At 46.5% G+C, this 57,671-nt stretch carries 57 protein-coding genes and 1 riboswitch (1 of these 58 running past the window's edge); of the genes, 2 read left to right on the top strand and 55 right to left on the bottom strand.

All coding sequences use genetic code 11. The annotated features are described in order from the left end of the window. From ESE_RS0105970 to ESE_RS0105800, 34 genes are all read right to left on the bottom strand, one after another. Positions 1-119: the 5' portion of an acetate/propionate family kinase gene (locus tag ESE_RS0105970; protein WP_010372759.1), read on the bottom strand. It extends 1,072 nt beyond the left edge of the window; the window shows 119 of its 1,191 coding nt (coding positions 1-119); it begins with the start codon at positions 117-119; its stop codon lies beyond the left edge, outside the window. 114 nt (positions 120-233) lie between these two features. Next, the gene (locus tag ESE_RS0105965) at positions 234-1,241 is read right to left on the bottom strand and encodes a class I SAM-dependent methyltransferase (RefSeq protein ID WP_010372756.1); all 1,008 of its coding nucleotides are present in this window, start codon (positions 1,239-1,241) and stop codon (positions 234-236) included. A 76-nt stretch (positions 1,242-1,317) separates the two neighbouring features. Continuing rightward, a complete protein-coding gene (locus ESE_RS0105960; protein WP_010372753.1) occupies positions 1,318-1,602 on the bottom strand; it encodes a hypothetical protein in 285 nt (94 codons plus the stop codon). Then, positions 1,599-2,024 (bottom strand): type II secretion system protein, encoded by a 426-nt coding sequence (locus ESE_RS0105955; protein WP_137636365.1) that lies wholly within the window; start codon positions 2,022-2,024, stop codon positions 1,599-1,601. Before ESE_RS0105955 ends, ESE_RS0105960 begins: the two co-directional genes overlap by 4 nt. Beyond that, positions 1,997-2,197 carry a hypothetical protein gene (locus tag ESE_RS0105950; protein ID WP_010372747.1) on the bottom strand — a complete coding sequence of 67 codons (201 nt, stop codon included), beginning with the start codon at positions 2,195-2,197 and terminating at the stop codon, positions 1,997-1,999. The genes ESE_RS0105955 and ESE_RS0105950 overlap by 28 nt, the downstream gene beginning before the upstream one ends. Further along, positions 2,181-2,576: a hypothetical protein gene (locus ESE_RS0105945; protein WP_010372744.1), complete on the bottom strand. Its 396-nt coding sequence runs from the start codon at positions 2,574-2,576 to the stop codon at positions 2,181-2,183. The genes ESE_RS0105950 and ESE_RS0105945 overlap by 17 nt, the downstream gene beginning before the upstream one ends. Next, a complete protein-coding gene (locus tag ESE_RS0105940; RefSeq protein WP_010372740.1) occupies positions 2,566-2,877 on the bottom strand; it encodes a prepilin-type N-terminal cleavage/methylation domain-containing protein in 312 nt (103 codons plus the stop codon). Before ESE_RS0105940 ends, ESE_RS0105945 begins: the two co-directional genes overlap by 11 nt. Then, positions 2,871-3,869 (bottom strand): type II secretion system F family protein, encoded by a 999-nt coding sequence (locus ESE_RS0105935; RefSeq protein ID WP_010372736.1) that lies wholly within the window; start codon positions 3,867-3,869, stop codon positions 2,871-2,873. The genes ESE_RS0105940 and ESE_RS0105935 overlap by 7 nt, the downstream gene beginning before the upstream one ends. Then, on the bottom strand, positions 3,832-4,761 hold the full coding sequence (gene comGA / locus ESE_RS0105930; RefSeq protein WP_010372733.1) for a competence type IV pilus ATPase ComGA: 930 nt from the start codon (positions 4,759-4,761) through the stop codon (positions 3,832-3,834). Before comGA ends, ESE_RS0105935 begins: the two co-directional genes overlap by 38 nt. A gap of 134 nt (positions 4,762-4,895) precedes the next feature. Continuing rightward, entirely contained in the window at positions 4,896-6,347 is a 1,452-nt protein-coding gene (locus ESE_RS0105925) for an NCS2 family permease (RefSeq protein ID WP_010372730.1), read from the bottom strand. Between the two features lie 278 nt (positions 6,348-6,625). Further along, positions 6,626-7,348: a YebC/PmpR family DNA-binding transcriptional regulator gene (locus tag ESE_RS0105920; RefSeq protein ID WP_010372727.1), complete on the bottom strand. Its 723-nt coding sequence runs from the start codon at positions 7,346-7,348 to the stop codon at positions 6,626-6,628. A 73-nt stretch (positions 7,349-7,421) separates the two neighbouring features. After that, positions 7,422-9,971, bottom strand: coding sequence for an SF1B family DNA helicase RecD2 (gene recD2, locus ESE_RS0105915; protein ID WP_010372724.1), 2,550 nt, complete (start codon positions 9,969-9,971; stop codon positions 7,422-7,424). Continuing rightward, the gene (locus ESE_RS0105910) at positions 9,955-10,620 is read right to left on the bottom strand and encodes a tetratricopeptide repeat protein (RefSeq protein WP_010372721.1); all 666 of its coding nucleotides are present in this window, start codon (positions 10,618-10,620) and stop codon (positions 9,955-9,957) included. The genes recD2 and ESE_RS0105910 overlap by 17 nt, the downstream gene beginning before the upstream one ends. A gap of 20 nt (positions 10,621-10,640) precedes the next feature. Continuing rightward, positions 10,641-11,303, bottom strand: a complete 663-nt coding sequence (locus ESE_RS0105905) for a histidine phosphatase family protein (RefSeq protein ID WP_010372718.1) — start codon at positions 11,301-11,303, stop codon at positions 10,641-10,643. A gap of 543 nt (positions 11,304-11,846) precedes the next feature. After that, complete coding sequence (ileS, locus tag ESE_RS0105900; protein ID WP_010372715.1) at positions 11,847-14,636, bottom strand: isoleucine--tRNA ligase; 2,790 nt, start codon at positions 14,634-14,636, stop codon at positions 11,847-11,849. A 295-nt stretch (positions 14,637-14,931) separates the two neighbouring features. Continuing rightward, the gene (locus tag ESE_RS0105890) at positions 14,932-15,567 is read right to left on the bottom strand and encodes a DivIVA domain-containing protein (RefSeq protein ID WP_010372711.1); all 636 of its coding nucleotides are present in this window, start codon (positions 15,565-15,567) and stop codon (positions 14,932-14,934) included. A 14-nt stretch (positions 15,568-15,581) separates the two neighbouring features. Next, positions 15,582-16,367, bottom strand: coding sequence for a YlmH family RNA-binding protein (locus ESE_RS0105885; protein WP_010372709.1), 786 nt, complete (start codon positions 16,365-16,367; stop codon positions 15,582-15,584). A 13-nt stretch (positions 16,368-16,380) separates the two neighbouring features. Next, the gene (locus ESE_RS0105880; RefSeq protein ID WP_010372705.1) at positions 16,381-16,641 is read right to left on the bottom strand and encodes a YggT family protein; all 261 of its coding nucleotides are present in this window, start codon (positions 16,639-16,641) and stop codon (positions 16,381-16,383) included. 11 nt (positions 16,642-16,652) lie between these two features. Beyond that, complete coding sequence (locus ESE_RS0105875; RefSeq protein ID WP_010372703.1) at positions 16,653-17,102, bottom strand: cell division protein SepF; 450 nt, start codon at positions 17,100-17,102, stop codon at positions 16,653-16,655. Positions 17,103-17,113: 11 nt separating this feature from the next. Continuing rightward, on the bottom strand, positions 17,114-18,385 hold the full coding sequence (gene ftsZ, locus ESE_RS0105870; protein ID WP_010372699.1) for a cell division protein FtsZ: 1,272 nt from the start codon (positions 18,383-18,385) through the stop codon (positions 17,114-17,116). 37 nt (positions 18,386-18,422) lie between these two features. Beyond that, positions 18,423-19,793, bottom strand: a complete 1,371-nt coding sequence (ftsA, locus tag ESE_RS0105865; RefSeq protein WP_010372696.1) for a cell division protein FtsA — start codon at positions 19,791-19,793, stop codon at positions 18,423-18,425. A 232-nt stretch (positions 19,794-20,025) separates the two neighbouring features. Next, on the bottom strand, positions 20,026-20,946 hold the full coding sequence (locus ESE_RS0105860) for a cell division protein FtsQ/DivIB (RefSeq protein WP_010372693.1): 921 nt from the start codon (positions 20,944-20,946) through the stop codon (positions 20,026-20,028). Between the two features lie 45 nt (positions 20,947-20,991). After that, the gene (murG, locus tag ESE_RS0105855) at positions 20,992-22,092 is read right to left on the bottom strand and encodes an undecaprenyldiphospho-muramoylpentapeptide beta-N-acetylglucosaminyltransferase (protein ID WP_010372690.1); all 1,101 of its coding nucleotides are present in this window, start codon (positions 22,090-22,092) and stop codon (positions 20,992-20,994) included. 19 nt (positions 22,093-22,111) lie between these two features. Beyond that, on the bottom strand, positions 22,112-23,455 hold the full coding sequence (gene murD / locus ESE_RS0105850; RefSeq protein ID WP_010372687.1) for a UDP-N-acetylmuramoyl-L-alanine--D-glutamate ligase: 1,344 nt from the start codon (positions 23,453-23,455) through the stop codon (positions 22,112-22,114). A gap of 105 nt (positions 23,456-23,560) precedes the next feature. Beyond that, positions 23,561-24,553, bottom strand: coding sequence for a phospho-N-acetylmuramoyl-pentapeptide-transferase (gene mraY / locus ESE_RS0105845; protein WP_010372684.1), 993 nt, complete (start codon positions 24,551-24,553; stop codon positions 23,561-23,563). A gap of 28 nt (positions 24,554-24,581) precedes the next feature. After that, on the bottom strand, positions 24,582-26,774 hold the full coding sequence (locus tag ESE_RS0105840) for a penicillin-binding protein (protein WP_010372680.1): 2,193 nt from the start codon (positions 26,772-26,774) through the stop codon (positions 24,582-24,584). A 1-nt stretch (position 26,775) separates the two neighbouring features. Beyond that, positions 26,776-27,147 carry a cell division protein FtsL gene (gene ftsL, locus ESE_RS0105835; protein ID WP_010372676.1) on the bottom strand — a complete coding sequence of 124 codons (372 nt, stop codon included), beginning with the start codon at positions 27,145-27,147 and terminating at the stop codon, positions 26,776-26,778. 51 nt (positions 27,148-27,198) lie between these two features. Next, positions 27,199-28,143 (bottom strand): 16S rRNA (cytosine(1402)-N(4))-methyltransferase RsmH, encoded by a 945-nt coding sequence (rsmH, locus tag ESE_RS0105830; protein WP_010372674.1) that lies wholly within the window; start codon positions 28,141-28,143, stop codon positions 27,199-27,201. 61 nt (positions 28,144-28,204) lie between these two features. Then, a complete protein-coding gene (mraZ, locus tag ESE_RS0105825) occupies positions 28,205-28,639 on the bottom strand; it encodes a division/cell wall cluster transcriptional repressor MraZ (protein WP_010372671.1) in 435 nt (144 codons plus the stop codon). 420 nt (positions 28,640-29,059) lie between these two features. Beyond that, the gene (locus ESE_RS0105820; RefSeq protein ID WP_010372668.1) at positions 29,060-29,440 is read right to left on the bottom strand and encodes a hypothetical protein; all 381 of its coding nucleotides are present in this window, start codon (positions 29,438-29,440) and stop codon (positions 29,060-29,062) included. A 37-nt stretch (positions 29,441-29,477) separates the two neighbouring features. Then, entirely contained in the window at positions 29,478-30,224 is a 747-nt protein-coding gene (locus ESE_RS0105815; RefSeq protein WP_010372665.1) for an RsmE family RNA methyltransferase, read from the bottom strand. Further along, complete coding sequence (prmA, locus tag ESE_RS0105810; RefSeq protein ID WP_010372662.1) at positions 30,224-31,180, bottom strand: 50S ribosomal protein L11 methyltransferase; 957 nt, start codon at positions 31,178-31,180, stop codon at positions 30,224-30,226. Before prmA ends, ESE_RS0105815 begins: the two co-directional genes overlap by 1 nt. Before the next feature lie 102 nt (positions 31,181-31,282). Continuing rightward, entirely contained in the window at positions 31,283-32,704 is a 1,422-nt protein-coding gene (gene pyk, locus ESE_RS0105805) for a pyruvate kinase (protein ID WP_010372658.1), read from the bottom strand. Positions 32,705-32,892: 188 nt separating this feature from the next. Further along, positions 32,893-34,365 (bottom strand): amino acid permease, encoded by a 1,473-nt coding sequence (locus ESE_RS0105800; protein WP_010372655.1) that lies wholly within the window; start codon positions 34,363-34,365, stop codon positions 32,893-32,895. Between the two features lie 98 nt (positions 34,366-34,463). Next, positions 34,464-34,640: riboswitch (Lysine riboswitch) on the bottom strand. Between the two features lie 101 nt (positions 34,641-34,741). Between ESE_RS0105800 and ESE_RS11890 the strand changes: the two genes are divergently transcribed. Next, on the top strand, positions 34,742-35,212 hold the full coding sequence (locus ESE_RS11890) for a GNAT family N-acetyltransferase (protein WP_010372652.1): 471 nt from the start codon (positions 34,742-34,744) through the stop codon (positions 35,210-35,212). Positions 35,213-35,458: 246 nt separating this feature from the next. Here the strand turns inward: ESE_RS11890 and ESE_RS0105790 are convergent, their stop codons facing one another. From ESE_RS0105790 to mreD, 21 genes are all read right to left on the bottom strand, one after another. Further along, complete coding sequence (locus ESE_RS0105790; protein WP_010372649.1) at positions 35,459-36,715, bottom strand: glycosyltransferase family 2 protein; 1,257 nt, start codon at positions 36,713-36,715, stop codon at positions 35,459-35,461. Continuing rightward, entirely contained in the window at positions 36,712-38,088 is a 1,377-nt protein-coding gene (locus ESE_RS0105785) for an FAD-dependent oxidoreductase (protein ID WP_010372648.1), read from the bottom strand. Before ESE_RS0105785 ends, ESE_RS0105790 begins: the two co-directional genes overlap by 4 nt. A 23-nt stretch (positions 38,089-38,111) precedes the next feature. After that, positions 38,112-38,810 (bottom strand): hypothetical protein, encoded by a 699-nt coding sequence (locus tag ESE_RS0105780; protein WP_010372645.1) that lies wholly within the window; start codon positions 38,808-38,810, stop codon positions 38,112-38,114. Next, positions 38,794-39,279 carry a hypothetical protein gene (locus ESE_RS0105775; protein ID WP_010372640.1) on the bottom strand — a complete coding sequence of 162 codons (486 nt, stop codon included), beginning with the start codon at positions 39,277-39,279 and terminating at the stop codon, positions 38,794-38,796. The genes ESE_RS0105780 and ESE_RS0105775 overlap by 17 nt, the downstream gene beginning before the upstream one ends. Positions 39,280-39,399: 120 nt before the next feature. Continuing rightward, on the bottom strand, positions 39,400-41,061 hold the full coding sequence (locus ESE_RS0105770) for a formate--tetrahydrofolate ligase (RefSeq protein WP_010372637.1): 1,662 nt from the start codon (positions 41,059-41,061) through the stop codon (positions 39,400-39,402). Further along, on the bottom strand, positions 41,045-42,328 hold the full coding sequence (purD, locus tag ESE_RS0105765; RefSeq protein ID WP_010372634.1) for a phosphoribosylamine--glycine ligase: 1,284 nt from the start codon (positions 42,326-42,328) through the stop codon (positions 41,045-41,047). Before purD ends, ESE_RS0105770 begins: the two co-directional genes overlap by 17 nt. Before the next feature lie 11 nt (positions 42,329-42,339). Then, on the bottom strand, positions 42,340-43,869 hold the full coding sequence (gene purH / locus ESE_RS0105760) for a bifunctional phosphoribosylaminoimidazolecarboxamide formyltransferase/IMP cyclohydrolase (protein ID WP_010372632.1): 1,530 nt from the start codon (positions 43,867-43,869) through the stop codon (positions 42,340-42,342). Continuing rightward, positions 43,866-44,459: a phosphoribosylglycinamide formyltransferase gene (gene purN / locus ESE_RS0105755; RefSeq protein ID WP_010372630.1), complete on the bottom strand. Its 594-nt coding sequence runs from the start codon at positions 44,457-44,459 to the stop codon at positions 43,866-43,868. The genes purH and purN overlap by 4 nt, the downstream gene beginning before the upstream one ends. After that, positions 44,450-45,490, bottom strand: a complete 1,041-nt coding sequence (gene purM, locus ESE_RS0105750; RefSeq protein WP_010372628.1) for a phosphoribosylformylglycinamidine cyclo-ligase — start codon at positions 45,488-45,490, stop codon at positions 44,450-44,452. The genes purN and purM overlap by 10 nt, the downstream gene beginning before the upstream one ends. 11 nt (positions 45,491-45,501) lie before the next feature. After that, positions 45,502-47,037, bottom strand: a complete 1,536-nt coding sequence (gene purF / locus ESE_RS0105745; protein ID WP_010372626.1) for an amidophosphoribosyltransferase — start codon at positions 47,035-47,037, stop codon at positions 45,502-45,504. Beyond that, complete coding sequence (gene purL, locus ESE_RS0105740; RefSeq protein WP_010372622.1) at positions 47,022-49,244, bottom strand: phosphoribosylformylglycinamidine synthase subunit PurL; 2,223 nt, start codon at positions 49,242-49,244, stop codon at positions 47,022-47,024. Before purL ends, purF begins: the two co-directional genes overlap by 16 nt. Continuing rightward, positions 49,241-49,924, bottom strand: a complete 684-nt coding sequence (purQ, locus tag ESE_RS0105735) for a phosphoribosylformylglycinamidine synthase subunit PurQ (RefSeq protein ID WP_010372619.1) — start codon at positions 49,922-49,924, stop codon at positions 49,241-49,243. The genes purL and purQ overlap by 4 nt, the downstream gene beginning before the upstream one ends. Position 49,925: 1 nt before the next feature. Next, positions 49,926-50,183, bottom strand: a complete 258-nt coding sequence (purS, locus tag ESE_RS0105730) for a phosphoribosylformylglycinamidine synthase subunit PurS (protein ID WP_010372616.1) — start codon at positions 50,181-50,183, stop codon at positions 49,926-49,928. Between the two features lie 2 nt (positions 50,184-50,185). Further along, the gene (locus ESE_RS0105725; RefSeq protein WP_010372613.1) at positions 50,186-50,911 is read right to left on the bottom strand and encodes a phosphoribosylaminoimidazolesuccinocarboxamide synthase; all 726 of its coding nucleotides are present in this window, start codon (positions 50,909-50,911) and stop codon (positions 50,186-50,188) included. Further along, on the bottom strand, positions 50,908-52,026 hold the full coding sequence (gene purK / locus ESE_RS0105720) for a 5-(carboxyamino)imidazole ribonucleotide synthase (RefSeq protein WP_010372610.1): 1,119 nt from the start codon (positions 52,024-52,026) through the stop codon (positions 50,908-50,910). Before purK ends, ESE_RS0105725 begins: the two co-directional genes overlap by 4 nt. Beyond that, positions 52,019-52,507: a 5-(carboxyamino)imidazole ribonucleotide mutase gene (gene purE, locus ESE_RS0105715; RefSeq protein WP_010372607.1), complete on the bottom strand. Its 489-nt coding sequence runs from the start codon at positions 52,505-52,507 to the stop codon at positions 52,019-52,021. Before purE ends, purK begins: the two co-directional genes overlap by 8 nt. A 261-nt stretch (positions 52,508-52,768) precedes the next feature. Next, positions 52,769-53,398, bottom strand: coding sequence for a 3,4-dihydroxy-2-butanone-4-phosphate synthase (gene ribB / locus ESE_RS11510; protein WP_010372605.1), 630 nt, complete (start codon positions 53,396-53,398; stop codon positions 52,769-52,771). A gap of 341 nt (positions 53,399-53,739) precedes the next feature. Continuing rightward, positions 53,740-54,573, bottom strand: coding sequence for an amino acid ABC transporter substrate-binding protein (locus ESE_RS0105705; protein ID WP_010372602.1), 834 nt, complete (start codon positions 54,571-54,573; stop codon positions 53,740-53,742). A gap of 10 nt (positions 54,574-54,583) precedes the next feature. Further along, the gene (locus ESE_RS0105700; protein WP_010372599.1) at positions 54,584-55,222 is read right to left on the bottom strand and encodes an amino acid ABC transporter ATP-binding protein; all 639 of its coding nucleotides are present in this window, start codon (positions 55,220-55,222) and stop codon (positions 54,584-54,586) included. A 10-nt stretch (positions 55,223-55,232) separates the two neighbouring features. Next, on the bottom strand, positions 55,233-55,877 hold the full coding sequence (locus ESE_RS0105695) for an amino acid ABC transporter permease (protein WP_010372597.1): 645 nt from the start codon (positions 55,875-55,877) through the stop codon (positions 55,233-55,235). Positions 55,878-56,216: 339 nt separating this feature from the next. After that, positions 56,217-56,828, bottom strand: a complete 612-nt coding sequence (mreD, locus tag ESE_RS0105690) for a rod shape-determining protein MreD (protein WP_010372596.1) — start codon at positions 56,826-56,828, stop codon at positions 56,217-56,219. 186 nt (positions 56,829-57,014) lie between these two features. On the opposite strand from mreD, the gene ESE_RS0105685 reads away from it, so the two are divergent. After that, positions 57,015-57,644 carry a carbonic anhydrase family protein gene (locus ESE_RS0105685; protein ID WP_010372594.1) on the top strand — a complete coding sequence of 210 codons (630 nt, stop codon included), beginning with the start codon at positions 57,015-57,017 and terminating at the stop codon, positions 57,642-57,644. Positions 57,645-57,671: the final 27 nt, after the last annotated feature.

The following is a 57,671-nucleotide window of genomic DNA, read 5'->3' as shown; positions in this document are numbered from 1 at the left end:
GAATCGCTCAAACCGATTCGTTCAACTTGTCCCTTTGCAATTACCTGCTCAGCTGGCATCTCAATCAATTGAAACTTCAATGATGAAGAGCCGGCGTTAATCGCCATAGTCTTAGCCATGTATACTTGTCTCCTCTTTTCCAAAACTGGAATTTGCTCAATATCTTTAAATAGTATAGCACAAAATTTACTGACTGAATTGTCAAATGTTTCACACACGTATCACGTGTGACACTATGCGTGGCGTAATGCGTTTGCCGTCATCCAAGCCGTAATTTCTGACACAAAATTCTTATTTTCTGCCACATTTGTCAATTCAGGCGTCCGCGCTAGCATAACGGGGGTTGCTTGGACAGCATCCCCACCTGATCGTTGCAAAACCAAGATAGCCTTGGCAGCCTTCTCATTAGTAAAGAGCTTTTCTGGGAATTGGAGTAGCGCTTGGAAGAAAACGTCTGAGCCTTGCAAATACTTCAAGATATTAGCCGCTTGCTCTGATTCGAACAAATTAGCCGGTACAATCAACGCCGCCAAACCACCTGGACGCAGTGCCTTAATGGCTTGCTCAATTAGCAAGTGGTGTACGTATGTCAGTCCGTCATCAGCTTGCGTCGTAAAATCAGTCGGCACAGCTGATGGATAATAGCCAACTGGTAAGTCTGCTATCACAACATCTTGATTCACAGCTGGTTGATCAGCGACTGCATCCGCCAAAGTTAGTTGCCAATCTAAGCCGAGCAAAGCGGCCATACCTGAGGCAATCGTCAACATCGTATCGTCGTTTTCAACCCCACTCGCTGTCATTTCATTCTTTTGTTGTCCCAAAACTTGCGCCACCGTTGCAAGCAAATTACCTGAACCGACCGTCAAATCAGTTACCTTTACTGGCTCACCTGCAGTCACAAATTGTTCAACGACAAAGCCTACCCACATACCAATGGCATCCGGCGTTACTTGATAGTTTGCTTGCAACCCATCTTCACGCATCGTTGCCACAAGCAATAGTTGTAGTACCTGACGCTTTAGTTCTGGGGTCATACCATCAAAATCAGCCGCTTGGATGTCAGCTAGGATATTTGCCTGATCCGTCGCTGAAAGCGTTGCCCATTCATCATCATCTTGCCCGAGCATCAACTCAAACACAATCACAAGCGCTTCAATTGCAGCCATGTCTAATGTTTCAACAAGCTTATTTTGTGCGGCTTGTAGTTGCTTAACCGCCTTCTCAATCGTTTCAAACATGTCTTTACCTCGTTTTTTCTGCTCCTTCCAGTGTAGCTAGTTTTTTAGTAAGTGACAAGGAAAGAGGCCGTTGAATTCACTTCGGAATAATGACCTGCCGATTCCAGTCGACCAAGACATACTCATGGCACTTGGAGGTTGCAATAATGCGTGGATACGGTTGCGGTGACTTACCTCGTTCTTCAGGTGTCTGGCGCACATAAGCTAACGCCTGGCACTTACCCTGCCAATAAAACAGCTCAGCCCGGCGCAACTGTTGCGCGTGTGACTGCATCACACACCAGCCAGTCAGTGCCACCACCAGCACCCCACTCACCCCCAACGTGTGCCCCAAAATATGCCCTGATCGTGTCCGTTTCAATACAAAGTCACCTCCTCATAAACTTTTTGGCCTGTCGTACAGAAGATCGTAATACCAATGCGCCGGTCACTAAGACGTTGAAATTTCGCTTGTTTGACCTGATTTAACAACACAATCTGTCCGCTTTGCATCGTCGTCACAACCAAACGTTGGCGCTTAACTAGGAGTAGGTAGTCCTGTTGTTTCGTTTGACTTCGCAGGCGAACCACATCCGCATGGCACGTCACCAATTGGTAGGCAGCATCTGGCGATTCTAAAATAATCAAGGCCCGTAAAACGCGTTGCGTTGTCATTGTTTGCACCGCTTGTGTTTGCGTTTGACGCATCATTCGAGTGCCAATCGTTATTAGGGAACCAAACATGATAATAATACTTAAGGCGACCAATGTTTCTGCTAAGGTGAATGCTTTTCTTTTAACCACGCTCGAAGTTCCTGTTTGTATGTTTGTTTAACAGCTATGATTTGGGCTTCTTCTTGTTGTCGTTGTACGTGATAGTAACGTACTGTCATCATAATTAAGGTTGTTGTACTGATTAAAATTAGCGCAGCCACCAATGCCTCAGCAAGAATCGTCCCGTTACGTTTGCAACTCATAGGTACCCCCACCAAATTGAAACACCAAGCGCACCGGTTTTGGGCGGTCTGCATGCCAAATCATGATTGTCGCTGGTTTCACATAATGGCGTCGACACTCAACCATGCGATATCGTGCTACCCAGCCTGCCGGTAGGGGCACTCGTTGATTATCCACAAACACGGCATCGCCTTGCGCAATCACGGCAAAGGCTTGTCCCATATACAGTTGCCGTTGACGGGCCTTTTCATACGCCAAATCGAACTGTTGTTCAAACGTCACCCAGGCGTCCGCAGACTTGCTGGGCAACAACTGCTGTCCTGATAGACCAACCACACTGACAATGCATAACACCACGACCGTTTCAATTAATGTAAACGCGGCCCGCTTATTTTGCACGGAACACCTGGCTATCCTTAATGTCAATTCCCGCAGCTTTGGCCTGTTTTACCTGATCTGCGGACAAGTACTGATTCGTTTGTAAATCACCGAAATTAGCGACCTTATCTGGATTTTCGCTCAAGTAAAGATCTACCTGCGTTTGAATCGTTTGTACCAGAGCCGTTTGTTGCTTCTGTTCAGCGAACTTACGCACGTTATTCACATTGGGCAAGACCAATAAGATCAATAGACCAATAATAAAAATTGTTGTCACAACTTCAATCAACGTAAATCCGCGACGCTTTGTGTGCTTTACCATGTCATTAATTCCCCCATATTTCGATACATCGGTAACAACATAATGCCGTATAACCCGATAACAATTAGACCAATCACCGCAAAACATACCGGTTGAATAATCATTAAATAACGTTGTACTTGTCGTTCTAATAGTTCAAATTTACGTTGCGCTAAAATTTGAAAATCTTCACCAATTGCTTGTTCTGATTTTCCTTTTGCAAAAAGATGCTGACATTCCGGCGGTAATAATGGCATCGACTGAATAACTTGCCGTAAATCTTGGCCTTCTCGTAAGCCCCGTTCTGCTTGCGTGCCCAATAGTCGCATTAATTCTGGACTATCCGCTGTTGCACTCCGCTTGACGATTGTCGCCAAACCAATCCCACTCGTCAAAAGTAACCCCAATTGCAAACTCATCTGATATCCGATAGACAGCTGCACCAGTGAGCCGATGAATGGCACCCGCTGTAACAGCTGTAGTCGTTGCAGCCAATTACGTCGACGCCATATTCGTCCACCAAGCCAACTAACAACACAACAGGTTAAAACACTCACGCTTAAACCAACGCCCCAGTGCGACAGCTGTGGCACTGTTGCACCCATCTGCTGTAATTGAGGCAATAGATACGTACAAAATAGCCCCATTAAGCCCGCTAACATCACCAGTAGCACAACTGGATAGAGTAGTAATTGGCGGAGCTTCTGACTTTGTCTCAACCGACGATGTTCCCGTCGACCAATTTCCATCACCAGTTGCGATAGCCGCCCATGGACACTAGCAAAAGCCAATTCACGCGCAATTTCGCGACGCACATACGGTGCCAGTAGCTGATGTAGTGGTTGACCTTGATGCAACCCAGCCACAATTGCGATTAGTGCCAGCCGTTGTTTGGGTAAAACACCTTGCACGGTCATCAACGCCCGTTCTAACGCATACCCGTTCGCAATCAGTTGGCCAAGCAATTCAAAAAAATCAGCTTGCGTTTTCAACGGCCACTGCTGCTTCTTCATCCCTCACCTCCTGGAGTAATGTCACTAATTCGTCCCCCTGCGCAACTTGCAAATCAGCCATTGGTCCGTGTGTGTCATGCACCATTGTTTGGTAACCCAAGCCAATCAAAACTTGGCGAAGAATGGCCGCTGGTATACCGAATGCCCGCAGCCGGTACCAAATGCCAGCTATTGACATGGCATGAACGGTACTTAAAATTAAATGACCGCTCAAGGCCGCTTCAACAACAATGTGCGCCGTTTCGGCATCCCGAATCTCACCAATAATCATCACATCCGGATGGTGACGCAATGCCAATCGTAGCAAGGTCGCATAATCCATTTCTGCGTCACGATTAACCTGTAATTGTAGGTACTCACTCTGCACAATTTCCACCGGATCTTCGATTGTCAAAATCATCTGATTTTGAAGTACCTGTCCCGCCAGGTAATGCAATGTCGTCGTTTTACCGGCGCCCATTTGCCCAGCAATTAAGACTAACCCCTGTCGACGCGCTAACGTGGCCGTGAGTTCAGCCACAGGCGTCGTCTCTACCCATCGAATTTGGCGGTCGGTGGCCGCCACGATTAACCGAACGACCACTGACTCCCGATTTAGAAAATCACCAACACTAGATACCCGCAAATGAAGTGGTCGGTCACCCGCTTGATAAGTCCACCGTCCCAATTGCGGGCGCCGCATTTCACTGATGTCCATCTGTGCCTCAAATTTAATGTGGCGAATTAAAGCTGCCCCTACCGATGCTGTTAACACGTCCAATGGAACAATCCCGTCCGCCGTATAACAAGACACCTGATACCCGTCTTGTTTCGGCATAATGTAAATATCACTTGCTTGGTGTTGTGCTGCCTCGAAAATGGCGTTACTAAATACCGCTTGAATTGTCGTCATGTCTTACTTCCTCACAACTAATAAAGAGGCACGGTTGTACAATTTGTCCAAAAGTCATCAAAATAATTTTTTAATTCACAAAAAAACGCTCTTGCAACCAAGAAAACCAGTCGCAAGAGCGTTTCAAAAATTTTTTAATTAACTGCTAACGAGATGAAGTTCAACAAGAACAAAATCGTCACAATCCACAAGATTGGACTAATTTCAGCAAACTTCCGCTTCACACTCTTAATGACAACGAAGAAAATAAAGCCAGCCGCAATACCATACGAAATTGAGTATGAGAAGGCCATGAATGCTGACGTGAAGAAGGCGGGAATCGCAATTTCAATATCATCCCACTCGATTGCCTTAAACTCATTCATCATCATGATACCAACAACGATTAGAATTGGTGCAGTTGCTGCCGTTGGAATCACATTAACCAGCGGTGCCGCAATAATTGCAAGCAAGAAACCAATTGCAACGACGACTGATGTCAAACCAGTACGTCCACCCGCCTTAATGCCGGCTGACGCTTCAATGAACGTCGTTGTATTTGAGGTACCAAAGATACCAGCAAACATCGTCGCAAATGTATCTGCAACCAACCCGCGGTCCATCTTTGACTTAAAGCCCTTACCTTCGTAGAACTCCTTCTGGTCAGCTTCAGAGAAAATACCAGTCGTCATACCTGTACCAATGAACGTGCCAATGGCGTCAAACAAACCTGACAAGCCCATTGAGAATACTGTTAATACAACAATCAAAATGTGCTTTGGTGACGTAAACATTGACCAAAGGCCGTCTGGACCAAGTGCTTGACCAAAGATACCACCAAAGTCCTTAAACGTTGATGTAAATGAGGCCATGGCGTCAATGTGCGTATTCGTTACGCCCATTGGAATACCAATAATCGTCGTGATGAAGACTGACAATAAGAAGGCCCCCGGCACGTTGGCGACCACCAACAATACCAAAACCACCAAACCGATTAGTCCCAACAAGACAGCTGGCTGACTAAACGTGGCAATTTCTGGCGTCGTGCTACCGTTTGCCGTAATACTTTCAATTACCTTGGCCCCACCACCTGTAAATGGCTTGTTGTTCAAGGTTAAAATGTTTTGCGGGTCAACTAAGAAATTTAAGAAGCCGGCATTCTTAAGCCCAATATAGGCGATAAACAGCCCAATACCTGCTGCGATGGCGTGCTTAAGTTGATCCGGAATTGCTTTAACAATGGCTGATCGAATCTTCGTCAAGGTGATAATCACATCAACTAGACCAACCAAGAAGACCATTCCCAATGCTTGCTTCCATGTGTACCCCAAACCAAAGACAATCGTGTAGGTAAACATGGCTTGCATACCGATTGACGGTGCCAACGCGTAAGGCAAGTTTGCAAACAGTCCAGTGATTAAAGTACCGACAACGGCTGTCAAAATTGTTGCTAAGAAAACACCTTGACTTGGCATCCCCGTCAAAGACAACACTGACGGATTCAAGAAAATGATATACCCCATTGCCACAAAAGTTGTAATTCCGGCAATGATTTCTGTCCGCACATTTGTGTGATTGTCAGACAGTTTGAAAAATCGTTCTAACATGTACCCATTTCACTCCTAATAAAAAATTCCGCATCATCGACGGTTTCGCACAATGATACGGAAAAACAAACGACGCCAAGATAAAAAAATATCCCGGCGTCGTTAACGGTATCATCGCAGTCGCAATGATACCCAATTCCGAGTCTGTGGCAAAACACGTTAACGACTCAACTATTAATAATTGTTTATAACTTTATCGCTTTTTGTTCACAGCGTCAACAGTTATGTTTGGTAACAAAAAAAGAGACGGGAAATCCACGTCTCTTTTTTAACGAAAACTACTCAGCAGTCGTAAAGACAGCTTGAACGTCATCGTTTTCTTCAAGTTCATCAACCAAGCTAGCCAATGATGCTTGCTTATCCTCAGGCACTGCCATTGGGTTTTGAGCAACCATTGTTACTTCATCGTTGACCAACGTGTAACCCTTTGCTTCCAAAGCGTCACGTACTTCAGGGAATGACTTCGCATCCGTGTAGATTTCGAATTGGTCATCGTAAGTCTTCATGTCTTCGGCACCAGCCTCCAACATGTCTTCGAACAATTGATCCTCATCAATATCGTTATCTTCGTTACGCTCGATTTCGATGTAACCCTTACGATCGAATTGGAATGAAACTGATCCAGTCGTTCCCAATTCACCACCGAAGTGCTTGAACGTTGAACGAACTGAGGCAGCCGTACGGTTAATGTTATCAGTCAACGCTTGGACCAAAACAGCTACACCAGCTGGTCCGTAACCTTCGTACGTCAACTCTTGGTAGTTAGCGCCACCGGCACCAGAAGCCTTATCCAAGGCACGTTGGATGTTATCCTTTGGCATGTTAGCTGCCTTAGCCTTGTCGATAACCAAACGCAAACCTGCGTTTGAATCTGGATCTACACCACCAGCCTTAGCTGCCGTGTACAAATCGCGGGCAAGCTTTTGGAAGATCTTACCACGCTTTGCGTCTTGGGCGTTCTTACGTCCTTGAATGTTATGCCACTTACTGTGTCCTGACATTTCAGAAACCCCTTTTCATTCGAAAATTTATCGATTAATTTTATCACACATTGTCTGTGCTTGACTAGTAGAATTATAGCATATTCTCAGCTGACATAAAGTCATACGGCGTCAAATCAGCCATGCCAATATTGGGATCAATTGTTTCGGCGGTAATTTGTGCAATTGTTAGGATATCATCCTCGGTGTCGGCAACTGCCTGAACAATTTCATTGACTGCCGGCGAATCATCGATCGTATTCTCTTCATCAACTACTTCCGCCGTTGGATCAACTGCCAGTGGCTGTTGATTTAGAGCTGCTATTGAGGCATGGTCATCTGGCGTTTCAGGTAGTTGTCCCGCTTCGGCTTGTTGCAACCGTTCCTGCAAAGTCGTCTGCCGATTAACGCCTTCCGTCACAGCCGCACGCTGATAGGCACTCACATCCCCAATCAACACCAATGACTCACTTGCTCGTGTTAATCCCGTATACAGCAAATTACGTTGTAACATGCGGGAGAACGCATTAACCAAAGGCATAATAACTAACTTATACTCGGCACCTTGTGCCTTGTGAATGGTCGTTGCATAGGCCAACGTCAATTGATTCCAGTTCTGGCGCGTATACTCAACTTCCCCTGTGTCAAAAGCCACCGTAATGTTATCCGTATTATCTTCATTCGCCTTATCCTTGGCCAACATAATACTAGTAATATATCCAATGTCACCGTTAAAGACATTGTGTTCCGGATCATTTGCCGTCTGCATCACTTTATCACCGACGCGGAAACTAAACGCCAAGTCACCTAATTTAATATTGATTTCCCGCTTTTTAGGGGTCATCGGATTGAAAATTTCTTGGGCAACTGCATTCAAATTATGCACGCCCGCTGGTGTTTTATACATCGGTGCCAAAATCTGCATATCTGCGACCGAATTGCCTTTTTCTTTCCAACTCGTTGCAATCTGCTCAATTAGTCGTGGTACTTGCGTCGTTTGTGCTGGAAAGAATGAGCGATCTGGTTGGCGCACCGTAAAATCTTCTGGCAACTGACCGGCACGAATGGCACTCGCCAACGCAATGATTGTTGACCCTTTACCCTGCCGGTGAATCGTCTCCAACTCACGGTAATTCAGCAAGCCACTAGCTAATAAGTCATAAAAGACGCGACCGGGTCCAACAGACGGCAACTGGTCTTTGTCCCCAACCAGAATAACTTGCATGCCGCCCGGGATACCGCGTAATAGCAAATCAAACAACTGCGTATCCACCATCGACATCTCATCAATGACTAACAAGCGACCTGACAACTCTTCGATATCAATCTCATCCAAGTCTTCACGACCATTAATCCCCAATAAGCGGTGAATCGTCGACGCAGGCATCCCAGTTGATTCCGAGAGACGCTTCGCTGCCCGGCCGGTTGGCGCGGCCAGACGAATACTGGTCTCAATCTCATCCCATTTCATTCCTTCGGCTTGCAGTAGCTTCTTTAAAGTTGCCACAACCCCATTAATAATGGTTGTTTTACCAGTCCCTGGTCCACCCGTTAAAATAAACAAATTACTGGTTAACGCGGCAATCATCGCTTCTCGTTGGACATCATCATATGGAAACGGATTCTCTTCTTCCACTTCGGTCAGGTACTGCACGACATCTTTGCGGGCATACTCACCCGCTTTGCGTTGCGTTAGGCGTACTAACTTCTGTGCAATTTCGCGCTCTGCTTCAAACAACGCTTTTACATATAAGTTTTGTCCGTCAGCAATAACCACGCCATCTGAAGTAAGGGTCAACAGCGCCCGCTTAATTAAAGCCACATCCACGCGGGCATTCTGCGCCCGTTCCAAAATTTGTTGTGTTGCCTGCAATAACGCTTCAACTTGCATGTACGTATCACCAGACTCGAACGTTGCTTGGTTAATTGCCGCAATAACGCCCGCCTGAATGCGACGGGCGTCCAAGGCATCGATACCTTGTTGGGCAGCCAAACGATCAATACGGGCAAATGATACGCCATCAATATCAATCACCATTTGGTAGGGATTTGTCTTTAAAATTTGCAGTGTCTGTTGCTGATACTTTTGATAAATGGCCGTTGCCAACGCCGACCCAAAGCCGTAATCATTTAGCGCGATAATCGCCCGTTCCATGCCATCAGATTGTTGTAACTGATTCACAATGACTTCTTGCAGCTTCGTTGAAATCCCAGTTTGTGTCAAGACAGCTGGATCTTCTAGGATCAAATCCACCGCTTCGATACCGAGTTCATCAACAATCTTTGTGGCCGTTGATTTACCAACCCCCGGAAATTGATCACCTGACAAATAGGCGACTAAACCTGACGTCGTACTGGCTGCTTGTCGTTGATAATTTTGCGCTGCAAACTGCGTGCCATAACGGGCATGCGTTGTTAACCGACCCTTAAATTCATAACTGGCGCCAATTTGAATATCACCAAAGCTACCAGTAACCGTAATTTCAGTATCATCATAGTCAAAATTCAGGTCAGCAACTTCAACAATCATGACTTTATAAAATGAATCCTGAGCCGCGAAAAGAATATTCTTAACTTGGCCGGAAACAGTGGGTTGCTCATCCGTTGGATTTGGGCCGTCGAACAAACTAGTCTGATTCTCCATCTAATCGGCTCCCTGATAGTAATTGGACGATTTCATCTAATCGTTGTGCTTGTGCCTGATAACGTTGTAAATCAATCATTTGGGCCGTCGCCAACCATTGATTGTCTTGATCGCCCTTGGCCGTTGCCACAACCCCACGACCAAAATTGGCCTCGAAATTCATCGGATCAACGTGGATTGCTGCATCAAAAGCTTCAGCTGCTTTTGATTCATGTTGCAAGCCTAGCCAGATGTTACCTAATAATACTTGCGCACCAGTGTCTTCTGGCTGTTGCTCAACAGCTGTCAAAGCATATACCAATGCCTTTTGGAATTGGTTTTGAGCATACCATCCTTGTGCCTGCATCACAGTTGCATCATGCAAAATAGCCAAATCAGTAATTTTACCAAAGAAATCATTTGCCCGTTGATAATCACCCGCCACGTAATACACATTACCCGTCGCGTACAGCAAGTTTTGCAAAGCTTCATCATTCGCTTGGAAGAGTCCCAAACTCTTTAGGGCCAAATCCTCTGCTTCAATCAAGTTTTCAGTTGCAACCAAAACAGCTACCAAGTCTGCATAGGCTTGCCAGTTATTTGGGTTAGCGTTAATTTCGGCGACCAAGCGTGCCATATCCGCTTGTGCTGCATTTTCTGGTTGCGTCATCTCTCTAGTTCCTTCTTCGCTTAAATTGTATTTGAGGCATCACTGCTGACACCCAAATAACTTGTATCGTTTCGTGATAATTCGGTAAATGTTTTACCGTCCGCCGTCTCTAAAATTGAGGTACTGGTGTTCCCTAAGCCCCCACGCGCGCGTAAGTCGGCCAATGGAATCCCTGTCAAACCACCCATACCGGTCGTTAAGGCCGCGCCGTGACTAAAGAAAACCAGATTAACCCCTTCGCCACCGTATTCAGTTACCGCTGTTTCGACTGCCTGGCGGAAACGTGCTTGCACACTTTCAAATGATTCCGCCCCTGGCACCTGCGCGGCGTCAAACTTTTCTGGGTGATTGCGCGAAGCATCGTACATGTCATACCAGCCAGCTTGGGCATCCGCAAACGTCTTGCCTTCCCAGACACCAAACGAAAACTCCTTCAATCCATCCATAAACGTTAGCTCGGGCTTTTCATCTAAAAGGGCTAGTGTTTCTTCAGCTGTAATGCGTGCTCGCTTGATTGGACTAGCAAAAGCGTGCGCAAATTTTACATCGTGTAAGTGACGGCCCAGCATCTTAATTTGGTCGTATGATTCTGGTAACAGTGGTGAATCACCACCTGCTCCTTGAAAACGCCCTTCGGCATTCCATTCTGTTTTACCGTGGCGGATGAAGTATAGCTTCGTCATGCTTTGGTCTCCTTGTCTTGAATTCGTTATGTATGTTAGTTAGTGTTGTGTGTCGACGCGTTGCGTCGAGTGGCTGGGGGCTTCTTTTGTCCCGCTAAACGAGGTGTGTCAAAATAGTGGCGGGCGGAGTCCACGGCTTTGCCGCGTACACCTTTACCCCTGGTAGCACTAAGCGGCAAAACCGCTAAGTGCTACTGCCACATATTTAGCCACTCCTCGTTCTATACGCGGGGCGCCCCCAGCCACAGCAGCCGAGAGATGCTAGACCGTTAAAGATTTTCATCTATTCACAAAAAAATGGACGAACAGTTTACCCTGATGTCTTGTGGCTGATGAAAATCGAACAATTATAGTCTTGCTTGGCTGCTGCGTTTGGCCCCACCACGTGTTTAGACACGTGCACTAGAAGGGGCCAAACACTCCGGCCGTCAGGACGGACACAAACCACCAAACTATATACCTTCCATTATAGACGTAAAAACGCCGAGAGACAAAATCTCTCGGCGTTTTCTGTTATCGATATTATTTTTGTTTAATCGTGAATTACTCCAAACCTTCAGTCAAAGCCTCAGGGAAGTTTTCGCGAACGATTTGTGCTTCGTGTGCTGACAACATTGGGAAGTCAGGATCAGCACCCAAATCAGTGTGGTACATACGATCACGTGGTGACTCTTCACCTTCTGCGTGAGCTACCGCAATCTTGTAACCATCAAAGTCAGTTGCATCATCAGCTTCATCAGCTGATGCTACGTGCAATTGAGAAACAAGCAACAAGACGCGAACATCTTGTCCCAATGAATCCAACCAAGCCTTTTGATCATCAGTCAAGAACAACGTTACCGCTGCTTCGGCTGGCTTACCAATCAACTTCGCATCACGGGCAACTTCCAAGGCCTTGTTAACGGCATCGCGCAACGTCATGAATTCTGACCACTTAGCCATCAATTCGTCAGCGTTAGCAATATCTGCAACAGCTGGCATCTCAGTCAAGTAAGCAAAGTCGCCTTCTTCGTGCTCAAGATACTCAAAGATTTCTTCAGCCGTGTGTGGCAAGATTGGCAACAACAACTTGTCCAAGTCTACCAAGACCTTGTACAAGACCGTTTGCAATGAACGACGAGCGTGTCCCTTTGGCGCTTCAACATACAAGATGTCCTTGGCGAAGTCCAAGTAGAACGCTGACAAGTCAACGTTAATAAAGTTGATAACCAACTTGTTGACTGCTTGGAAGTCATACACGTCGTAGGCAGCCTTGATGTCAGCAACCAACTTGTTAAAGCGGGCGTAGAAGTATTGGTCAGCTGCGACCAAATCATCGAAGGCAATTGTATCAGCCTTTGGATCAAAGTCAGCTGTGTTAGCCAGCAAGAAACGCATCGTGTTACGGATCTTACGGTATGTCTCAGACGTTTGTGACAACAAGTCCATTGATACACGAACATCGGCTGATGAATCAACTGACGTTACCCACAAACGGATAATTTCAGCACCCATCTCCTTCACCACTTCGTTAGGTGAAATGATGTTACCCAATGACTTAGACATCTTCTCACCATTTCCGTCCAAGACAAATCCTTGTGACAAGACTGACTTGTATGGTGCCTTACCCGTTACAGCAACACCTGTGATCAATGATGAGTTGAACCATCCACGGTATTGGTCAGAGCCTTCCAAAACCAAATCTTCTGGGAAGCTTAGGTTTGGACGCGTGGCCATGACACCTTGGTGTGAAGTTCCTGAATCGAACCAAACGTCCATGATGTCCGTTTCCTTGGTAAATTCGCCATTTGGTGAGTGCTCGTTTGAGTAACCTTCTGGCAACAAGTCCTTGGCCTCACGTTCGAACCAAACGTTTGAACCATGCTCGGCTACCAATTCAGCGATGTGGTCGATGATTTCAGGGTCAACAATTGCCGTACCATCTTCAGCGTAGAAGATTGGCAATGGCACACCCCAAACACGTTGACGTGAGATAACCCAGTCGCCACGGTCGCGGATCATGTTGTACAAACGCTTCTTACCCCATTCTGGTTGGAACTTAACATCGTCCAATGCATCCAAAATGTCTTGACGGAAGCTATCGATCGAAGCAAACCATTGTGGCACCGCACGGAAGATAACTGGCTTCTTAGTACGCCAGTCAAATGGGTAGCTGTGCACAACTGGTTCGTGCAAGATCAACGCATCAGCTTCTTCAAGCTTTTGCAATGATACCTTGTCAGCATCTTGGTAGAAGACACCTTCAAAGTCAGGACCAGCTTCGGCCGTCATCTTACCTTGGTCATCAACGTTCATGATAACTGGCATGTTGTAACGTTGACCGGTAGCAAAGTCATCTTCACCAAATCCTGGGGCCGTGTGAACCGCACCAGTACCGGCATCAGCCGTCACATAATCAGCATTAACAACCAAAATCTCACGGTCCATGAATGGGTGCTCAGTTGTCGCCATTTCAAGTTCCTTACCAGTAAAGGTTGCGACAACTTCGTACTCGTCCCAGCCGAACTTAGGCGCAACGGCACCCAACAAAGCTGAAGCAACGATGTACTTCTTGTCTGAACCCTTTGGTTGAATTTGTGAATATTCGAAATCAGCGTTCAAAGCCAAAGCTTGTGAAGCTGGTACCGTCCAAGGTGTCGTCGTCCAGGCGATGAAGTACGTGTCGTTATCCAACAAGCCCTTACCGTCCTTAACGCGCTCTGAGAAGAACGCCGTGTCTGACTCAATGTCGTGGTATTCGATTTCAGCCATTGCCAAAGCAGACTCTGATGACCATGACCAGAAGACAGGCTTCTTACCACGGTAGATCAAGTTCTTCTTGGCCATCTCACCGAAGACGCGCAATTGGGCAGCTTCGAATTCAGGCAACAACGTCAAGTATGGGTTATCCCAGTCAGCTGAAATTCCCAAACGCTTGAAGTCGGCCATTTGCGTCTTAACTTGCTTACGTGCAAATTCTTCGGCCATCTTACGCCAGATAACTGGGCCAACCGCCTTACGATCCTTACCAGCCTTCGTCAATTGTTGTTCAATTGGCAAACCGTGCGTATCCCAACCAGGGACAAATGGTGCGTAGAAACCATTCATTGACTTGTAACGAACGATGATATCCTTAGAAATCTTGTTCATGGCGTGTCCGATGTGAATGTTTCCGTTAGCATATGGAGGGCCATCGTGAAGCATAAATGATGGCTTACCTTCGTTCATCTTTTGACGTTGCTCATAGACCTTATTCTCGAACCAGATGTTTTCACGTTGTAGCTCAGTTTGTGGTAGGTTACCACGCATTGGGAACTTCGTCTTTCCTAGGTTCAAGGTTTGCTTCATCTTCATAAAAGCGCAATCCTTTCTGTTCAATCCAAGTGCTACCGCGTTGACATGCGGCTTACCCTGAAACTAAAAAATCCCGCACCGGCTATCACTAGCCAATGCGGGACGTCATGTCAACGTGGTACCACCCGAATTCACGGCAAACTGCCGCCTCTTCTGTGTATTTGATTAAAAAACTTTCTTGCTGATAAGCAAAGTGCGTCACCATCCTAGACTCTCACCGGGTTAATTCTAGGTCGCTGTTTGGAATACACCTTACCGTTTGGTCAAGAAACCATGTTTACATGATAACGAAAAATTAGTCCTTATTCAAGAAGTTTCCGTTGCTTTCTGCTGATTCAGGGAAGATAACAACCGTTTCTACTTCTGAACTTTCAGCGGCTGCTGATGTTGGTGCAACCGGTGCAGATGATGCTGATGGCACTTGGTTAGCGGCTGGCTTTTGGAACGCAGCCCAATCATCAGTCTTAACCAAATCCATTTGTGCCTGCAATAGACCTTCAATCTTGGCCTTAAAGGCACCCATGTCCTTGTCCAAAGCATCCTTTTCAGCAACCAACTTTTCGTTCTTAGCTTGTGACTCAGTCAACAAAGCATTGGCCTTCGCGTTAGCTTCCATAACAATCTTTTGTGCTTCAGCTTGAGCTTGTTGCAACGTTGCTTCAGCTTCAGCCTCTGTTTGCTTCTTCAAACGATCAGCGGCTTCTTGCGCAATCAAAATTGATGAATTAACAGATTGCTTCATCTCTTCAACTTGCTTAGCGTTTGCATCTGCTTCAGCCAATTGCGTCTTCAACGTTTGATTCTCTTGCATCATACCATCGTAATCAGTTACGATACGGTCCAAAAATTCTGAAACTTCGGCCTTATCGTACCATTTGTTACTTTTTGTTGTGAATTCCTTCGCGTGAATCTCTTGTGGGGTCAATGCCATGTGCTTTCTCCAATCTATTTCTTCATCACAGCGAGTGACACTCGCCATTTATCTTTTTTTGTCATGCCATTCTCGGCAACTAATTTCAGTCGACCAAAGTGGCGGACGGAAACCAAATCATTTACCGCTAGGACAAAGTCTGGACGGTCCACGTCAGTCCAGTTTACACGAACTTGACCACGTTCAACCAACTCTTTTGCATGCGTCCTAGAGACATTATACCCATTAGCTACCAGTGTATCTAGTCGTAAGGACGAAACCGTTGTGTCAATTTCAGTCCATTCTTCGATTGGAGCACTAATATCTGTCAATGAGGCCGTCTCAAAACGTACTTTTGTCTTACCGATATGATCCATAGTGGTTTGAATGTAGGTCGCCATTGGCACCGTCGTCAAAAAGTGCCACGTTCCCTCTTCACCACTAATAATATCACCGATACTGTCACGTGTAATGCCATTATTCATCAACGTGCCCAAAATGGTACTGTGATGTAATTCAGCAAACTTTTGTGGATAATTAATTGCAATCACGGCAAGTTCAAAATCACTTTGCTGAATATCATAATACGCAGGCGCGATAACTGTTCGAGCGCTTTCGGCATCAGCATAACCACCTTCATGTTGCCATTTTAAGTCGTCGTGCTGGTTAACTAGCGTCTCAATAATATATCTCTGCCTCGGGTTTAAAAAATTCGTCAGGACTGGACGATACTCATCCAGAGCCTGACGAATTAAGCCTTGCGCTACATCAAGAAACGCGGCTTCACTCGGGCGGAAATGCTGTGCTACATTATCTGCCATATCGTTTCTTCTTTTATATCATTCGTGCAATTGCTTGCAATCCAACTTGAGCTGCTTGCAAAAGCAATAACCCGGCCAAAGGTGTGAAATCAATAAATCCCGTGCGTGGAATAAAACGACGTAGTGGATCTAAAATAAATCCGGCAATCATGCCCAAAAATTGACCCAGCGCAGATTGTTGTGCACCTGGCAACCAAGACATCAAGACCCAGATAAGAATCACAAATTCCAAGGCTCGTAGAATCAGACTCAAAAGTAAAAAGATTGCAACCATATTATCACCTATTAATTGAACTGTTGTCCTAAGTTTTGTGAGATGGTACCAGAGATTTCGAAATTATGTGGGGTTGCCAGGAAAATGCGCTCACCAACACGTTCGATAATACCATCAACCGCAAATGCCGTTCCACCAAGGTAGTCCAGCACACGCTTACCAGTATTCTCGTCAATCGATCCAAGGTTAACAATCACCGCTTCGCCCGCCAACAATTGTGTGGCAATCGTTTGGGCATCTGCATATGTGCGTGGCTCGTACAATGCGATTTTTGACGTTTCGCTTCGTGAGCCATCCATATTCAAAACATTAGGACGACGGGCAGCAGTCGGACGGGTCGCATTTGAAGTCGCTGTTGGTGCAGCAGACCCTTGTGCAGTGTCCTCAGCATATTGCTCTTCAGGTACCTCTTCTTCGTAGTAGTTATCTACCCCGAAGAATTCCTTGAACTTAAATGCCATTGTCAGTCTCCTTACTTATCGCCGCGCTTCATCCAGTTAAAGTAAGCAGGACGCTCGATTTCCTCTTCTGCTGCCGTTTGCTCTGGGGCTGCTTGAGGTTGTACAGGTTCAACAGGTGCAGCTTGTTGTTGCGCTGGTTGTTGTTGTACAGGCTGTTCTGGCTTAACATTCCAATCCGCAAACGGATCTGTGTTAACTGGTTGTTGTGGTTGTACAGGTGCCGTTTGTTGTGGCTGGACCGGTTGTTGCACTGGTTGTTCCGTCACTGCTTCAAAAGGGCTCGCTGTATTCACCGTACCAAGATTAATTTCAGGACGTGGCGTTGCTGGACGATCGATACCAGTCGCAATGACTGTCACAACCAAATCCCCCTCCATTTCCATGTCAATCGTTGTTCCAAAGATGATGTCAACATCGGTTCCGGCAGCTTGAGCAATCGTTTCTGAAGCTTCTTGCGCTTCGAACAAAGACATGTCTGCGCCACCCTTAACAGAAAGCAAGACATTCGTTGCGCCCTCAATCTTAGCTTCCAACAAAGGTGAAGCAATGGCCTTACGCGTCGCCTCAGCGGCACGGTTTTCACCAGATGCTGAACCAATACCCATCAAAGCAGTTCCTTGACCAGCCATGGCAGTCTTCACATCAGCAAAGTCCAAGTTGATGATACCAGGCTTGGTAATCAAATCTGAGATACCAGACACACCTTGCAACAACACATCATCGACCATCTTAAAGGCTTCCATAATTGGCGCCTTCTTATCGACGATTTGAAGCAAGTTGTTGTTAGCAATCACGATCAACGTATCAACGTTTTCCTTCAACTTTGCTAATCCTTCAGCGGCTGACTTACCACGCTTTGGACCTTCAAATGAGAATGGACGTGTTACAACACCAATCGTCAAAGCACCTGAGTCCTTCGCAATCTTAGCAATAACTGGCGCAGCACCGGTACCAGTACCACCGCCCATTCCTGCCGTAACAAAGACCATGTCTGCACCAGCAAGCGCTTCGGCAAGTTCTTGTTCACTTTCCTTTGCGGCCGCTTCACCAACTTCTGGACGGGCACCAGCACCAAGTCCACGAGTTGCCTTTGTTCCGATTTGAATTTTATTTTCAGCTGCTGAACGCTCAAGTGCTTGGGCATCAGTGTTTGCAACGATGAATTCAACACCTTCAACACCATCGCTCACCATTTGGTTAACGGCGTTTCCACCACCGCCACCGACACCGATGACCTTAATCGTTGCGCCGTACTCTTGGTTCATATCCATTTGGAAATCCATAACGAGCTCCTTTTTCTACTCTGTATTTCTTTTATAATTAGTCGAAAAATTCCTTGAAGAAATTCCGAATTGGATTTTGCTTCTTTGGACTTTCATCGTTTTCTACTGACGTTTGCTCGTATTCTGATGCATCAACTGGTTCTGCCGTTTGTGGTTGAACTGCTTGCATCGCTTGCCGTGGCTCAGGTTGTACCGGCGTTGACATAACCTGACGCCCAAGGGTTGGTTGACCTAACACCGTCAATGGCAAATCATACAAAGCTTCCTTCACAATCAATTGTACCGGTGTTTGTTGCGCCGCATAGTGCACGATTGCCCATGCCCCTGCATAGCCAGGATGACGCAAGCCAATATCACTTGGTACAAATGACTTTACCTGAACCTGATAAGCTGCCTTAACAGCCTCTGGTGCACCTCGCAATGCGGCACCCCCACCGGTTACCACAACGCCACCAGGCAAATCAAATGCGCCAACTAAGTTTAGCTTTTCACCAAGCTTATCCAGAATTTGCATCAAGCGTGCCTCGATAATTTGTGCAACCATTAATTCAGATACTTGTTCAGGCGTCTCAGCCCCAACTTTTTGAATAACCAGTTTGTTATCTGCATTTGCCATTTCTGACAATGCCAAACCAGCATCCAACTTCAACATGTCTGCATCGTGTAAGCCAATTTCCAATACAGCGCTAATATCGCGAGAAATATTCTCGCTTCCCGCTGGGAAGGTAGTCAAAAACTTCAGCTGATTGTCATGGACAACGGTTGCTGTTGTTTGACCAGCACCCATGTCCATTAGAATCGTCCCAAATTCTTGTTGGCCCTCTGCTAGTACCGTCTTGCTATATGCAAGTGGCGCTAACACAAAATCACGTAGCTGCAACCCAGCCTTGGCAATTGCCATCCGCAAATTCGTCAGGATGTTCCGGGGAGCTGTATAGGCGACCCCCTTCATTTCCAAACGCATCCCGACCATATCGTTAGGATCTTGAATGCCATCAAAGTCATCAACGATGAACTCCGTTGGCAACAGCTCCACAACTTCTCGATCAGCCGGTAATTGAATTTTAATTGCCTGTTTCACAGCCGCAGCAACATCAGCATATGAAATATGCTGACTATCTTTAACTGTTACCATGCCACTGACATGTTGAATTTGAATGTTATTTGCCGGCAAACTCGCAACAACTTCTGTCACAGGGACGTCAGTCTGCTCATTTACCTGTGCAATTGCTTGTCGAATGTCGTTAGCAGTAGCATCAATATCAACAACGATACCGCGCTTTACGCCATGAGCAACTGAACGACCAACTGCAACGATATTAGCTTGTTGGTCTCGAACATCTGCAGCTAACACTTTAATGGTGCTCGTCCCGACATCGAGACCAACAATCAAACCATGGTTGGCCATCTTAATTCCTCCTTTGACTGCCAAACGATGTTGTTTAAATAAATAAAGTAGACTGGTCACGTTGGGGCTAAATAGCGCCCGACGTGACCAATTCCGCTCTATCCGGTCGCCCTTTGCGCAACATTTTTGACTGAAATCAAAAATCTTAGGCTAATTGCTACCGGGATAAACAATTCTTTAAAAATAATACCATACTTTCAGGTGTTTCTTCCATACTTTCAAGCAGGTTTTCTTACTGATACGGCGTGAAATACGCCCCCACTTGTAGGTCAGCCTGACCTGGTTTGTCTAATTGCGCAACCATGCCTGGATAGTACCGCAATTTTTTCGATAAATCATCAGCACTAATTAAGACCTGATTACCGTCATTCATGTACAACTTCAGGCGTTGTGCATTCTGGGCATCTGGTGACCAAACAATCTCCGAGACCGCATGACGAAGTGGCGTTGATAACTTACCGAATTCAGACAACGTCAGCTTTAGTTGTTTACCTGACGTAAAGCCGTCATACAATGGCAGCCCCCCGACTGGGTGCGAGGCCGAACCGTGCTTAAGCATGGTTCCGTTTGCCAAAATTGGGTAATAACGACTGCCTGCCTTCACGTAGCCAACCTGGACAATTTCTTTAACTTTCACTTCAACCGTATTTGTCCCAACCAATCGCAACTTTAAATTAGCAACCTGTGGATCATTTTTCTGCGCTAATTTATTAAAATAAGCACTTTGATGTACGGTCGAAAACAGCGGTTGCCCAAGTTGCAATCCAGCCGCCTTTAAGACCGCCTTGTCAGACAAATCTTGGGTGCCGACAACATTGAACTTCTGAATCTGACCAAAAGGCGAGATAAAGTAGCCTAAGAATGCCGCCGCGACGCCCAGAACAGCAAGTGATTTTAATGTACTTCGTTCGTGTTGATATAATCGCCGTGCCGATGGATCGAATCGTGGCTTAGCCCGCAATAAGTTCGCCTCAACATCATCGTCATCATAACCATTTGCCGAAAAATTAGTGGCTTCGGCAACTTCGTCGGCACCACTTTTACCAGTGCGTCGTGTTGGTAACGATGACCAATCCTCCTCGGATAGCAACGCATCCAAATGTGCTTGAATATCTGACGAAGACTTATCATTTTGAGTAGTTTTATCGGCCATCATTACCTCCTTTCATCACGTAACACCCTGGCATTTTCAGCTACATTAGTTTTTAATAACTGACTTAATCAACTTGATAAATTGGTCAGCTGCATCTGGGACACCCAACGTTGTCGCTGCTGTCGCCATCGCTTGACGTTCACCTTGATTCGTCATCAATTGATCAATTGTGCCAAACAACGTCGTACCCGTTAGCGATTCTTCGGTAATCATTTCCGCTGCACCAGCTTCAACCAAGCTACGCGCGTTCTTAGTTTGGTGATCATTCGTAACGTACGGACTTGGAATCAAAATCATTGGCTTACCCAATGCCGTTTGTTCAGCTAGACTAGTCGCACCAGCCCGGCCAACAACCAAATCAACCGCTGGCATCAACTGTGGCATGTTCCCAATATAAGGCACCACCGCAACGTTCGCAGCCGCAGTCACGCCAGCTGCTTGCATGTCCGCTTGCACTTCATCAAAGCGCTTGCCACCAGTTACAAAAATAACTTGGTAGGGCCGATCAGCGAACTTCGGTAAGGCTGCCACCATGGCTTTGTTCAGCTTCAGCGCACCTTGCGACCCACCAAAAATCAATACCGTTGGCACGGTTGCTGATAGGTTCAAGTCGGCCCAATTGAAGCTGCCTTCACCATCGACGACTTCTTGGGCGCGGGGATTACCAACCACCGTTGCCAATCCGGGCTTAAACGCTGGAATAGCTGCCGGAAAGGCAACTCCCACCTTGGTCACTTTACGTGCCAAGAACTTATTAGTGACACCAACAACTGAATTTTGTTCGTGAATGACCGTTGGAATCTGTAGTTGCTGAGCCGCGTACAACACCGGCCCTGATACGTATCCGCCCGTGCCAACAACGACGTCTGGCTTAAAGTCCAGTAGCATCTGCTTAGCCTTACGTGTCGCGCTTAAGAACAGGTAAATCGTTTTAAAATTATCCACTGACAGTGACCGCTTAAATCCCTGAACGGCCAACGCCTTAAAGTCAAAACCTGCATCAGGTACGATAGTCTTCTCTAACCCACGTTCGCCACCAATGTAGAGTACCTCAGTACTTGGATCTTGCTTTTTTAATTGCTTAACAGTGGCCAAGGCCGGATAGATGTGTCCACCAGTACCACCACCAGATACAACAATACGCATAATTGTTAATTCCTCTTTATTAATCTTTCGTAGCGTGTGCTTGGACAGCCGCTACAAATAAATCACCACGGGTTTCAAAGTTTGGGAATTGATCCCATGAAGCCGCAGCTGGCGATAGCAAGACGATATCACCAGGTTCACTGAGTTCAAAGGCTGGCGCAACCGCCGCTGGGGCATCCGTTGCGTGTACGACAGGAATCGCCAACGCCTCACCGACTGCCGCAACCTTGTCTGCTGTTTGACCAAAGACAATCAATGCCTTGACGTGCGCCTTCATCGCTTGTAGTAAACGCATCTGATCATCGCCACGGTCTAAACCACCCGCTAGCAACACAACAGGTGCTGTAAAACCAGACAAAGCCATTTCAGTTGCTTCAATATCTGTCGCCTTAGAATCATTATATACTTGGCGTCCGTCAAACGTACCAACAAACTGCAAACGGTGTTCAACCCCCGTGAAGCGTCGCAACGCCTCAGCAATATCGTTAGTTGGCACATGACGCAACTTACCGACTGCGATTGCTACCAGTGCATTTTCTACGTTATGATCACCCGGCACGCCAAGCTCAGCTGCAGCCATGACCAACTCGCCTTGATAGTATAACTGACCATCATGCTCGTAGGCGCCATCTTCACTGTTATCCAATCTTGAGACTGGTACAACAGTTGCAGCGGTTTGCTGCGCTAATTCACGCCACTCAGCGCGATCGTAATTAATCACTAAATAGTCATCCGCCGTTTGATTTTTGGTAATGCCCATTTTAGCAGCAACGTAATTTTCACGTGAGCCGTGGTAATCCAAATGCGATGCAAAAATATTCGTAATAATCGCAATATTAGGCTTGGCTTCAGGCATCCCCATCAATTGGAATGATGATAATTCAGTGACCAAAGTATCTGTGTCACGTAAACTAGGTGCCACTTCACTTACCGGTGTCCCAATATTACCAGCAACAACAATTTGATGATCAGACGTTGCTTGCGTACGCAATACAGCTGCAATCATCTCGGTCGTCGTTGTTTTACCATTCGAACCGGTTAAGGCAATCCATTCACCACGAATGTACTTTTGTGCCACAGCAACTTCAACCACAATTGGAATCCCTGCATCTTTGGCTGCCACCAGAACTGGAATCGTGTATGGAATACCTGGATTTTTAACAACTAAGTCAACACCAGTTAACAATGCCGTTGTTTGTTCCGTTGTAAACGTCGCCCCACGCGCTTGTAGCGCCACAACGTCCTCGTTTGTCACATCCATCTTTGGGTCTGAAACCGTCACTTGCGCACCTTCGTTTAATAACAACGACGCAACGGCTGCTCCAGAACGTGCAAAGCCAATTACCAAAACATGCTTATTCATGATCAGATCCCCTTATATAAAATATGTACACGGGCAAGCCCGCAGTGCATTTTGCTGTTAACAAAATGCGATATGTCAGCGTTTCCGCTTTAATTAAATAGTTATTTACTTAAACAAGATAAAGTATAGAATGGCAACAATCAAGCCCACTGCCCAGAAGAACGAGTCCACTTGCCATTCATTCCAAGGCTTATCAGTGTTACCCGTCAAGCCACCCTTTTCGAAGCTGTGGTGAATCGGCGTCATCAAGAAGACACGCTTCTTGAAAAAGTGATAACTCGTTACTTGAATCATAACGGTTAACGTCTCAACCATAAAGACAAAGCCAATCAAAATCAATGACCATTCTCGGTGAAGGACTAATGCGTTCATTGCCAGTCCAGCCCCCAACGCTAGGGAACCCGTATCCCCCATGAAGATTGTTGCTGGGTAATGGTTAAAGACCAAGAAGCCCAACAAAGCACCAATCATCAAGGCGTCTAACAAAACCATACTCATATCACCTTGCATCAAGGCGATAATTAGATAAGCGACATAAGCAATAATGGCCGTTCCAGATGCTAAACCATCTAACCCGTCTGTCAGATTTGTCGCATTAGACCACCCAACAAGCCAAAAAATAGTAAACAAGGCATAGACCACGACACTATTGATTTCACCCAAACCAAATGGCAAGGCAAGCACAAAATCAAATTTACCCAAGTAAAGCACCAACATTGCTAGTAAAGCAGCAACGATTTGTGCTGTCAGTTTTGGCAAGAAACGGAAACCTTCATCACGGTGATTGAAGATTTTGATACTGTCATCAAAACCACCGACCAAAGCAAACACAATAATGGCAATTAGCGTTGCCCAACCAGTTGGCGCTGCGTGACCAGTTGCTAATGCGAGAATCACGAATCCCAACACAACAACCGGGATAAACCCAGCCCCACCCATCGTGGGTGTACCGGCTTTGGCCGCGTGATCAGGACCATTTCCTCCTGTACGCATCACCAGCTGTTGCACCTTAATCTTCTTAAACCAATCTCGCAAACGGGGCACTACTAGCACCGTTGCAATTAGACCCACTAATAAGCCTAGTAACAAAGTCGTCATCTCGACGTCTCCTCTCAATCATTAATCTCTAATTTGTTTTGGGTTCCTTAAATTCAACTGTAATGTCGTGATACCCATCCGCTAACTTGGTATCAGGCAAAATCGATTGCGTGCTAACGAAGCCGTCGCCCTTGATGACAACATTAATGTCCGCTAACTTAGCCCACGCTAACACATCACTCTTTGCCCAGCCACCCATATCTGGCACAGCAATATCATGACCCGTATTTAAGAATACCCGTTGGCCAACCAGTGACTTCTGCCCGCCAATTGGGCTTTGTGATTTAACCGTTTTGCCATCGCCCATGACAATTGGGGTCAAATTAGCGGCGGTCACTTCACGTTTTGCTTCGGCAGTTGAACCACCGACAACCGTTGGAATTTTCACCTCTTGATCCGCACTAACAACCACCTTATTATCATCTTCTGACATTTGCAAGGCTTGTTGCATCACGCTGACGAACACGTCAGACATATCAGTTGCAATATTCGCAGTGTTTCGTTGTGGCTCTTTCGTGACCACATACATCAAGTAACGTGGGTTCTTAGCAGGCGCCATTCCCATCCAGGAATGAATCTCGTGCGTATTGTCCCCCGGTGCTGAATAACCAGTTGCTGTGGCAACTTGTGCCGTACCAGACTTACCAGTTGTTTTAACCCCTGGGATAGCATACATCTTACCGAGACCGTACTCGGAATAAATAACATCCTCTAATTGTTCACGGGTCGCTTTAGCTGTTGATGCCTTAATTGGCTTAGCAACAACTTCACGCTTGGCTTGATAAACCACTTTTTTGGTATTTGGGTCAACAATTTTCTCAACAACATGCGGTTTCAATTCTTCACCGTTACCAGCAATGGCAGAGTAAGCCTGCATCATCTGCAATGGTGTAATTGAAATTGCTTGTCCGAAGGCAGTATTAGCTTGCTCGATTGGATACTTAAATTGCATTGTTCCAGCAGCTTCGCCATTTAAACCAGAGTCAGTTGACTTCAAAAAGCGGAAACGGTGAATATACTTTTCCCATGTATCCGCCCCCATCTTTTGCTCCGTCAGCGCCATCGCGACGTTTGAGGATTCTGCAATACCACGGGCATACGTAATTTCACCCCAACCCTCACCATTGTTCCAATCAGTAACCGCCCGGTCGCCGATTTTTAATGTACCGGATTGGTAAGTTGCATCGCCATTCCAATTGTCTGTATCAATGGCAGCCGCCAACGTAATCCCTTTCATAACGGAACCCGGCTCAAATGTCGTTGATGCCAACTCGTTATTCCAATACGTACCGACCCCTTTGCGTGTCGTGGCATTAAACGTTGGTCGTTGCGTTGTCGCTACGATATTTCCCGTCTTCGTATCCATCACAACAGCGATTGCCGACTTAGGTTTCATATCGTCATCCAACGCGTCCATTTTCTTTTCCAACGTCGTTTGCAACTTCGTATTCAACGTCGTATAGATGTCATAACCGTTTTCGGCCGGTTGATTATGTTTTGAAACAGCCAGATCTCCGTCATCGACGCTGGTGGTTTTGACACCATTTTTTCCAGTCAATTGCTTGTTATAAGCCTGTTCCAATCCCATCATCCCTGTTAACGTCTGCTTACCCGTCTTATCGTTCACTTTTTCGCTGGTCATTCCCACCAAATCCGAAGCGAATTTACCATTAGGATAAAAACGTGACGTCCCTGGTGTAAAAATAATCCCCGGGATTTTCAAGGCCTTAACCTTCTTGTACGTCGTCACATCCATTTTTAACCCGTGTTGACCAAACTGAACTTGATTCAAATCTTGCTTACGGGCATTTGCTAACACTTTTTGATATTCCGCCGGTTTACCACCTAAAACGCCAGCCAATTGCTTCGCAACCTTTTTATCCTGGCTTGGCTTTACGTAAGCAGGCTTACCGTCCGCATCATTTTGTGTTTTATCTAACACGGCCGCGGCCGTGTAGGTTGATGAATTTTCAGCCAAAACATTTCCAACCGAATCAAAGATTTCACCACGCTTGGCTTGCACCTCGTTTTGACTCTGATAAATGAGTTGAGCGGCCTTGTCCAACTTATGTCCCTTTACCTCTTTGGCAACGGCAACATAAGAAAAACGGACCCCCAACACAACCAATACCAGTATCATCGACCCGAGCAAAATGCGCCCGGAGTTGCGACTATATTTATCCGATTGGTTACGTTTTGGCATCCGTTGTTTCTTTACCATGCTACTTCACGTTCCTTATGTTTTGATTCTGTAAACTCAAGCCATGCTTTTCAGCAACTTGACCCAAACGATCTGGACTAGATAAGCTGCTAACTTCTTGCTTCAAATCGTTATTTTTGTCACGTAATTGCTCGAGCTGCGTCGTTGTTGACTGAAGTTGCTTATTAGCTGAAGCACCCTTACTTGCCATGAACATGACCAAAAATGCCATAAATGCAACCGTTACAACCGCGGCAGCAGCCATCGTCAAATCCATTGCGTTCCAAACGGGCTTCTCATAAGGGCGACGCACCGTCTTAGTCTTAACCCGGCGTTGCGGCTGATTAACTTTTTTTGGCGCTGTATTGCCAGCGTACTTTGGCATTGCATCCATGACTTTCAGATCCTTCCTTACACGTTCTTATTTAGTTAAGAACAGTTTTCATTAACGTAGTCTTTCAATAACACGTAACTTGGCAGAATGTGCCCGGTGATTTTCCGCCATCTCTTCTTCAGATGGCAAAATTGGCTTACGTGACACCAATTTAAAATCAGGTTGCATCTCATCTGGAATGATTGGCAGCCCCGCTGGTACTTCCGGTAACGCCGTCTTTTCTTTAAACATTGTCTTTACCAGACGATCTTCCAACGAGTGGAACGTAATAACTGAAATTCGTCCCCCAACTTTTAACATATCAAGCGCTTGGGCTAACGATTCTTCTACCACCCCAAGTTCATCATTAACTGCGATGCGAATCGCTTGAAATGATCGCTTAGCTGGGTGTCCACCCGTACGTCGAGCAGCCGCCGGAATAGCTGACTTAATCACTTCCACCAGTTCAAAAGTTGTTTCAATTGGCTTAATCGCACGCTGCCGTTCGATAGCGCGTGCAATTTGCTTGGCAAACTTTTCCTCACCGTAACGTGACAAGATTCGAAGCAAATCGTGGAAATCCCACTCGTTAACAACCGTCCGGGCGTTCAACTCTTGGGATTGATCCATACGCATGTCAAGTGGCGCGTCATAGTTGTATGAGAAACCACGTTGCCCATCATCAAACTGTGGTGATGACACGCCGAGATCATAAACAATCCCATCAATTTCAGTCACCCCAACTTCAGCCAAAGCAGCTTTTAAATTACGGAAATTATTTTGAATAAAGGCGACCTTACCAGCCGCAAGCTCAGCTGCCAGGTGCTCCGTGTTGTAATTGATTGCTGTAATATCTTGATCAAACGACCAGAGCTTACCCGTTGTCAAACGGCTAGCCAACAATTGTGAGTGGCCACCGCCACCTAAGGTTGCATCCACATAGACACCATCTGGCTTAACATTTAAATTATCGATTGCTTCATTAAGCAAGACTGTCACGTGATTAAATTCCGTCATGGCTTAAACCGTTTGACCTTTCATCTTAGTTAACCGGCATAACCCAGTTTGTTTTATTTTTTTAGAAACCGAGATCTTCCAAACCATCGGCAATATCATCAAAGTTCTCAGCTGTTTCTTCTTCGTAGGCTTGCCACTTTTCAGCACTCCACAACTCAAAAGTATCATCACCAAGGCCAAACACCGTCACATCCTTATCGATGTTGGCATATTCACGCAAAGTCTGTGACAAATTCACACGACCTTGCTTGTCAAATTCGACTTCCAATGCGCCACCAAAAACAAATCGCTTAAATTGGCGTGCCTTGGCATTAGTTTCCGGCAAAGCATTAATCTTGGCAGAAAAATCTTGCCAACCGCTCATTGTATAAGCACGCAGTGAATGATCCATCCAACGTGTGATAACAAAGGCGTCACCTAATTGATTGCGAAATTTTGCAGGGATAATCAACCGGTTCTTCGTATCCAGCGTGTGCTGGTATGTACCCATGAACATCGGCGTTACCCCCTTTCAATTTAATCAACCAGGTCTACCGGTTGCGAATGTTAAGAAAAGTCGACAATTCAATACATTTAATTTACCACAATCTCCCACATCTCACCACCTACCCCCACACGTCACCACAGGGATATAGCTTGATTTTAGAGACAGAAATGTTGATATACCGGCCTGGAGCACCCTTTTTAACAGTCACTTTACAAGTTTTCGAAGAACTTTAGAATTTGAAGAATTCTTTAACTTTTCAGGCGACAAAGCTTGATATACCAGTCTTTTAAGTTAACGATAAGCCAGTGGTGAATGGTGGTACGTGGTGGGAGGTGGGGACACCGGTTCGCAAAAAAAGAGGTTAGAACAGATCACTCTGTTCTAACCTCTTAAGCCGTAAAGCCTCATGACACGTCAATCGCGATGGCATTATATTTCGCGGAAACCACCATCCACTGGGATTTGATTCTCCACATCAACCTCTTCCTCTTGCCCACGCGTAAACGCAAACAACTCAATGACGAAGTACAGTGCGGCTAGGTAATAACCGTACATATGTGAATTTAGCCCTAACCAAATTGAAGCCAAGAAAAAAATAGGCCAAATAAATAGCAAATACCAAAATGCACCATGTTTCCGTAAGAATGCACCTGCGATAATACTAAAAATCATATTCACAATAAATAATGAAAAGACAATTTTAAAATTAACGCTCAACGCCGTTTTATTAATAACGAAAGGTACTAAGAGTGCCAGAATTGGCACCCAAACCCAAAAACGCCAATCAAACGCTTCCTTTAATCGCTTCATGTTCCTTACCTCTTTTGTGTTACCACACTAATCTTTCCTAACGTTCTAGCTCGAGCGCAAAACTCAAGGCACTAAGCGCATAAAGTGGCGCTGTTTCAGCGCGTAAAATGCGTGGGCCAAGTCCTGCCGCCACGAACCCAAACTTTTCCGTTAGTAATTCTAACTCAGCTTCCTTTAAGCCACCTTCAGGTCCAACCAAAAAGGCGACTTCATCACCTGAACGCAACTGGGCAAACTGTTGGGCAAGCATCGCTGCTTCACCTTGCTTTGCGCTTTCTTCCCAAGCTACAATTTTAATCATTGCTTCTGGTAGCGTCAGCGCTTGCAAATTTGGCAAATACTGAACATCCGGCACAGTCAATCGGTGGGATTGTTCAGCAGCGCCTTGTGCAATCTTGGCAAGACGCGCAATTTTTTTATCTGCTTTCATTCCCCAATGCACGACCGACCAATCGGTTTCAACAAAGATAATGTGATGAACCCCTAATTCAGTCGCTTTCTGCACCACAAGCTCCGGCTTATCGCCCTTGGCCAGTCCTAAAATCAAAGTTGCTTGCACAGGCAGTTCGACATTAGCTTCAACTCGTTCCACCACCGTCATGCGTGTCACATCATCACCAATCTCACTAACCTTGGCAACGACCATCGTTTCACGATCGGGGTAAACAAACTCTGCCATCGTGCCAACTTTGCCACGTAAGACCGTCATCAAATGATGCGCAATGTCAGCCGGCAAATCAAACTCGTCAGTCTCTGGCGTTTCCGTCAAAAAATAACGTTGCATTACTTTTCATCCTCACTCGCCCGGTGCGCAATCAAACCGTACCACTCACCCAGCTTCATTTTCTCGTCCACGACATAACCCGAGGCCTCTAACTTGGCAACGATGACATCCGCCTTATCTTGGTAGATACCTGATAACAAGAATTTACCACCTGGCCGCAAAACAGATTCAACTTGTGGAATCAATGGCACTAGCACCTCTGCCAACATATTAGCAACCACGATATCAAACTCTTGGGCTGGCACATCCTGCAATAGGTCACTCGCCATCACCTTGATATCTGATGCAATAGGATTCAAGTCCAAGTTACCTTGAGCTGAACGAACAGCAACTTCATCAATATCCGTGCCAAGCACTGAGCTAGCACCCAACAACTTAGCTGCAATACCAAGGACGCCTGAACCAGTACCGACATCCAACAAACGTTCCTCGCCACGAATCACAATTTCAAGCGCTTGCATCATCAAACGCGTCGTTGGGTGAGTACCTGTACCGAAAGCCATGCCTGGATCGAGTACGATGACTTGTTCATCATTTTGTGCTGGGACATACTCTTCCCACTTTGGTACAACTGTCAAATGACGTGTAACTCGAACTGGGTGGTAATACTTTTGCCATTCCGTCGCCCAGTCAGCGTCCTTAACAGCAGTTGTCGTCACAGTACCTGGCGTTGCGTCTAATCCGAAATCAGCTAATTGATTAACGCGCATTTGCACATCATTAATCACCTCAGGTAAGTTAACATTTTCTGAGAAGTACCCTGCCACTAAGGCGCCAGCTTCCCGGTGTTCAACAACATCCCAATCAACCCATACGGTTGCATCAGCTGGTTCGTAACTATCTACATCAGCGGCGTCATCAATTTGAATTCCTTCGGCGCCGGCTTCCATCAAAATATTGCTTACCGCTTCGACCGCTTCACTTTGGGTCTCGACGATTACTTCTTGCCAACTCATCAGCTTTTCCTCATCAATTCGTATTAGTATTACCTAAAGAATAACATAAAAAAAGAACGGGAGATAACAAGTATCTCTCGTTCTTAATTAACAACTAACTAATTAGTCGACCGTAACGATCGTCATCAAGTTAGTCGTACCTGAAGTCGTTACAGGAATACCTGCAGTAACGATGATAGTATCACCCTTTTCTGCCAAACCTGCAGCAACAACTTCCTTCTTAGCCAAGTCAATCAAAGCATCAGTGTTGTCCACTGCTTCTGAGATAACTGGTTGTACACCCCAGTAAACCGTCAATGAACGTTGTACACGCTCGTCGAAAGTCAATGCCAAGATGTCGGCGTTAGGACGGTACTTTGAAATCATCTTTGCAGTGTAACCTGAAGTCGTTGCGGCAACGATAGCCTTAACGTTCAAGTTTGCTGCAGCCGTAGCAACAGCAGCGGCAACTGATTCAGTAACGTCAGTAGCGTCAAAGTTGTTTATGTGACGACCGTTCAATGCCAAAGCAGTTTCTGCCTTTTCATCGATACGGGCCATCGTAGCAACAGCAGCAACTGGGTATGCACCGTTAGCTGACTCACCTGACAACATCGTAGCGTCAGTTCCGTCAAATACGGCGTTGGCAACGTCAGAAGCTTCGGCACGTGTAGGACGTGGGTTTTCTTGCATTGAATCCAACATGTCAGTAGCCGTAATAACTGGCTTACCAGCAGCGTTCATCATGCGGATCAAGTCCTTTTGTACCAAAGGCACGTTTTCTGCTGGAATTTCAACACCCATGTCTCCACGAGCAATCATCAAACCATCAGAAACCTTCAAGATTTCGGCAAAGTTGTCGATACCTTCTTGAGATTCGATCTTAGGGAAGATCATAACATCTTCCTTACCAGCTTCTACCAACAAAGCACGGATGTCTTCAACGTCTGAAGGCTTACGTACGAATGAAGCGGCGATGTATTGGATACCTTGTTCCAAACCAAAGCGGATGTCATCGGCATCCTTTTCAGTGATACCTGGCAAGTTGATTGAAACACCAGGTGCGTTAACACCCTTACGTGATCCCAACAAACCGTGGTTTTGAACTTCAGTAACCAATTCGCGGTTAGCTTCGTCCTTTTCAGTGATCAACATGTCAATCTTACCGTCGTCGAACAACACGTGTCCGCCAACCTTAACATCGTCGAACAAACCTGGGTAAGTTACGGCAACCTTTTCCTTAGTACCTTCAAGAGATGAATCCATTGAGATGCGAACAACATCACCGATGTTGAACTCAATCTTACCTGGCTCTTGAACAGTCGTACGGATTTCAGCACCCTTAGTGTCCAACAAGAATCCTACAGTCTTACCTGAAATCTTCTCGGCTTCGCGCACAGCGTTCATACGACCCAAGTGTTCCTCGTGGTCTCCGTGTGAGAAGTTGAAACGTACAACGTTGGCACCTGACTCGATTAACTTCGTAATAGTCTCGACGTCAGAACTAGCTGGTCCAAGCGTTGAAACAATCTTGGTCTTCTTCATGATCTGAAAAATCTCCTTCGTTTTGTGTTGATAGTGTATCTACCTAACTGTCATTTATTGTACTATTTTTCACTTTTTTTGTACACATTTTTTGTTCGAATCATGTTGCATATAATAGACATCAATTAGACAAAGAAAAACCGCCCGGCATGATTTGAAACATGCCAGGCGGTTTAGAACTCACTTATTTATGATTGACGTGCATCTGTATCCAAATCCACCTCAGTTAGCTTACGCAACTTTGTCTTGTGCTTGAATTTGTAACCAAAGTAAAGTGCCAAGAACAATGGTACTGACATATACGTCGTGATAATACCGGACCAATTCCAGTGTGAAATTGACCCTTGGAATGATGCCAAATCTTGACCAACAACGACGACAATTGACAATACTAAGGCCAAAATTGGTCCGACTGGGAACCACTTTGCATGATAACGTAACTTCTTAATATCACGTCCTTGTGCAACAAATGCCCGACGGAAACGATAGTGTGAAATGGCGATTCCAATCCAAGCAATGAAACCAGTCAATCCAGAAGCGGCGACCAAGTAGTAGTAGATGCCTGGTCCAAAGACCGATGTGACGAATGTCAGCAAGCCAACCGCAACCGTCGCTAACAATGCAGGTACCGGAATACCCGTGTTAATGTTCACGCGACCGAAAATCTTTGGTGCCTTACCTTCTTGGGCCATCGCGTACAACATACGTGTTGAGGCATAGACGCCCGAATTGGCTGATGAAATGACTGAGGTCAAAATCACGGCATTCATCAATGAGGCCGCCCCAGCAAGACCAGCTTGCTTAAAGACCAATGTAAACGGTGATACGGCAATGTTCGTTTCACTTGAGTGCAACAAAGCTGGGTTCTTGTAGAAGAGCAATGCACCAATAATGAAAATGGCCAAGATGTAGAACAATAGAATGCGCCAGAATACTTGCTTAATCGCCGTTGGCACTGAGGTTTCAGGCGTTTCCGACTCACCAGCCGTAATCCCGACCATTTCCGTTCCTTGGAATGAGAAACCAGCAACCATGAAGACGGCTAACATTCCCCCGAAACCACCAACGAAACCGTGGTTACCACCGGCAGACAAGTTTCGGGCCACATCAGGATGATAAGACATGATCCCAAAAATCGTAGCGACTCCAATAATCAAGAACGCAATAACTGCAACAACCTTAATTGTTGCCATCCAAAACTCTGTTTCAGCATATGACTTAGCGGACATAAGATTAATTACTGTAATCAACGCTAAGACAATGGCTGACCAAATCCAAGTTGGCACATGCGGTAACCAGTAGCCCATCACGACACCAACTGTTGCGGCTTCCACGGCAACAGTGATGGCCCAATTAAACCAATAGTTCCAGCCCATGGCAAATCCGAAGGCAGGATCAACGAAGCGATCTGCATAAGTTGAAAAAGATCCTGATACTGGCATATACGTTGCCATCTCGCCTAAACTTGTCATTAGGAAGTAAACCATCAAACCAATCACAGCGTATGAGGTTAGCGCACCGAACGGCCCTGCTTGTGCAACCGTCGCACCTGAGGCAACGAACAGTCCGGTACCGATGGTGCCACCTAAGGCAATCATCGACAGGTGACGCGTCTTCATCGTTCGCTTCAACGCACCTGGTTGTTGTGTTTCTTCTGACATAACTCCTCCTAAATGAGAGGCCTAATCGCACTAATAACGAAAAAATCCCTAGCTTATACCATCGCATAAACTAGGGACCATAATTGGTAGTCTTTAGTGTTGTCGATAGCGCTCCGCAGCCGACAGATTTTGCTGCGACAGTCTAACCGTTGTTCACGTCTAGACCAACGTGTTTCATTGCCACAAAACACATTTCGGCAACCTTCCCTTTCCTTAACCGCGCTGTCTGCCGACTTAGCTAAGTACTCTTGTTGGTTGCGACCTCTATGTCATATTCAATTTATGGATTAACTATAGCCAATTTTGAGCATGTCGTCAAGGGACCATTTTGTGAAGCATGTTAGAATAAAGACAATTATATCCTAAAGGAGCCCCCATGACATTCGACTTACGGCCTTGGCAACTGGCTGATTTCCCAGCTTACCAAGCACTCATCACCACACCCGCAATTGCAACAGCAATTGGGATTGACGCAAAATCGACAGCTAGTCAGCAACAAGCGTTTGAAAATGATCTTTACCAAACATACCAAGCGGCAATTCTCATCGACGGCACGCCCCAAGGTAGCGTCGTTGCCTACCAGCGGGCGAATGAACTAGGTGAGCCACTTGTTAATGAAGCAGATATTGCGTACTTCTTGGCACCTGCTTTCTGGGGACATGGCATTATGACGGATGTCGTAACAGCCTTCATTGCACAGCTTCCCCCTCACTTCACGCTTTGGGCTGATGTTCTAGCAGATAACATCGGATCACTTAGGGTCCTTGAAAAGGTCGGTTTTACCCAACAAGGGACCTATGTCGATTTATTTGGTCGTCAAATTATCCAATTCTATCTATATCAATAAATAAAGAGGCTGGGACAGAAATTTCTGTCTCAGCCTCAAAAGCCGCCAATCTCCCGATTTAAAATCGGAGGATTGGCGGCTTTTAAACGTGTTTCGAAAGGCTGAACCCTTAATATAACGCCATTTGCCCCACTCATACCGCTACGCTACGCTCCAAGGCATAAGCGGGGCAAACAACGTTATTATCGGGTCCAAAGCACCTTTTGTCTCACTCTCTTTTTAACATATTTCAAAATTCAAAGCAGCTTAATCATAGGCTCGCGTCTCAGGATCAAATAGCATATTGTAAATCACCTTGCCGGTTGCAACGGTCTTGAAAAGTGCTGTAATCCACCAATTAGCCCAGGCAAACCACCCCACACGCCAGACAAAGTGATTAGGTAGCCCCTTATGTCGCCGATAATTTATCGCAACAATCAGTTGTAACATTCCCACAACGAATTGGACAAACAGCAAAATTGCCCCACTCGTTGCCACAATGTAGACAATTTCAGGCGTGTGAATGGTGATCAATAAATAAACACCCCACAAAATCAATGCCGTCATATACCAAGACCAAGCCAACATAATCCACTCGCCAAGCCACAAGCGAACCACCCGCCGATATCTAATCGGTTGAAAAACAATGTCGCGACTATGGGCAAACAAATTTTCAATCACGGCCGCGGTCCAAATGAATCGTTCAGCCATCCAGCCACGCAACCGTGGCGGTGTTAACCGGGTACTTGTTGCAAACGTGTTATACCGTACAACCCAGCCACGCAGTTGCAACCGCCAGAATAAATCGGTCTCAGCACCAATCCGATTTGAACGCCAAAGCCCAATCGCCAGCAACGCCGTACGACGATACATAATGGCCTCTTTTTCAACCCGAATCATCACATCATGGAACGCTTGTTTCCGTCGATCGGCGGCTAACTCAACAGCCGCATCCATTTGTGCAATCGTCGTTGCAAAATTATCAGCACGACGCGGTAACGTTTCAAGCATCACGGCCCCAACGCGTGCCGCCGGAATACCGTTGATATCTGTCATAAACAGCGCCAATGTTTCTTCCAAGGAATTCCCACTGACTACCCCATTTATGGGTAGTGTCAACACAAACTCACCACGACTAAACATTGCACCTTGCGACAATAAATTAGCGACATTCGTTGTCTCCGTAAATTCAATCACACGCATTGTCGTATTTTGTGCGACAATTTGACGCAAACGGCGTAAAGTAGCGGTCGTTTCGGCCGAAACCATTACCAACACTTCATAGCGTTGGTACGTCAATGAGGCTTGCATGAGATCAAGTTGGCGCTGCAAGCGGTCTACATCCCCTGCAAAAGGCAATACAATTGACACAAGCGGTTGTGCTCCCGTCGTCATGCGTGCCGTCCGCCGTGCCACTTGCTTATCAAAACGCAAATCTTCTATAAAACGTACGATTCCCGCAATCACTGGCGTAAATACAAACGCCACAATTAGAACAAGAACCGCCCGATTAAATACCATCATGAACGTGCCTCGTTTTCATCTAGCGCCCGTAATGCGACATCTGACAAAAAATTCAGTGGCGTATTGGCATGCGGTTCAAACATCATATCGCTAAACGCTAAATCTTCCAAAGTTACTTGATGATTTAACGCCACAGCCATCATGTTAAACATCTCAGTAAAATCTCGCTTGGATTGCATTTGCACCCCAAGTAACACGTGAGTTGCCGGGTCAAAAATAACTTTAATCCAAATATGAGCATTATCATTATCAGCTACCATATAGTCAGCCACTTGATCCGTCTCAAGAACATACTCAGCAACTGCGCGGTTCACAAAGCGGGCACTATCAGCCGTCACGCCAACCCGCATAAAGAACCAATCAAATAATTTCACACCGTACGCCGCTTGGCTTCCCGGTGAGCTAATCCGCTTTTCAAGCAAATTTTCAGCTGCCAAAATACCTTGGCGCACGGCACCAGATGCGTGCATGATGGACCAATTTTCCTGCAACTGGGGATTTTTTGAAGTGGCTGCATCACCAACCGCTAAAATATATGGATTCGTTGTATACATATACTCATCAACAACTGCTGAGCGATTGACACCAATCGTGACTTCATCACCAACGGTCATCGTGTTAGCAAGCATGCCAATTGTCACAATCACCTCATTCGCCGCATAGGTATCAACGGCTGTTTCAATCACCACGCCACGGTCGGCCACATCCTCCATCCGTCGCACATCAACATTCGTAACCACGTCAATTCCGTGTGCAATCAACAACTCGGCAAGTCGTTCTGAAAAATCGTGATCAAAATAGCCGGATGCCAAGCTATCGTGATTATGTAATAACGTCACTTTGGCACCAGCATTTCGCATTGCCATGGCAGCTTCCGTTCCCGCTAACCCACCACCAAGCACAATTACCTGTTGGTTGGCAACATCCTTTGCGTTATCTAACGCTTGACGTAACGCGATGACATCATCAACACGCTTCAATAAATGGACGTGCTTACTCTCAAAGCCGGGGACCGCCGGAATTCTCGGGGTTGAGCCAGTTGCTAAGATCAGCCGATCATACCGGAGCGTTGTTTGTTCGCCCGTTTCCACAGCCTCTAAACTGAGCAACCGCTGATCAGCATCCAGTGACAGCACATTGACGCCTAACCGTAAGTCAACACCCAATGTTTGCAATTGTTCATCTTCGCAATAGTCAGTCGCAGCAGGCGACTCAATTTCACCATTCAAATACATGTGGGCGCCCGCCCCAATAAAGGAAAGATGGGTCGTTCGCCTATCAATCAAAGTCACCTCGGCATCCGTGTATTTCGCAACCACACGTTGTGCCGCTGCAATACCCGCATGTGAGGCACCAACAATAACAACCTTCATGTTTGCCTCTTTCTATCTCTAATCTAAATTCGGTTCAGATGATGCGCAGTCGTCAGATACGTGTACAACTCATTAATTGTCTGTTGTTCATCTGACAAATCAAGCTGTAATCGACGTACGAAGCGCCGGTGCTGCGCGACTTCATTACGTAGATCAGGATGCAAAACTACCCGCAAATTACCGGCTAATGTATACAGCGCTTCTGGCAGTGAATAAGTCAAATTGCGTTCAAAATAAGAAATTACTAACGCAATCGCGCTTTCCGATTCACGCACATCAGCGGGTAAAAAGTCGTCCTGGCGCAAAGCAGTTGCTAACTGCTCCACCATGGCTAAATTTTGCCAAAGTTGTGGCAAAATCACCGGGTCATCACACAACAAATGATCGCTCACCCGTTGATATAACCAGTCGTGCAGTGCGCTACTGGCCAAAGCAACGCCCATGAAGAAACCAAAAATAATGACCATGGCATACCCTAGAATAATATGTACCATTGATTGGTCTGGTGTCAGTTGTGTCAACACCAGCTGTAATCCAATGTAAATCACAAACGCTAATAAAGCGCCCAATAACCCAAACAGAACGCGCCAACGTCGTAAATGTGCCATCACATCATGATGAAAGTTTCGTAACAGTTGCATTTGCTGTCGATTTAAATGACGAATCTGACGCAATTGTTCCTGAATTTGTTGTAGTCTTACAATTTCAATCTCGTGTCGCATCTTGCACCTCCTGTTCAGCCGTTGTAATGCGGCCGTACACTTCTGCTACTTCACCAGGTGCAAAGTCATCTTCAGGCGTCACAATCACCCACTCGGAAACACGCGAATAACGATCATGTAATTCTAAATAAAAATTTTGAACTGCGCGTTCCTTTAGCAATGCTTCCTCGGTGACAGTTGCCCAGTTTTCATTTGGCACCCCGTTACGCATCGCATCGTCACCGAACCGGTAATTCATCACACCGATGAGGACAATACCGATACTAATCAACGAGAAAAAGCCCATATAATTGAACGTTAAAATACCTTTAATCAACCAACAGACCAAATTAAATAGTTGCCCGTGGCTACTAATTGCCATGCCAATACTTACTAAAAAGTACACAACGGGTGCAATGAATAACCCCCACGCAAGCACAGTACCGGCGTGTGTTACTAACTGACCCGGTATGGTTCTCTTCCTTGCCATCTCTCCTCCTCAATTAGTTTCTCTTAAAAACTCACTTATCAAGTATAAGTGAATAAATTTACCTACTCAATATGCATAAACAAAAAAACTCAGCCCGAAGACTGAGTTTTTATCCCACTGCTAGAACAGTCCGGTAATCCGGCCGTTTTCATCGATATCAATATCATAGGCAGCCGGATGACTTGGCAAACCAGGCATGGTTAGCACCGTACCGGTCATCACCACTAAGAAGCCTGCACCCAACTTCGGAATGAATTCACGAACATGAATTTTAAAGTCCTTTGGCGCACCCAATTTTTTAGCATCATCAGACAATGAATATTGCGTCTTAGCCATAATGACTGGTAGCTTGTCCCAACCGCGTTTAGCAAATTCGCGCAATTGCTTAGCTGCCTTATCCGACAGTTCAACACCCGCACCACCATAAATGGTTTGCACGATTTTTTCGATTTTTACAACGGCATCGTCATCAGCTTCGTACAATGGCTTAAAGTCACTTGCAACTTGCGCTGCTTCAGCGACCGCACCAGCTAACTCGGTAGCGCCGGCACCACCCTTAGCCCAAACGTCAGCAACATAGGCCTGCACACCAAAGTCGCGTGCATAAGATTCAACCATCGCAATTTCTTCTGGTGTGTCGGTCACAAAGCGATTAACAGCCACAATAACAGGGACTCCATAGCGGGTCATACTTTGCAGGTGTTGCCCAAGGTTCTCTAAACCTGCAGCTAACGCTTGTTGATCTGGTTCCGTCAAAGCCGTCTTAGGCAACCCACCGTGCATCTTAAGGGCACGAACTGTCGCCACAACCACAATGACATCGGGATGCTTGCCAAGCAATGGTGTCTTAAAGTCTAAGAACTTTTCACCACCCAAATCAGCCCCAAATCCAGCTTCAGTCACAACAAAGTCTGCTAATTGTAGCGCCGTCTTAGTTGCACGAATTGAGTTGGTACCTTGGGCAATGTTGGCAAATGGCCCACCATGAATTAAAGCTGGCGTGTGAGCCAACGTCTGGACCAAATTAGGCTTAATGGCATCCTTCAATAAGGTTGTCAAAGCGCCAGCCACGCCCAAATCCTTAACCGTTACCGGTTCCTTCTCATACGTATACCCAATGACGATGCGTTCAATACGTGCTTTCATGTCCATCAGGTCGTGCGACAACGTCAAAATTGCCATCAATTCAGACGCCACCGTGATATCAAAGCCATCTTCACGCGGTACCCCTGAAGTTGGGCCACCCAAGCCAATTGTCACGTGACGCAAAGCACGATCATTAACATCCAAAGCACGCTTCCAAAGTAACCGGCGTGGGTCAATGTGCAACGGATTTCCCTGATAAATACTATTATCGATCACGGCTGCCAGCGTATTGTGGGCACTCGTCAAGGCATGAAAATCACCCGTAAAGTGCAAGTTAATATCAGCCATGGGCACAACTTGGGCATAGCCGCCACCAGTTGCACCACCTTTGAGTCCCATCACAGGTCCCAAAGAAGGCTCACGCAGGGCGACCATTGTCTGCTGACCAATTTCGTTTAAGGCATCAGCTAACCCGACTGTCACCGTTGACTTGCCTTCACCAGCTGGGGTTGGATTAATTGACGTCACCAAAACCAACTTACCCAGTTCAGCCTTGTGCGCCGTTTCATCAACCGAAATCTTGGCCTTATCACGCCCATACGGTTCCCATTCTGCTGGCGTTAGACCGGCCTTTTCAGCAATTTTTTCAATGGGCCACACTTCTGCGGCTTGTGCAATTTCAATATCTGTTTGCATCCCCAGACACCACCTTATTTTCTTTTTCAACTGCTTGATAACCAATATCATGACGATAGTGTAGCTTGACTGGCAAAGCATCTAAGACCGAGTAGACTTGTGCTTGGGCCTTGGTCGCGCTCGTTGCCGTCGCCACAATCGTTGCTACTCGGCCACCACTTGTTATAAGTTTATCATCATTTTGTCCAACCCCGGCATAAAATGACCTTATTTTAGGCATTGAAATTGTAGGCACCATCATTCCTTGTACCGGTGCAACTGGGTAGCCAGGTGCCGCCAAAACCACGCCAAGATAGACGTCCTCTGTTTGCCACTGCGCAACCGGCTGCTGACCACGCACCAACGCGAGTACTAGCTCATAAAAATCACTCTCCAACTGTGGTAGGACCACTTGCGTTTCCGGGTCACCAAAACGCACATTGTACTCAATCACTTTTGGGCCTTGCGCCGTTAGCATCACACCGGTATATAGCACCCCGGTAAACGGTGTATGATTGGCTACCATTTCAGTCAGTAACGGTCCAACCAACTGGTCGATAGCATCCACCACAACCTCATCTGCTAGCCAGCGAACCGGACTATAGGCACCCATTCCCCCGGTATTGGGCCCCAAGTCACCATCTAATAATCGTTTATGATCTTGGGCAACCGGCGTGTGAACAATGCCGTTTGGTCCCACTAGACTAAAAATTGAAAACTCAACCCCACGCAAATAGGCCTCAATAACCAACTTTGTCTGATTATCAACCTGATAGAGGTCATTCACAGCTGTTAAAGCTTCTTGGCGGGTAGCATAAATCGTCACACCTTTACCAGCCGCCAAGCCATCCTGTTTCACCACCACCGGTTCTTCACTGGTCACAATGGCACGTTCTGCGGCCGGCCAAGACGCCACGGTTACCGACGTGGCCGTCGGAATACCTGCAGCTGCTAGGCGATCCTTGGCAAATGACTTCGACCCTTCAAGCTGTGCTGCAGCCTTCGTCGGCCCGAAAATCGGCAGACCGGCCGCTTGAAATTCATCAACAATCCCTGCAATCAAGGGTTCTTCAGAGCCAACAAACGTCAAATCAATCGCCGTCATTGTTGCAAAATCACGCAATGCGTCGATATCCGTCATCGGAATACCCACGGGTTGAATCGTATCAGCCTGCATGCCCACATTGCCTGGTGCCACATAGACCATCGTCACTTGCGCGCTGTTTGCAAACGCTTGTGCCAAGGCATGTTCACGTGCACCCGCGCCAATTACAAGTACTGTTGCCATAGTTTCCTCCACTAATGCTTGAAGTGGCGTACGCCAGAAAATACCAACGCAATGCCGAGCTCGTTTGCCTTATCAATCGAGGCTTGATCCTTAATTGATCCACCCGGCTCAACAATCGCTGTAATACCGTGACTGGCTGCGTAGCTCACTGAATCATCCATCGGGAAAAAGGCATCTGATGCCAGAACAGCCTCGTCATACCCCGCCTTATTTTCTGCCTTGTTAATCGCCAACTTGACTGAGTCAATGCGATTAGGTTGCCCTGCACCAACGCCTAACGTTTGACCATCACGTGCGACCACAATTGCATTCGACTTGACGTGTTTGACGGCTTTTTGTGCAAAAACCATTGCTGCCAGTTGAGCCGCAGTTGGCTGGACCTGACTAACAACTGTGAAATCGGCGATTGTTTCGGTGGTTAAGTCGCGTTCCTGCATGACCATGCCGCCCAAAATCGCAGTCGTTTCAAGCTGTTGTGGCAGCTCCGTCGTAAACGGCAACGTCAACAGTCGTAAATTCTTTTTCTTAGCTAAAACAGCGTACGCGTCATCAGTAAAGGAAGGCGCAATAATAATTTCCAAGAAAATTTGATGCATCTTTTCAGCTGTCGCCAAGTCAACTTCACGATTCAAAGCCACAATGCCACCGAAAATGGAGATATCATCAGCCGCAAAGGCCGCATCCCACGCCGCCTCAATCGTTGCTCCCTGACCAATACCAGCCGGATTCATGTGCTTCACCGTCACCACGGTTGGTGCCGCAAACTCTGCGATAATTCGCAATGCCGCATCTGCATCGCGAATATTGTTGTATGACAACTGCTTACCATGCAAAATGTCCGCACTTAATACTGAATATTCGCTACCTAATGCATCGCGGTAAGCAGCGGCTTGTTGATGCGCATTTTCACCATACCGCAGCGTATCAAATCGATCATAGGTCAGTGTTTGCTGCGTTGGAAATTCTTCGGTTGTTAGGTATGTCGCAATAAGCGCATCATAGGCGGCTGTATGGCGGAACACTTTTGCCGCCATTGCTTGACGAAAATCAGCTTCATCAGCTGTCCCTGACTGCAACCGATCAAGTACAATTTGGTAATCTGCAGGATCGACCACCGGTAACACACCCGCATAATTTTTAGCCGCCGACCGCAACATCGATGGCCCACCAATGTCAATATTTTCAATGGCGTCTGATTGTGTGACGCCCGGCTTTTGAATCGTGGCTTTAAACGGATACAAGTTGACAACCACCAAATCAATTGGGGTGATGCCATACGTGGCTAAGGTGGTCATATGTGCCTCGTCATCACGCCGCGCTAACAAGCCAGCATGAATCCGTGGGTGCAAAGTTTTAACTCGTCCGTCCAGCATTTCGGGGAAGTCAGTTACCGTATCAACCGGCGTAACTGCTAAGCCGGCTGCTTCGAGCACGGCCAACGTCCCACCAGTTGAAACTAATTCGAACCCCAACGTCTGTAGCGTCGTTGCGAATGGGACAATGCCGGTTTTATCTGAAACACTTAGTAATGCACGCGTCATTTTACAAATACTCCTTTTTTAATCAACATGGCAACCGTAGCTGGATACAATGTATGCTCCACCGCATGAATTTTAGTTGTTAACTGTGCCAAATCATCTGTTGCAGTAAGTTTGACCGCCTCTTGGGCAATAATTTCGCCCGAATCAACGCCATCATCGACGTAATGGATGGTCACACCGGTCACTTTAACACCAGCCTGCCACGCATCCGCAATCGCAGAATTGCCAGGGAAGCTGGGCAACAGTGCTGGATGAATATTAATAATGCGTTGGTGAAAGGCATTTACCAACTTAGGGGTCAAAATTCGCATATACCCCGCTAATAAGATACCCACCACACCATCCGCTGCTAAGACCGTTAACATGGCGTCTTCTGCCAATTCGCGTGTCGCGTAATCTTTATAGTTAATCCGTAACACCGGAATACCCGCCGTTTCAGCAAGTTGCTGGGCCCCGGTATGACGACGATCAACCACCACACGAACAATTTCGGCTGGCACCTCACCAGTCTGAGTCGCCTGAATAAGCGCGGCCAAATTAGTGCCAGTTCCTGATGCAAACACTGCTAACTTTGGACGGGTTATGACCATGGTTGCTTACCTCGCCAATTGAGTTGTGCTGACATGGCAGGCGTCACCGTGCCGACTTGATACGCGGCTTGACCTTCATCCGCTAGCATGGCCAACACACGCGCAACATGGGGTGGCTTCACAACCAGAATCATCCCCAACCCCAAATTAAACGTTGCCAGCATGTCTGCCAACGACAGCTGACCGAGGCGTTGCAATTCCATAAAAATCGGTAAAATTGGCCAACTGCCCCACTCTAAAGTGACCGAGGCATCCGCGGGTAGGGCACGGGGCAAGTTACCCACGATACCACCACCGGTAATGTGGGCCATGCTCACGACTAACTGTTCTGCTAGTAACGGTAAAACCGCCTGAGCATACAAGGTGGTCGGTGTTAACAGGGTTTCCTGTAGCGTTGTTGGTAACGCTGTAAAATCAGCCTCCTGCTCTAATCCCAACACCGTACGCACCAGTGAATACCCATTGGAATGGATACCACTAGACGCTAACCCAATCAACACATCGCCAGTCGCCACACGATCAACTGTCAGCATCTCATCCCGCTCAACAACACCAACACCAAATGCAGCGAGGTCATAATGGTCTGGCGCATACATGCCTGGCAATTCAGCGGATTCACCACCAATTAAGGCTGCCCCCGTCGCTTGGGTCGCTTGCGCAATCCCGCGAACAATCGTTGCTACCTGTTCGGGCACCATTTTGGCAATTGCTAAATAATCAAGTAAAAATAATGGTTTCGCCCCTTGCGCCACGATGTCATTCATCACCATAGCAACTAAGTCCTGGCCAATTGATTCGTGTCGTCCGGCCATGATGGCCAATAATAGTTTTGTGCCCACACCGTCAGTGCCTGAAATCAAGACCGGCTCTCGGTATTGCGTGCCTAATGCAAACGCTGCACCAAAACCGCCAACCCCAGCAAGAACGCCTGGTGTATAGGTAGCTGCCACATCGGCTTGCATCATGTCAACTGCCGTTTCACCGGCTAGGATATCTACACCAGCCCCCGCGTACGCATTTGCTTCTGTCATTTCTCCCCCTTTTAGCTCACCGTTTGATCGGTAGCTGGTTGTTGATCACTAATTGATGACACTTGACTCGGATGATAAGTTGTCGTTGGTTCGGTCTTAAAATCGACCTCACCCGCGGTTATCGCCGCCGTCAGCGTTTTTTCATAATCGTAAATTGGTGATGGGTAATGTCCATCAAAGTAAGCCGTCGTTAAGCCAGTCCCATTGCCCGTGTATGGCAAGTCAATCGCCTGTACCAAACCAGGGACGGATAGAAAGGCTAACGAATCAGCCCCTAACATGGCCGTCATTTCAGCCAATGTATGGTTCGCCGCTAAAAGTTCCGCCGTTGTTTGCATATCAACGCCATAAAATGACGGATACTTGAAAGCTGGTGACGCAATTCGCACGTGAACTTCCTTCGCACCGGCTTCGCGCAACATTTTGACAATGTAACTTGATGTTGTGCCACGCACGATTGAATCATCCACTAGCACAACGCGTTTACCGGCAACCACCGACGGTACTGCGCTTAGCTTCATACGCACCGCCCGCTCACGTCGCTCCTGTGTTGGCTCAATAAACGTCCGTGCAATATATTGATTTTTAACCAGCCCCATTTCATTAGGTAAGCCCGTTGCCTCGGCATATCCCATGGCAGCCGATAATGAAGAATTAGGCACACCAACCACCAAGTCGCCCGTTGCCGGTTGTTCAAGTGCTAATTGCCGGCCCATCCGTTTACGAGCAGTATGCACGTTAACACCATAAATGTCAGAGTCAGGTCGTGCAAAGTAGATATACTCCATCGCGTCGATATGTAAATCAGTTTTGCTCGTGTAGTGATCAATCCGTAAGCCGGCCTGGTCAATCGTTAATAACTCCCCCGGTTGGACATCCCGAATAAACGTTGCCCCAACCGCATGCAACGCGGCCGTCTCACTAGTCACCACATACTGACCATCAGGTAACTGGCCTACCACAAAGGGACGAAAACCGTGTGGATCAAGAGCTGCATACATTGCTGTTGGCGTCAGGAGCAAAAATGCGAAACCGCCCCGCACTTGCTGCAAAGCATCTTTTAAGCGGTCATAAAACGTCGTCGCCGTTGAACGCCGAATTAAATGCAGTAACACTTCTGTATCTGACGATGATTGAAAAATCGCCCCTTGCATCTCAAGACTTTGCCGCAAAGATTGTGCATTCGTGATGTTTCCGTTGTGCGCTAAGGATAATTGCATATCGGAAAAGTTCACCATCAGCGGTTGGATATTTTCAATGCCTGCTGAACCCGCCGTCGCATATCGAACGTGACCAATCGCTGCTTGTCCCTGCAAATGCGCTAAACGCGCTGGGTCACGAAAAACATCATGTAGCAAACCCAAACCACGTTCTTGCCATAAATGGCCTTGCTGATTGGCGACAATTCCGGCACCTTCTTGGCCCCGGTGCTGTAAAGCGTGTAAGCCATAGTAAGTCAAATTAGCCGCTGTTTGGTGGCCCCAGACCCCAAAAATACCGCATTCCTCATTTAATGACCGAGTTTGTTCAATTAACTGCGTTGCCATGTGATTGCTCCTTCATACGCTTCTTGCAGGCGTGCCTTATCTAAGTTGACAGTCCCATCAGCTGTTGTGACGACCAACCGATCATCATGTGTTACCGTACCCAGTCGCAGATATGTTGTATCCAGTCGTGTTTCAAAGGCGTCCACAGCGTTTGCTGGCACCGTTACCAAAAAGCGGCCTGGCGTCTCACTAAATAACCAGCTATCCGTCCAAGGTACCGTTACATCAAAACCAAATGGTGTGCCAAAGGTACTTTCTGCCAAGGACACCGCCAAACCGCCTTCTGCCAGGTCGTGGGCACTGGCAATCAGTCCCTGCTGAATCCCTGCTAACACACTTTGCTGGGTAGCTGACAATTTATCACGATTTAAACCGGGCAACCGGCCCGCAATGGCCCCGGTCTGTAGTTGTTGCAACTCAGAACCATTAAAGTCAGCCGTGGTATCACCCAGCAAATAGATGACATCATCCGGCTGTTTAAATGAAATCGTTGTGATATCAGCAGTATCAGTGTGTAACCCAACCATGCCAATCATTGGGGTCGGATAGATAGCAGCACCGTCGGTCTCGTTATACAACGACACATTACCGGAAATAATTGGCGTATTAATCTGTCGGGCCATCTCGTTAATGCCGGCGACTGATTGTGCCAATTCGTAATAAATTGCTGGATCATCCGGATTACCGAAGTTCAAGCAATCTGTAATACCAATTGGCAACGCGCCAGTGGCAATAATATTGCCAGCTGCCTCAGCGACTGCGCGTTGCCCACCAATATAAGGATCGAGGTAGGTAAATCGCGCGTTCACATCAGTTGTCATGGCCAATGCCTTTTTGGTGCCACGTAAACGAACAACAGCCGCATCGCCACCCGGCTTAATCACTGTATTAGTTCGGACCATACTATCGAAATGTCTAAACAAACTCGCTTTCGAAGCAACTGTTGGCTGTGCCAATATGTCCTGCCAAACCGTCGTCAAATCAGCCACATGCGGTGTAAAATCTGGTGCTGGGTCTTGCAGACGTGCTGGTTTCACCTGTTCCATGGTTTGTTTAGGGGACTGCGTCAAAAAATTGACGGGTAAATCAGCCACGGTCTCGCCATGCCAGGTTAATTCATAGCGCCCCGTTGCTGTAACTTCACCAATCACAACTGCCTCTAAATTAGCTTCCTGAAAGACGGCCTGTACGGCGGCTTCATGCCCTTTTGTCACAACTAATAACATGCGTTCTTGCGACTCAGATAACATGAGTTCATAAGGCGTCATCCCCGTCTCACGTTGTGGTACATTGTCTAATTGCAAGTGAATGCCCATTCCCGCTTTGCCAGCCATTTCGGCTGACGAGGATACCAAACCAGCTGCTCCCATGTCCTGCACCCCAACAATAGCCTCACCAAATTGCTGAATTGCTTTCAAAGTTGCATCCATCACTAGTTTTTCTAAAAAAGGGTCCCCCACTTGCACAGCTGAACGGTCTTGTTCGGCATCTGATGAAAATTCTGCGGACGCAAAAGTAGCACCATGAATGCCGTCACGACCAGTTTTTGCCCCAACATACAGAACCGTATTACCACTACCATCGGCACGTCCAACCTGCATTCGTTCTTGATCCAGTACGCCAACGGCCATCACGTTGACAAGCGGATTACCTTGATAAACCGGGTCAAAACCAATTTCGCCACCAACCGTCGGAATGCCAATCGCATTGCCATAGCCGGCAATTCCGTCAATCACCCCGTTTAACAGATGTTGGGTCCGTGCATCTGTTAACTCGCCGAAACGTAAACTATCAAGCACCGCGATTGGTTGCGCGCCCATCGAAAAAATGTCCCGTAAGATCCCACCGACACCTGTCGCAGCACCCTCATACGGTTCAACCGCTGACGGGTGGTTGTGTGATTCAGCTTTAAATACAACGGCTTGACCATCGCCGATATCCAAAATGCCAGCCCCCTCACCCGGTCCTTGTAAGACACGCTCATTGGTTGACCAAAACGTCCGGAGCACCGGCTTAGATTTCTTATAGGAAACGTGTTCTGACCACATGGCTGCAAACAACCCCGTTTCCGTGTAATTAGGCAAGCGCCCCAACGTTTGCTTAATTAACATGTATTCCTCGTCCGTTAATCCCCACGCCTGATATGGTTTCGTGGCGGCAATTTCTGCCGGTGTAGGTTCATGCGTCGTTGCCAACAATGCTGTCATGCTTCTACAGTCTCCTTCGTGATAATGGTTGCTAGTAAACTTTCAAAAAATGGTCGTCCATCCGTATTACCAAGTAACGTCTCAACCGCGCGTTCTGGATGTGGCATCAGGCCAATCACATTCCCACTGCGGTTCGTAATCCCGGCAATCTGATCAACGGAACCATTAACATCAGTCGCATACGTTAAGACAACCTGCCCATTTTCATGCAACATTCGCACCGTTGCATCATCAGCAACATACCGGCCCTCGCCGTGCGCAATTGGTAATTTAATCGTTGTCGTTGCATCAATATATTGATTTGTGAAGGCTGTTTGTCGATTAGTAATCGTTAGCTTAACCTCATCACAGATGAACCCGGGTGTCTGATTCATCATCAATTGCCCAGGTAGCATCCCGGCCTCCGTTAAAATCTGAAAACCATTGCACACCCCCACCACCAGTTTCCCGGTTGCAGCCATTTTTTGCACGGCTGTCATTACGGGTGCGAAACGCGCCACGGCTCCTGTTCGTAAGTAATCCCCATACGAAAAGCCACCTGGTAAGAACACGGCATCGTACGCCGACAGGTCAGTCGACTTTTCAGTCACAAACTGGACATCCGCCCCAAAGTCCTGTAACGCATAATACATATCAAAATCACAATTTGATCCCGGAAATTGAATGACCGCTGCTTTCATCTTAAGCCTCCACTTCTGCTAACATCGTGATGCGATACGTTTCTGTGTTTGGATTAATTAATAACGCTTCAGTCAGGCTGGTGGCTTCTTCATACGCACTTTGTTCATCAGTCGCCGTTAACTTGATTTCAAAATATTTTCCTTGCGTCACTGACGTTACCCCTTGGTAATCAAGACGCGCAAGGGCATCCTTAATCACTTCACCCTGGGGATCCAAAATTGATGGCTTATAAGTAACTGTAATCTGTGCAATGTACATGCTTACTCTCCTAAATATGTCGTTAGTCTGTGCAAAACGGTTGTGTATCCATCACGTAAGTCGCCCGTCCCCTGACGAAAAACGTCTTTATCTAAGGATTGGCCGGTGGCTTGGTCAATCAAACGCATATTATCTGGTGACAGCTCATCACCTAACGTCAACGCGCCAGTAGCGTCCAAACCAAATTCCAATTTAAAATCAATTAACGTAATGCCCACAGCTTCAAATAATTGACCCAGTTGCCGATTAACCGTTTGGGCAACTGCCTCGATTTGGGTTAACTGACTTGGCGTCGCTAAGTCGAGGGCAAATATTTGCGATTGATTCAATGGCGGATCATCAAGCGCATCGTTTTTAAAGTAATATTCTTGTACCGTGGGTGAAAGAGGCGTCAACATTGGCACCGAGTAACGCGTTGCAAAATGGCCCGCCGCATAATTACGAATCACAACCTCAATTGGCAACATGTCCAGTGCCGTCACCAACACATCACGTTCGCCGACTGCTTGTTGAAAGTGTGTCACAATGCCTTGCGACTTTAAAAAGCGAAACAATTGCTGACTGATTTGGGTCGTTAGTCGTCCCTTATCGCTAATTTCGGCTTTTTGTTTCCCATTAAGTGCTGTCGCTTGATTCAAGCTATGGAGCCACAACACATTCGGATCGTCCGTGGCATACACTGCCTTTGCTTTGCCTGTTGTTAATAAAGCCCCTTTTACAATTGTCATAACCTTGTCCCCCATTCGCGCAAATCTTTCATAGCCGCCATGCCAGTGGCTGTAATGTGGCCCATTTTTCGTCCCGGCTTCACATCATGTTTACCGTAGTCGTGAAAGTGCCACCCCTCATGTGTCGCTATATCTTGGCGTGCCTGTATAATCTGATCCCCTAATAAATTCAACATGATAGCTGGTGCATACTGGGTAATCACCGGAATCGGCAAGCCCGTAATGCTTCGAATATGGCCTTCAAATTGTGAAACATTCGTCGCCTCAATGGTTAAGTGCGCAGAATTGTGGGGGCGTGGGGCTAATTCGTTGATATACACACGCTCCCCCACCACAAATAGCTCGATGCCTAAAATGCCCACAAGTTGCAACGCATTGGCAATGGTCGTCGCAATGGTCTCAATTTGCTTGGCAATCTGTGGTGATAAAGTTGCCGGTGCCGCGGACACTCGTAAGATATGGTGCTGATGCTCATTGACCGTCACCGGCCAAGTTCGAATTTCACCCCGACCATCGCGAGTTACCATCACGCTCAATTCCCGATCGAACGCTAACTTTTTTTCCAAAACAAGGGCGATATCAGTCGGTTGTTGCCAATGCGCTAACAAATTTGCCAATGCATCGGTATTGGGAATATCCCATTGGCCGTGGCCGTCATACCCGCCCGTTGCCGTTTTCAAAATTGCTGGCAACGATACTTCATGGCATCGGGCGTCCAAAGTGACCAAGTTATCCACGGCTGCGAATGGGGCAACTGGTAAGCCCAACGCGGCCAAGAATTGTTTCTCACGCAACCGGTTCGCTGTAATGTTTAATAACGCTACCCCTTGGGGTAACTTTTCAGCTGGTACGGCAGTCTGTAATGCCGTCTGATCCACATTTTCAAATTCATACGTCACAACATCCGCTTGATTAGCAAGATTACGCAGAGCCGAAACATCATCATAGCTCGCCACAATTTGTTGATCTGCAACCAAGGCTGCTGGCGCATCAACTTGCGGATCCAAGACAATAACCTGATACCCCATTGGTTTGGCGGCCAAGGCCAACATTTGCCCTAATTGACCGCCACCAACGATCCCGATAGTGGCTGGTGGCAAAATACGCTTAGTCATGTAACAATGCCTCGCTCTCAATCGATTGTTGGCGTTGCCCTTCTCGGAATAAGGCTATTTTATCGGCCAGTTCTTGCTCCGCAATGCCCAACATTTGCATTGCCAAGTAAGACGCATTTTTAGCGCCTGCGGTCCCAATGGCCACCGTCGCAACCGGTACACCAGCTGGCATCTGCACAATACTGAGCAATGAATCCATCCCCTGCAAAGCGTGTGATTGAATTGGGACACCAATTACTGGTAACGTCGTCTGCGCTGCCAACATGCCAGGCAAATGGGCAGCACCGCCAGCGCCAGCAATAATAACCCCTAGGCCATTGTCCCGCGCATTTCGGGCAAACGTCGTCATCTCCTCGGGCATTCGATGCGCCGAAATAATATGTGTCTCAACTGCGACATCAAACGTTTGTAAGACCGCGACCGTTTCTTTCATCGTTGACCAATCTGAAATCGATCCCATTACTACCGCAACACGTACCATTTAGCTTCCACCTCATTTTTAGTTCGTCTTTACAACTATATATAACCACCACAACGATTAAATGTACAGTTTTGTCGGCATAAGTCATTAAAATGAAACATATTAGTTCGTGTTTAACCGTTTTTGCATCTTTGTAAAACGAACAAAGGCATATTTAACTAAGAATTTTCTCATGAAACCGTTATCATTTTAAATGATGACAAAAAAATCCCATCTCAATACTATGCGCTGCACCTAGATTGAGATGGGATACTTTTTTAATTACATAACTGGCGTAGCTAGATACGCCGAAATTTGGGCAATCGTAATAAATGGCAAATCCAAGCGATCAGCTAATTCAAACAGATCATCGCGGCGGGCCATCGTGCCATCTGCTTTCAGGACTTCAATAATAACGGCGGCTGGTTCTGAACCAGCTAGGCGCGCCAAATCAACGGCCGCTTCAGTATGTCCAACGCGCTCAGTCAGCCCACCAGCTAAGGCTGTTAATGGCTGGGTGTGGCCTGGCGCATTGAAATCCGTCCGAACGGCGGTCGGATTCGCAATGTGCCGAATTGTCGCGGCCCGATCAGCCGCTGAAACGCCAGTCGTAACCCCGGTTGCTGCTTCAGTCCCATCCACTGTATACGTGAAAGGCGTCTGGTGAGGATCTGTTGAATCAGCCACCATATCAGTCAATCCAAGCCGCGCCGCAATTTCTGGTCCAACAGGCGTGCACATCAATCCAGCCGCTTCACGAAGCATCATATGCACCGTTTCTGGTGTGATATCAGCAGCCAATGCCACTAAATCACCTTCATTTTCGCGACTCTCATCATCTGCCAAGATAATAACGCCCCCTTGACGCAACGTTTGCAAAGCGTCCGGTACAGTGTCAAATGCAGTCTTCATGTTGAAATATCTCCTTTATGCTGATCCATATGTTCCCGATTACAAACTCTAGCTTATCGAGATACTGGGCAAACACAACCCTCGTCAGCCATCAATTTCCAGTAATCCGACGAACGTTCGCGTTTCAACCGTTAACCCACCCCAATTTCAGCTAGCAAACCGTTTCAAAAAACATCACTAAGCTGTATCAACCGTTTAATACTTAAAAATGTTCGGCATATTTAAGCAGGCACACGCCACAAAAATGAACGTAAAACAAAAAGCCGCAAATCCGCCGATTTAAATCGGGAGATTTGCGACCTTAGCAAGTCGGACAGAAACTGCTATCCCGCCCTTATTGTTTAATCATTATTTTTGGTGCCAAAGTAACGTTCAGAAACTTTATCTAACGTGCCATCCTTCTTAAAGCCCGTTAAGACCTGATTGACCTTTTCTCGTAAGGTCACATCTCCCTTACGGAACCCCACACCATACGCGTCTTCACCATAACCCGTCTTAATAATTTCGAAATCAGCCGGATTAGGTTCGTGCGCCACATAATAACGGGCGTAGTCCATATCAATCAAAACTGCACTTACACGGCCAACTTGCAAATCATTCAAAGCTTTATCGAACGTGTCATATTGTACCGGTGCTGAACCCAAAAAGTCCTTTAATACCTTAGGTTTCTCGTTGAAGACCGTCAAACCAGCTGAACCAGTTTGAACAGCTAACGTCTTACCAGCCATCTGTTTAATCGTATCGATTTGGTTACGCTTTAACGTGACTAGTACTTGTGAATCGTTGTGATATGGCACCGAGAAGGCGACCTTCTTTGCCCGGGCTGGCGTCATTGTATAACCATTCCAAATCATGTCAATGTGACCAGTATCCAACTCCGTTTCCTTCATTGACCAGTCAATGGCTTGAAACTTAACCCGCAACCCCAATTTTTTGAAGGTTGCCCGGGCCAAATCCACATCAAACCCAACTAACTTACCGGACTTGTCTCGGTAGCCCATTGGCACAAAGGTATCATCTAGTCCCACAACAACAGTCTTATCTGCAGTCACTTTGCGCCAAGTATCATTTGCGTGTGACGTTCGATACCAAACAAAGCCAACCAGCAAAGCCAGCACGACGAGTACAATCCCGTTCCCAATAATTTGACGACGCCAATTAATCTTCTTTTTCATACGCAGCCCCCTAGCGTTCTACATCTGTCCCAAAATCAAATGTCTTATCCGCGACCGCTTCCGCAAACGGCAAATCGTGTGTCACCACCAACTGCGTTACCCCTTGTGCTTGCAATTGCTTAATAACCGCAATCACGCGTTCTGTTGATTCAGCATCCAAGCCAGATGTTGGTTCATCATATGCCAAAATGCCCGGTTTCATCGCCAAAGCTCGTGCAATTGCCACACGTTGCTTCTGTCCACCAGATAATTGGAATGGATATTGATCAGCCTGCGCTGTTAAGCCCAAATCTTGCAACAAACGATCTGCATTCTCGGCCGCCTCAGCCTTTGTTTCGTGGTGAACCAATTGCGGTGCCAACATCACATTATCTTTAACGGTATATTGTGGAAACAAGTTAAAATCTTGGAAAATGACCCCCACTTGAGCTCCTGTGCGGTCACCAGTTAAATCAAGCGCCTCACCATTTAAAATCATCTCACCATCATTTGCAGGCAAAAGCCCAGCTACAATACGTAGAAAGGTCGTTTTACCAATTCCGGATGGGCCGACAATACTAAGGACCTCACCATCGTTAACTGTTAAATTCATATTTTTGAAAATCGTCCGCGTATCGTACGACTTCGCTAAGTTTTTAATTTCAAGCATGGCTCTCTCCTTAACGGTAATAGTTCATCTTCGTCTCGACACGTCGTTGAATAACGGTCGCCAAAGCTGTCAGTAGCAAATATAACAGTCCCACTAACAAATAAGGCATCAATGTGACGTCTCGTGATGCCGCAATATTACCAGCACGCATCAAATCACCAAGTCCGATGACATAAACCAGTGATGAATCCTTGACCAGGGTCACCACTTCATTACCAACGGATGGCATGACAATCTTGACCACTTGTGGCAATACGATTTTACGCATTGTTTGCCAACGCGTCAGACCAAGCACCTTGGCACCATCATATTGACCTTGCGGCACGCTTTGTAGCCCACCACGGAAAATTTCGGCAAAGTATGCCGCGTAGTTCAGAATGAATGTGACCACCGCAGCTTCAAAACGTGGTAGCGTCACGATGTGGGCTAAGCTCAACCCATAGTAGACAAACACGATCTGCAATAGCAATGGCGTACCACGCATCACCCAAATATAAGCGTTCGTCACCCAGCGTAGCAAATAAATATCTGATTTTAACGCTAAAGCAACTAAAATACCAAGCGGTACTGACCCAATCAGCGTTAGGGCAAAGACACCAAATGTCATTTTCAATCCGCTTAGCAGACTTGGCATAATCTGCAACATGTACTCCATAGCTTTCTCCTTAACTAAACAAAAAAGCCCTCAAGCAACCTAAATAAAGGTTACTTGAGGACGACTAATTTCGTGGTTCCACCTCAATTTTGCTATTTGTTACCAAATAACACTCAGACCCCTGCTCAATCAAAACAGGCGCGCGTCGATAACGAGACGAATCGGGTACAGTTTTGACTTGTACCGATAATCATGGGTGTGGTTCATTTAGGCCATTGGTTGCTTCCCAGCTTCTGCACAACTCTCTAAGCAATGACGTTAAACTACTCGTCCAATCAAATCTTTATGAGATAACTTTAATTGACTTTGTACTTTAAGTCAACACCTTTGATCACCAACTTATAATCGCGTTGACCGTGACTTACCTGTCATCCGCATATTCAGATCACGCTGATCAACATTGTACGCCGACACATCGGGCTGGCGTGCCGCATGATATAGATAATTCATGATGCCATAAATGACGACCAAAATTAACAAATTGACAATCAACGTTGGAAACATGTGGAACATGATAAATTCGCTAAAGTTCAAATTCGTCAAATTGATGATCCCAAATGCTGCATAATCAAAGACCAGATACAAACTCATCGATACAAACCAAACTGCCATCGCCGACAAAAAGTTATGTGATAAATAAGTTTGGAGCTTACTTGCTGCCCAAACAGTTAGTGGAAAGCCAATCATTGAAATACCAATGATACCACTATAAAAAATATCAAACAGTAAGCCGCCAAGGAATGCAGCAATATACAACCAACGTCCCTTCATTTGCGAATCAGTGCCGGTCAAAATTGGCATCATCATAATAATCAATGAGAGATATGGGCTCGCCGACATCGGCGTTTTAAATAAGATCGGTGCAAAATGCAAGGCAATCCCACCATCTAACATAACCGCCAGGTACACCAACACAAAATGTAGCCATGACGTGTGAACATATTTCAACATATTAATTCTCCATTTAGTGGTTACCATCATCGTAACTAATTCATAGTAGCGCCAACCGCATTTTACGTCAACGCCTTCCGCCGAACCTGAGCGAAAAATAAAGATTTAGTAGCCTATTTTCCGGACTGATGATAAACTAAAAGTATTCTGAGGAGAGAGAAAAACTTCAGAAGGAGGCCAAGTGCCATGCAAAAGCTCAATTATGATGCGCAGGAATCTTGGTCAATGACATCAGGTCGCATGCAATCACCAATCGCTATTCGCACTGCGGAGACTGATCTGATTGACTATCCTGCGTCATTAAATTTGGCGTATGATTTTACCGGGCAATATGTCCACGATACCGGCCAAGGTGTCGAAATTGGGTTAACTGGGACGGCGGTAATCGCTAACCGTCCATTCCAGTTGCAACAGTTCCATATTCACGCCCCAAGCGAACACACGCTTGATGGCAAACAATTTGATGCAGAAGTTCATTTTGTTCATCAAGCACCTGATGGTCGTCAAGCGGTCATTGGGGTGTTCTTACAAATCGGCCAGGCATCCACAACTTTTGCCACTATTTTAAGTCGCATCAATGATGATCATTCATTCAAATGTGACGTCACTGACATTCTACCCACAAATCGATCGTACTACCACTATATCGGTTCATTAACGACACCACCGTTGTCAGAGAATGTCGAGTGGTATATTTTAGCCCAACCAATGACAATATCAGCTGATCAATTAGCGGCCTTCCATGTGCATTATGATTACAATAATCGCCACATCCAACCACTAAACGGTCGGCCAGTATTATATTACAATGAATAAAAATAAAAGGACGGCCACCATTTGGTC

The organism is Weissella cibaria KACC 11862 (assembly GCF_000193635.1).
Classification (GTDB): domain Bacteria; phylum Bacillota; class Bacilli; order Lactobacillales; family Lactobacillaceae; genus Weissella; species Weissella cibaria.
Note: the sequence above shows the minus strand (reverse complement) of the source record. Positions and strands in the feature narration are given on the sequence as shown.

Excerpts from the sequence above, each read along its gene's own strand:
- ESE_RS0105965 (WP_010372756.1), bottom strand. The coding sequence starts at position 1,241 with ATGTTTGAAACGATTGAGAAGGCGGTTAAGCAACTACAAGCCGCACAA.
- ESE_RS0105950 (WP_010372747.1), bottom strand. The coding sequence starts at position 2,197 with ATGAGTTGCAAACGTAACGGGACGATTCTTGCTGAGGCATTGGTGGCT.
- ESE_RS0105940 (WP_010372740.1), bottom strand. The coding sequence starts at position 2,877 with ATGGTAAAGCACACAAAGCGTCGCGGATTTACGTTGATTGAAGTTGTG.
- ESE_RS0105935 (WP_010372736.1), bottom strand. The coding sequence starts at position 3,869 with ATGAAGAAGCAGCAGTGGCCGTTGAAAACGCAAGCTGATTTTTTTGAA.
- comGA (WP_010372733.1), bottom strand. The coding sequence starts at position 4,761 with ATGACGACAATTCAAGCGGTATTTAGTAACGCCATTTTCGAGGCAGCA.
- ESE_RS0105925 (WP_010372730.1), bottom strand. The coding sequence starts at position 6,347 with ATGTTAGAACGATTTTTCAAACTGTCTGACAATCACACAAATGTGCGG.
- ESE_RS0105920 (WP_010372727.1), bottom strand. The coding sequence starts at position 7,348 with ATGTCAGGACACAGTAAGTGGCATAACATTCAAGGACGTAAGAACGCC.
- recD2 (WP_010372724.1), bottom strand. The coding sequence starts at position 9,971 with ATGGAGAATCAGACTAGTTTGTTCGACGGCCCAAATCCAACGGATGAG.
- ESE_RS0105910 (WP_010372721.1), bottom strand. The coding sequence starts at position 10,620 with ATGACGCAACCAGAAAATGCAGCACAAGCGGATATGGCACGCTTGGTC.
- ESE_RS0105905 (WP_010372718.1), bottom strand. The coding sequence starts at position 11,303 with ATGACGAAGCTATACTTCATCCGCCACGGTAAAACAGAATGGAATGCC.
- ileS (WP_010372715.1), bottom strand. The coding sequence starts at position 14,636 with ATGAAGATGAAGCAAACCTTGAACCTAGGAAAGACGAAGTTCCCAATG.
- ESE_RS0105890 (WP_010372711.1), bottom strand. The coding sequence starts at position 15,567 with ATGGCATTGACCCCACAAGAGATTCACGCGAAGGAATTCACAACAAAA.
- ESE_RS0105885 (WP_010372709.1), bottom strand. The coding sequence starts at position 16,367 with ATGGCAGATAATGTAGCACAGCATTTCCGCCCGAGTGAAGCCGCGTTT.
- ESE_RS0105880 (WP_010372705.1), bottom strand. The coding sequence starts at position 16,641 with ATGGTTGCAATCTTTTTACTTTTGAGTCTGATTCTACGAGCCTTGGAA.
- ESE_RS0105875 (WP_010372703.1), bottom strand. The coding sequence starts at position 17,102 with ATGGCATTTAAGTTCAAGGAATTCTTCGGGGTAGATAACTACTACGAA.
- ftsZ (WP_010372699.1), bottom strand. The coding sequence starts at position 18,385 with ATGGATTTCCAAATGGATATGAACCAAGAGTACGGCGCAACGATTAAG.
- ftsA (WP_010372696.1), bottom strand. The coding sequence starts at position 19,793 with ATGGCCAACCATGGTTTGATTGTTGGTCTCGATGTCGGGACGAGCACC.
- ESE_RS0105860 (WP_010372693.1), bottom strand. The coding sequence starts at position 20,946 with ATGGCCGATAAAACTACTCAAAATGATAAGTCTTCGTCAGATATTCAA.
- murG (WP_010372690.1), bottom strand. The coding sequence starts at position 22,092 with ATGCGTATTGTTGTATCTGGTGGTGGTACTGGTGGACACATCTATCCG.
- murD (WP_010372687.1), bottom strand. The coding sequence starts at position 23,455 with ATGAATAAGCATGTTTTGGTAATTGGCTTTGCACGTTCTGGAGCAGCC.
- mraY (WP_010372684.1), bottom strand. The coding sequence starts at position 24,553 with ATGACGACTTTGTTACTAGGCTTATTAGTGGGTCTAATTGCAACGGTG.
- ESE_RS0105840 (WP_010372680.1), bottom strand. The coding sequence starts at position 26,774 with ATGGTAAAGAAACAACGGATGCCAAAACGTAACCAATCGGATAAATAT.
- ftsL (WP_010372676.1), bottom strand. The coding sequence starts at position 27,147 with ATGGATGCAATGCCAAAGTACGCTGGCAATACAGCGCCAAAAAAAGTT.
- rsmH (WP_010372674.1), bottom strand. The coding sequence starts at position 28,143 with ATGACGGAATTTAATCACGTGACAGTCTTGCTTAATGAAGCAATCGAT.
- mraZ (WP_010372671.1), bottom strand. The coding sequence starts at position 28,639 with ATGTTCATGGGTACATACCAGCACACGCTGGATACGAAGAACCGGTTG.
- ESE_RS0105820 (WP_010372668.1), bottom strand. The coding sequence starts at position 29,440 with ATGAAGCGATTAAAGGAAGCGTTTGATTGGCGTTTTTGGGTTTGGGTG.
- ESE_RS0105815 (WP_010372665.1), bottom strand. The coding sequence starts at position 30,224 with ATGCAACGTTATTTTTTGACGGAAACGCCAGAGACTGACGAGTTTGAT.
- prmA (WP_010372662.1), bottom strand. The coding sequence starts at position 31,180 with ATGAGTTGGCAAGAAGTAATCGTCGAGACCCAAAGTGAAGCGGTCGAA.
- pyk (WP_010372658.1), bottom strand. The coding sequence starts at position 32,704 with ATGAAGAAGACCAAGATTGTTTCAACGCTTGGACCAGCTAGTTCTGAC.
- ESE_RS0105800 (WP_010372655.1), bottom strand. The coding sequence starts at position 34,365 with ATGTCAGAAGAAACACAACAACCAGGTGCGTTGAAGCGAACGATGAAG.
- ESE_RS11890 (WP_010372652.1), top strand. The coding sequence starts at position 34,742 with ATGACATTCGACTTACGGCCTTGGCAACTGGCTGATTTCCCAGCTTAC.
- ESE_RS0105790 (WP_010372649.1), bottom strand. The coding sequence starts at position 36,715 with ATGATGGTATTTAATCGGGCGGTTCTTGTTCTAATTGTGGCGTTTGTA.
- ESE_RS0105785 (WP_010372648.1), bottom strand. The coding sequence starts at position 38,088 with ATGAAGGTTGTTATTGTTGGTGCCTCACATGCGGGTATTGCAGCGGCA.
- ESE_RS0105780 (WP_010372645.1), bottom strand. The coding sequence starts at position 38,810 with ATGCGACACGAGATTGAAATTGTAAGACTACAACAAATTCAGGAACAA.
- ESE_RS0105775 (WP_010372640.1), bottom strand. The coding sequence starts at position 39,279 with ATGGCAAGGAAGAGAACCATACCGGGTCAGTTAGTAACACACGCCGGT.
- ESE_RS0105770 (WP_010372637.1), bottom strand. The coding sequence starts at position 41,061 with ATGCAAACAGATATTGAAATTGCACAAGCCGCAGAAGTGTGGCCCATT.
- purD (WP_010372634.1), bottom strand. The coding sequence starts at position 42,328 with ATGGCAACAGTACTTGTAATTGGCGCGGGTGCACGTGAACATGCCTTG.
- purH (WP_010372632.1), bottom strand. The coding sequence starts at position 43,869 with ATGACGCGTGCATTACTAAGTGTTTCAGATAAAACCGGCATTGTCCCA.
- purN (WP_010372630.1), bottom strand. The coding sequence starts at position 44,459 with ATGGTCATAACCCGTCCAAAGTTAGCAGTGTTTGCATCAGGAACTGGC.
- purM (WP_010372628.1), bottom strand. The coding sequence starts at position 45,490 with ATGACAGAAGCAAATGCGTACGCGGGGGCTGGTGTAGATATCCTAGCC.
- purF (WP_010372626.1), bottom strand. The coding sequence starts at position 47,037 with ATGGCAACGCAGTTAATTGAACAAACTCGGTCATTAAATGAGGAATGC.
- purL (WP_010372622.1), bottom strand. The coding sequence starts at position 49,244 with ATGACAGCATTGTTGGCAACGACGCATGAACCTACACCGGCAGAAATT.
- purQ (WP_010372619.1), bottom strand. The coding sequence starts at position 49,924 with ATGAAAGCAGCGGTCATTCAATTTCCGGGATCAAATTGTGATTTTGAT.
- purS (WP_010372616.1), bottom strand. The coding sequence starts at position 50,183 with ATGTACATTGCACAGATTACAGTTACTTATAAGCCATCAATTTTGGAT.
- ESE_RS0105725 (WP_010372613.1), bottom strand. The coding sequence starts at position 50,911 with ATGACAATTGTAAAAGGGGCTTTATTAACAACAGGCAAAGCAAAGGCA.
- purK (WP_010372610.1), bottom strand. The coding sequence starts at position 52,026 with ATGACTAAGCGTATTTTGCCACCAGCCACTATCGGGATCGTTGGTGGC.
- purE (WP_010372607.1), bottom strand. The coding sequence starts at position 52,507 with ATGGTACGTGTTGCGGTAGTAATGGGATCGATTTCAGATTGGTCAACG.
- ribB (WP_010372605.1), bottom strand. The coding sequence starts at position 53,398 with ATGAAGACTGCATTTGACACTGTACCGGACGCTTTGCAAACGTTGCGT.
- ESE_RS0105705 (WP_010372602.1), bottom strand. The coding sequence starts at position 54,573 with ATGAAAAAGAAGATTAATTGGCGTCGTCAAATTATTGGGAACGGGATT.
- ESE_RS0105700 (WP_010372599.1), bottom strand. The coding sequence starts at position 55,222 with ATGCTTGAAATTAAAAACTTAGCGAAGTCGTACGATACGCGGACGATT.
- ESE_RS0105695 (WP_010372597.1), bottom strand. The coding sequence starts at position 55,877 with ATGGAGTACATGTTGCAGATTATGCCAAGTCTGCTAAGCGGATTGAAA.
- mreD (WP_010372596.1), bottom strand. The coding sequence starts at position 56,828 with ATGTTGAAATATGTTCACACGTCATGGCTACATTTTGTGTTGGTGTAC.
- ESE_RS0105685 (WP_010372594.1), top strand. The coding sequence starts at position 57,015 with ATGCAAAAGCTCAATTATGATGCGCAGGAATCTTGGTCAATGACATCA.